Raw genomic sequence first — 57671 nt, forward strand, 5'->3', positions numbered from 1 at the left:
GCCGGCAGATTTACAGTCTGCTCCCTTTGGCCACTCGGGAACCCCTCCAGGGTGTTTTTCCTAACTCATAATGGATAGGCTAAAGAGATGTTTTTCCCAACGCATCTCTCAAGTGCGGAGCGCATCATAGCAAACACGTTAAACCTGTAAAGGGTTTTTCTTATGGTTTTGTGTTAAATGCTGCCTTTTTGGGCAAAGATGGCGAAAAGTACGCATATTGCTCGTGAAGTGAACATCTGTATTAAGATTTACGTACTGATAGGTAACACCTTGAGGTAATTAGCTTTCTGTATCGTGTTTGGTTCGTGTCATTCGTCATGAAACGTCAATTGAATTTAACTTAGATTTACACTTCTTGACGTTACAGCATTCATCAGTTGATAGAATACGGTTAATTTCATTTATAGATATTAAATCTCACTTGCAGACCATTATTATGAAGCATAAATCTGTTTTAACCCTGCTTAGCTTGTCTATCATTATGGCGTCTCCAGCCGCACTAGCGAAACGTATGGGCCCTAGCACGGTCACTGTTGTTACCGAGCAAGTTGATATTCACCAAGTTAGCCAGTCTCTTTCTTTGGTCGGTAAGTTAGAAGCCGAGCAATCTGTAATGATCACTTCTGAAGTGGCTGGCAGAGTGAACTCTATTAACATCAAAGCCAATCAAGATGTCACCAAAGGGCAGATGTTGGTTCAACTCGATGACGACAAAGCAAAAGCAGCAGTTGCAGAAGCACAAGCATATTTAAAAGATGAAAAGCGTAAGCTTGCAGAATTTCAACGACTAGTGAAACGTAACGCGATCACTCAAACTGAAATTGACGCTCAGAAAACTAACGTAGAGATCGCCAATGCTCGCCTAGCTGCCGCTAATGCCAACCTGAAAGATCTACATATCAGTGCACCTTTCTCTGGTACGGTCGGTTTTATCGACTTTAGCCGCGGCAAAATGGTGACATCGGGTACAGAGCTCGTGACGTTAGATGACTTGTCTGTGATGCAGTTAGATCTTCAGATTCCTGAGCGCTACCTTTCTAAACTGTCTAAAGGTATGACAGTAACGGCTCGCACCAGTGCGTGGGGCGATACTCAGTTCACGGGTACTGTGGTGGGTATTGATTCTCGCATTAACGCCGAAACTTTGAACCTTCGAGTCCGAATTCACTTCGATAACAACAATGATTACCTAAAACCGGGCATGTTAGTGGCGGCTGATATGGACTTCCCACCAGTAGAAGCCCCAATAATTCCAGTTCAAGCGCTTGAGTATTCAGGCACTAAGCGTTTCGTTTATGTTATTGGCGAAGATAACAAAGCGACTCGTACTGAAGTATTCCTCGGGGCTCGTCTTGATAACGAAGTCGTGATCGAAAAAGGTATCGAGATTGGTCAGAAGATCGTAGTGCAAGGTATCGTGAACATGCGTGACGGTGTTTTGGTTCAAGAGCTTGCCGTCAATCGCCCGGCTAAACTTGACGGCGATACAGCTAATCTTGATGGCAACAAAGCTAAACTTGAAGAAAATACAGCAGCACAAGAAGGCGCTAACTAATGTTGTTATCTGATGTTTCTGTGAAGAGACCAGTAGCGGCTGTTGTATTGAGCCTGCTTTTGGTTGTGTTTGGTATTGTCTCTTTCAATAAGCTCGCAGTTCGTGAAATGCCCGATATTGAAAGCCCGGTGGTATCGATCAGTACTCGTTATGAAGGTGCATCTGCCACCATCATTGAAAGCCAAATTACCTCCAACCTTGAAGACCAGTTATCCGGCATCAGTGGGATCGATGAAATCGAATCTACGACACGAAACGGATCGTCACGAATCACCATCACCTTTGAACTTGGTTATGACCTCAATACCGGTGTCAGTGATGTGCGTGATGCGGTAGCGCGTGCTCAGCGTTCGTTGCCAGATGAAGCCGATGACCCGATTGTTTACAAAAACAATGGTAGTGGTGAAGCGTCGGTTTACATCAATTTAAGCTCAACTGAGATGGATCGAACGCAGTTAACCGACTACACCGAACGTGTGTTGATTGACCGCTTTAGTTTGATCTCTGGTGTGAGCTCGGTGGATATTTCTGGCGGTTTGTACAAAGTCATGTACGTGAAGCTGAAACCCGCGTTAATGGCGGGTCGTGGTGTTACCGCCTCTGATATTACACAAGCCCTACGTAACGAGAACATTGAAAGCCCGGGTGGCGAAGTGCGTAACGATGCGATTGTGATGTCGGTTCGTACTGCTCGTTCATATACTGAAGCCAAAGATTTCGAATACCTAGTGGTGAAACGTGCCTCTGATAACACACCTATCTACTTGAAAGATGTGGCGGATGTTTACATTGGCGCAGAAAACGAGAACTCGACTTTTAAGAGTGACGGCGTTGTTAACGTCAGTATGGGCATTGTGCCTCAGTCTGATGCCAACCCACTTGAGGTGGCTGACTTAGTCCATAAAGAAGTCGAAGCGATTCAAAAGTTCTTGCCTGACGGAACTCGCTTGGCTGTCGACTATGACTCCACTGTCTTTATCGACCGTTCGATCTCAGAGGTTTACAGCACACTCTTTATTACGGGTGGTTTGGTTATCCTCGTGCTTTACGTCTTCATTGGCCAAGCGCGTGCAACGCTGATTCCAGCCGTGACGGTTCCTGTGTCGCTAATCTCGTCGTTTATTGCAGCGTACTACTTTGGCTTCTCTATCAACCTCATCACCTTGATGGCACTTATCCTGTCTATCGGTTTGGTGGTCGATGATGCGATTGTGGTGGTTGAGAATATTTTCCACCACATTGAACGTGGTGAATCACCATTGCTTGCGGCTTATAAAGGGACACGTGAAGTAGGCTTTGCGGTAATCGCAACCACGCTAGTACTGGTCATGGTGTTCCTACCAATCTCGTTTATGGACGGTATGGTAGGCCTTCTGTTTACAGAGTTCTCGGTACTTTTGGCGATGTCGGTGATCTTCTCATCTGTCATAGCATTAACCTTGACGCCGGTTCTGGGCAGCAAGATCTTAAAAGCGAACGTGAAACCTAATCGCTTCAATCAATTTGTTGAACGTGTGTTTGGTAAGTTAGAATCTGGATACAAATCGGTATTGCGCCGTGCTCTAAACTGGCGTTGGGCAGCTCCAATTATCATTATTGCGTGTATGGGCGGTAGTTATGGTTTGATGCAACAAGTGCCGTCGCAACTGACGCCACAAGAAGACCGTGGTGTTATCTTTGCGTTTGTTCGTGGTGCCGATGCAACCAGTTACAACCGTATGTCTGCCAACATGGACATCGTTGAAGAACGCCTAATGCCGCTGCTTGGTCAAGGATTCTTAAAGTCATTCAGCATTCAATCGCCAGCATTTGGTGGTAATGCGGGCGACCAAACGGGCTTCGTTATCATGATCCTGGAAGATTGGGACGAACGTGAAGAGACAGCACAACAAGCCTTGGGTGAGGTGCGTAAGTCTTTAGCGGGTATTCCTGATGTGCGTGTGTTCCCGTTCATGCCAGGCTTCCGTGGTGGTTCGAGTGAGCCTGTGCAATTTGTACTGGGTGGCTCTGATTACTCTGAGCTTCAGAAATGGGGCGAACTGTTAAAGCAAGCCGCTGAAGACTCTCCAATGATGGAAGGTGCGGACATCGATTACTCTGAGAAAACACCAGAGCTGTTGGTAACCGTAGATAAGCAACGTGCAGCCGAGCTAGGTGTGAGTGTTTCGGATATTTCAGACACATTAGAAATCATGCTGGGCGGTAAGAGTGAAACGACGTTCGTTGAACGTGGTGAAGAGTACGACGTTTACCTGCGTGGCGATGAGAACAGCTTTAACAATGCGAATGACTTAAGCCAAATCTACATGCGAACTCAGTCTGGTGAATTGGTGACACTCGATACTCTAACGCATATTGAAGAAGTAGCGTCTTCGATTCGTTTGTCGCACTACAACAAGCAGAAGTCGGTGACCATCAAAGCGAACCTAATGGAAGGTTACACGCTGGGCGATGCTTTGGATTTCCTTGATGAACAAGCGATTGAGCAGCTACCGGGTGATATTTCAGTAAGCTACTCAGGCGAGTCTAAAGATTTTAAAGAAAACCAATCGAGTATCTTAGTGGTGTTCGCGCTAGCGATGTTGGTCGCGTACTTGGTATTGGCTGCGCAATTTGAGAGCTTCATCAACCCGCTGGTGGTGATGTTCACCGTACCTATGGGTATCTTTGGTGGCTTCTTAGGCTTGGTGTTGATGAGTCAAGGTCTCAACGTATACAGCCAGATTGGTATGATTATGTTGATCGGTATGGTAACCAAAAACGGTATCTTGATCGTAGAGTTTGCTAACCAACTTCGTGACCGTGGCATTGAGTTTGAAAAGGCGATCATTGATGCTTCGGCTCGACGTTTACGTCCAATCTTGATGACGGCGTTCACCACACTAGCCGGTGCAATCCCATTGATTACTTCAACGGGCGCAGGCTATGAAAGCCGAGTAGCAGTGGGTACGGTTATCTTCTTCGGTATGGGCTTTGCAACTTTGGTTACTCTGTTCGTAATCCCTGCGATGTATCGACTGATTTCCGGCTCAACACGCTCTCCGGGTCACGTGGAAGCGGAGCTTAATAAAGAACTCAGCCATGATAACGTGGGAAGAAGCAGTCACGGTTGATGAACACGCACGGCCAATGAACACGTACGCTTAATGAGCACGGAATAGTGTAACAATATTGAAAAGCCTGCGTTTGCTCCTAGCGAATTGCAGGCTTTTTTTGTATAACACACAGAGCTCAATGAATTAGTACAATAAATCGAATAAAGGAAAGTAAAGTGGCTGAATTTAAATACAAAGATCTTTCTCAAGAAGAACAAGATAAGCTAGATGCAGCAACCTTTCGTCGTCTGCTAGCACACTTAGACAATAATAAGGATGTGCAGAACATCGACCTTATGATCTTGGCGGGCTTCTGCCGTAACTGTTTCAGCAAGTGGTATAAAGCGGAAGCTGAGCAACAAGGCCTAGACTTGGATATCGATGACGCTCGTGAGCGCGTATATGGCATGACTTACGATGAGTGGAAACAAAATCACCAACCAAAAGCGACACCTGAGCAACTAGCGGCGTTTGAAGCGAAGCAGAAGCCAGAATAATTTGTTCTCGCTAGAAATTGATGAATAGAATAAACCAAAAAAGAGCCCATCAAGGGCTCTTTTCTATTTCGAACTATCGGTTTATATGAACTTAAGCCAGTTCACCCGTTTGCGAGAAAGCTTCTAGCTTCGCTGCATAAGGTTGTAGGTCACCGATATTCAGATTTACCCACTCGTCATTGAAGTAAGTGTCTAGGTAACGTTCACCGCTATCACATAGCAAAGTCACGATAGCCCCTGTTTCTCCACGCGCTTTCATCTCACTGGCTAGCTGAAGCACGCCGTACATGTTAGTACCGGTTGATGCGCCAACCTTGCGACCAAGAATGTCAGATAACCAATGTGTCGTTGCTATACTTGCTGCGTCTGGGATTTTACGCATTTCGTCAACCACACCAGGAATGAAGCTTGGCTCTGCTCGTGGGCGACCAATGCCTTCAATCTTGCTGAATGTACTGCCTTTCACGTTCGCATTGCCTGTTTGGAAGTATTCGTGGAATACAGAGTTCTCAGGGTCGACAACACAAAGCTTAGTTTCATGCTGTTGGTAGCGAATGAAGCGGCCGATAGTTGCAGACGTACCGCCAGTACCTGGGCTCATTACTACCCACGCTGGAACTGGGTGATCTTCCATCTGCATTTGATTGAAAATGGAGTTCGCGATGTTGTTGTTACCACGCCAGTCGGTTGCGCGCTCAGCGTAGGTAAATTGGTCCATGTAGTGACCATTCAGTTCTTCTGCTAAACGACGAGACTCATCGTAAATTTCATCTGAGCGGTCAACAAGATGCGCTTGGCCGCCGTAGAATTCAATCTGCTCAATCTTCTTCTTCGCTGTGCATTTCGGCATTACCGCAATAAACGGCAGGCCAAGTAGGCGAGCGAAGTACGCTTCAGATACTGCAGTACTGCCTGATGAAGATTCAATGATCGTTGTTTCTGGGCCAACCCAACCGTTACAGATAGCGTATAAGAATAGAGAACGCGCTAAACGGTGTTTCAAAGAGCCTGTAGGGTGTGTGCTTTCATCTTTAAGGTAAACATCAATGCCTTCGATACTTGGTAGATCGAGCTTGATAAGGTGCGTATCCGCTGAGCGTTGGTAGTCCGCTTCAATTTTACGAATCGCGTTGTTAATCCATTGATGGTCAGTGCACATAAGCGTTCTCCTGATCGAGTGTAGGAATTCTTTGTAATTGGTATGCTTCCAATTTAGCTAGAATTTGAGAGAAAAACTTTGCCATATTTGCTTTGTTTTGCTTAAATTGTAGAAAATTATTCTCTTTAAATTCGATTTGGTGAAAGTGTGATAGATGCCGTAGATAAAAAAATATTAAGGCTGTTACAAGAAGACAGCACATTGTCATTGAACGACATTTCAGAAGCGGTCAATCTCACCACAACACCTTGTTGGAAAAGGCTTAAACGCCTCGAAGAAAACGGCATTATTGAAAAAAAAGTGGCGTTATTGAACCCTGAAAAGCTCGAACTTGCTTTTACCGCGTTCGTATTGGTGAAAACCAGTGATCATTCTCATGAGTGGTATGGTCGTTTTGTAAACACCGTATCGGAATTTCCAGAAGTGATGGAGTTTTATCGTATGGCTGGCGAATATGATTATATGATGAAGGTTCAGGTGAAAGACATGAAGTGCTTTGATGATTTCTACAAGCGCTTGGTGAATAGCATTGATGGTATCTCTAATGTGACCTCGACGTTTGCGATGGAGCCATTGAAGTACACAACGGCATTGCCTCTATAAGCTGCACCTAGCTAAACGTTAACTATCGTTTCAGTTTAGATATATTCTCAGTTTAGATCTCGCCTCTGCGATAAAGAAAAGGAATATTCATGTTTGCAAAAGTATCTACTGCTATCCAATTGGTGCTGGCCGTTGCCATTTTTTATTTGGGTTACACCATCTATTCGTTTACCAATAAAGTCGGTGAAATCGTTGATACTTATCCGCAGGTGATCGAAGATTTATCCGGTCTTACCAAAGGGCTAAAAGTAGAAGAGCTATTAGCGTTTGCTGAACATGTTAATGAGCTTGCTCCTCAGGTGTTAGATACCGTTGAAGACGTTAGAAAGACCGTCGAAAAAGTGAATCAAACCGTTTCATCGGTCGATAATAAAATCCCTGCGATATTAGATGAAGTTAAAAATGTCCGAACGGAAGTCGGGCAGGTAAGAACCGATGTCATCCCGCCAACATTGACTGAATTAAAACGATACCGTGTCGATGTGATGCCACCGATGCTCGCTGAAAGTAAATCTTACCGCGAACAAACTATCCCCACTGTTGTTGCCGAATCTGAAATGCTACGAGCGGAAGTACCGGGTATTTTGGTACAAGCGAATTTGCTGGCAGATAAAAGTAAAGAGTTAGCTCAGGGCGCCGCAGAGGGCGCTGTGAAAGGTGTGGTGCTATCACCATTTAACCTTCTGCGAGATGCCGGAGATGGCATCAAAACACGAGTACAGAGCGAGTTTGAGCCTACGCTAGAAGCGGAATAGATTTTAGTCACTCTTAAGTGACGGATTTTCGTTAGTGTTATAAAAAAGAGAGGCTAGGTATTAAACCTAGCCTCTCTTTTTGTTTGCTCGTACATATTTGGGGCTTTTAAAACAGCGCTTGATCGCTATTTATTTGATCGCTATTTAGTAAAGCGCATCACACCTTCTTGTACTGCTGTCGCTACTAGCTCACCTTTCTGATTAAAAATTTCGCCGCGCACTAGGCCACGAGTGTTCGCTGCCGTTGGGCTTTCAATCGCATAAAGCAACCATTCATCCATCTTGAATGGGCGGTGGAACCAGATTGAGTGGTCAATCGTCGCCACTTGGAAGTTCGGCGTCATGATAGAAACTTCATGAGGGTGAAGTGCTGTTACCAAGAACCCCCAATCCGATGCGTAAGCAAGCAGGTATTGGTGAATCAATTGGTTGTCTGGCATCGCGCCATTTGCTCTCACCCAAAGGTATTGTTTTGGGTCGGCTTTCTTAGGGTTAAGCGGGTTCACTATTGTCACAGGGCGCATCTCAATTGGCTTTTCACCACAGAAGGTTTTACGCAGTTTCTCTGGTAGGAACTCCGCAATGTGGCTCGCTAACTCGGTTTCAGATGCAAAATTTTCTGGCCCGGGGATGTTTGGCATTTCGTTCTGGTGTTCAAAGCCGGGTGCATCACCATGATAAGAAGCCGTGAGATAGAAAATAGGGCGGCCATTTTGAATCGCTTTCACACGGCGTGTACTAAAGCTGCGTCCATCTCTTAGGTTTTCAACATCGTAAATAATCGGTTTTTCAGGGTCGCCGGGAAATAGAAAGTAACTGTGGAACGAGTGAACACTGCGGTCGTCTTGAACAGTGTAACGAGCCGCAGATAGCGCTTGCCCCAATACTTGACCGCCGTATACCTGTGGCAGACCTAGGTTCTCACTTTGCCCGCGGAACAGGCCTTCCTCTAGTTTCTCTAGCTGAAGTAAATTGAGTAATTCATTTAAAGGTTGACTCATCGCCAGCATGCCTCTTGGTAAAATAGGTGTCAGATTATGGTGTTAATCATTCAGCTTAGTCAGATATCTGTCAATAAATCATAGGGTTTCAAGACAGAATATGAAAGCTCTCTTATAATTGGTGAGTAGATTTGCCGAGTCCGGCAAACATGTTGAGAGAAATTGAATATGAAAAAGGCTCTAATTCTTATTACGTCTTTAGTATCGTTTGGCCTACTTGTGGGTTGCCAAGCAACATCAGAAACCAGTGCTTCTCAGGAAGTGGTTGCAGAGAACACTCAAGTGATTTCAGGAACAGTAAGCTACCGTGAAAGAATTGCATTGCCAGAGAATGCAGTAGTGACTGTTACGCTAGAAGACATCTCACTGGCTGACGCACCATCGACCGTTATCGCGACTCAAGAGTTCACCACAGACGGTAAGCAAGTACCGTTTGCATTCGAGCTGAGCTACGACAACAACAAGATTAAAGCTAACCACCGTTACAACATGCGCGCAACGATTCACGTTGACGGCAAATTACGTTTCACTACTGACACCATTAAGTCAGTGATTACTGACGTAGAAAACACGCAACAAGCAGACCTACGTTTGGTTGGTGTCCGTTAATTCGAAATCGATGCCACTGTTAAGGCATCTTGATTAAGCTTAATTTAGTCAGTTGAATAGACGATTAGTGGCAGCTCTAGGGCTGCCATTTATATATTCTGAGTTTAACTTTTCCCGCGTCACTCACTTCAATCCCTTCTTCTTGCAAATGCTTTTTCTGACGATCAAAGGAATCCCCTTTCAAAGAGATCTCACCTTTACTATTGATCACCCGATACCAAGGCAGTTTGCTTCCTTCTGGTAGGTTACCCAGCGCTTTACCCACATGGCGCGCATAACCCGGAAATCCTGAAAAACGTGCGATGTCTCCATAAGTTGTTACTTTCCCATATGGAATTTGGTGAATCACAGCAAAGATTTGGGGCAAAAATTGGTCCATACTAAATGTTCCTAGTTCATTAATACCACGGATCGGTAGAAGGAGAGGGCTATGGTATTTTCAACGTTTCAGTTCTTGATCACCACATTATTAGCGGTTGTTTGCGCGAGAGCAATCAGTTTAAGTGAGGGAGATATCCCAGTACTTGCAATGGTCATTCCTGCATTATGGATTCTACCGCAGGGCGGTATCGCAGGTTTAGCTTTGCTTGCTGCCATGACCACTTACGGTCTAACCCTTCCTTTGCAACCCATCACGCTCTCTGTCAGTGTATGGGTGTTATTCCCACTATTGATGGTGGTCTTTTCAAAACGCAGCAGTTTGTCGGTCGTGATTATTTCTGGCTTGATCGTCGCAACGCTACAAGTCGGGATCATGGTGACGCAATCCGCAGGAAAGCTTGATGGCGTTCCGTGGGTTACCACGCTGCAAACCTTGTCGATCATCGTGATTTGGTGGGCGGCAAATCATCTTAAACCAGCCAGTCGACACAGCTGGTGGTCATTAGGCTTAATACTTCCATTATGGATGGCCGATTTACCTTATGCCGCTTTGGTTGCTTTGTGTGTCACGGGTATCATGGCATCGATGGAAACACTGACGCGCTTGAAAACTTTCCGTTGGAATAAGCTGTTGTGTTGGACATTGCCAACAGTCGGTTTTGCGGCTTTGGTGATAACCCCAAGTATCGAAGTGCCTAGTCCCGTTTTTGTGGTGTGGTTATGTTTGTTGGGCACCGCTTGGATGACAGACTACATCCTTCGCACCGAAGATAATGAAGACATCGATATTTAGCTCTTCTGTAACCAAACCTTTCAACTGCAGGTAAATGGCGAATTTACCTGCGATTTACGAATGGGTTGAATAAAGGATAAGCACTTAGAACGCAATTGTTCAAAAATAGGGTGGAAGGGCTTGCAATGGTTGCTGCGATGCTTAATAATCCAATCACTCTTTGAGGCAAGCCTCTTAGAAAAAGAATCTATGGAGGCTCTGGTCCTCCCGCAACACTAACTTGTGAACTCGGTCAGGCCTGGAAGGGAGCAGCCGCAGCAGGCGACGTGTGTGCCGGGATGTGGCTGGGGCTTCCACCCATTAAAAAAGCCGCTCTTAATGAGCGGCTTTTTGCTATCTGCAGTTTACATTTTTCTTACCCAAGAACGTTTCATTTTCCCCAATTGCTCAGGTTTCTAAGTTTATAGAGAGCTACGCTTAGGTGTTTTTAAACAAAGAGTTATCGCAATCTCACTTAATCACATCATGAATAATGCGCACTCGGATTTATATTGGCTTTACGATATACTGATTGGCTAATGAGTATCTCTACGAGTAACCCGAATGGTCAGCAGTATTAATAAAGCCAAGTTATCTGAAACCGACATCATTACCAAATTCATACTTCCTGCGATTAAAGAGGCAGGGTGGGATGATATGACTCAGATTCGCCAAGAAGTGAAACTGCGCGATGGTAAAGTGATTGTTCGAGGCCAAGCTGCTGCTCGTCAGAAAGTAAAATCAGCTGACATCGTCCTTTATCATAAGCCGAGTATGCCGCTTGCGGTGGTTGAAGCAAAAGCCAATAAACATGAAGTTGGTAAAGGTATGCAGCAAGGCATGGACTATGCAAACTTGCTTGAAGTGCCATTTATTTTTGCTTCGAATGGTGATGGTTTTATTTTCCACGATAAAACCAACCCAACTCAACTTGAAACGGAAATTCGTTTAGAGGATTTCCCAACACCTCAGCAGTTGTGGGAAAAGTATTGTGCTTGGAAAGGGTATAAAGAAGAACATCTGCCAATTATCACCCAAGATTACTATGATGATGGCAGCGGTAAATCACCGCGTTACTACCAGCTTCAAGCTATCAATAAAACAGTAGAGGCCGTTGCTGCTGGCCAAGACAGAGCCTTACTGGTCATGGCGACGGGTACCGGTAAAACCTACACAGCATTCCAGATCATTTGGCGTCTTTGGAAAGCCAAAGCCAAGAAGCGAATTCTATTCTTAGCAGATAGAAATATTCTTGTCGATCAAACCAAAACGAATGACTTTCAGCCTTTTGGTACGGCAATGACCAAGATTACAGGTCGCAAAGTCGATCCTGCTTTTGAGGTTCATCTAGCTCTTTATCAAGCGCTTACTGGGCCAGAAGAAGAACAAAAAGCCTACAAGCAAGTAGACCCTAACTTCTTTGACTTAATCATCATTGACGAGTGCCACCGTGGAAGTGCTTCAGAAGACAGCGCTTGGCGTGAAATTCTTGAATACTTTAGCAGTGCGACTCAAGTTGGTTTAACGGCAACACCAAAAGAGACCGATGAAGTTTCTAACATCGAGTACTTTGGCGACCCAATTTATACCTACTCTCTTAAAGAAGGTATTGAGGATGGCTTCTTAGCCCCTTATAAGGTCGTTCGTGTCGATATTGATGTGGATGTTCAAGGTTGGCGACCAACCAAAGGGCAAACTGACAAAAATGGCGAAGTGATTGAAGACCGAATCTACAACCAAAAAGATTTTGATCGCACTATGGTTATTGATGAGCGTACAGAGCTTGTCGCACAAACCATCACCAACTATCTGAAACGCACCGATCCAATGGCAAAAACCATCGTGTTCTGTAACGATATCGATCATGCAGATCGCATGCGCCGTGCGTTAGTAAACCTGAACCCAGAACAGGTTAAGAAGAACGACAAATACGTAATGAAAATTACGGGTGATGACGAAATTGGTAAAGCTCAGTTAGATAACTTTATTAATCCCAAGAAAAAATACCCAGTAATAGCCACTACTTCTGAACTGATGAGCACAGGGGTTGATGCAAAAACCTGTAAGCTAGTGGTGCTTGATCAAGGTATTCAATCGATGACCAAATTTAAACAAATCATTGGTCGTGGTACTCGTATTGATGATCGCTACGGCAAGCTTTGGTTCACCATCTTAGATTTCAAAAAAGCGACTGAACTGTTTGCTGATGAACGCTTTGATGGAACTCCTGAACGCGTGAAGGTGACGACTCCAGAGCAGTTCGAAGATGAAGACGATTTAGATGACATCATCGACGGCGTTGATGATGTCGATGCTGATAACCCGTTCGGTGATGAAGACATTGACCCTGATTCAATTCAAGAGCCAGAGGCTACCTATGGCGAAGATTTTGGAAACTCCCCTGAAAGTACAGGCGGTGCAGACGATTGGGATGATGAGAATCGAGTTCGCAAATTCCATGTGAATGGAGTTCCAGTAAAAGCGCTCGCTGAACGTGTCCAATATTATGATTCAGACGGTAAGCTTGCAACCGAGTCATTTAAAGACTACACCCGAAAAACCATGGTGAAACAGTTCTCCTCTTTAGATGAGTTCACCAAGCGTTGGAACGAATCTGACCGCAAGCAAGCCATTATCGATGAGCTAGCCGAAGCAGGTATTCTATGGGAAGCACTAGAAGACGAAGTGGGTAAAGACATGGACCCATTCGATATGATTTGTCATGTCGTTTACGATCAACCTGCTTTAACTCGTAAAGAGCGCGCCGATAACGTGAAGAAGCGTAACTACTTCACTAAATATGGTGATACCGCCCAGCAGGTACTGAACAACCTTCTTGATAAGTATGCTGACGGTGGCGTTACAGAAGTCGAAAATATTACTGTACTTAAAGTCGCTCCTTTTAATGAAATCGGAAGTATGAAAGAAATCATTAATAATGGCTTTGGTGGGAAACCGCAATACCTTGAGGCGGTACACGATTTAGAAATGGCTATTTACCAATCAGCGTAATATACGTCACAATTATTTAAATACCCAAAATGCACAATATGTAGCGACTAAGTTTTTCTCTATGCTGATATGTGGTGTTTTATGGAGTGTATTGGTGTTTTGATTTTGTTTTCCCGTCATCACTTTTGTTGACTAGGTCGCGATTATCAATAATACTCCATCGCAATAGTGCCCAGTCCCCTGTTTTTGAAGTTATCTTAAGAGATAACTTTGAGATCAAGGCTGGGCGTTCTCGTTTTTGGAAGCTAAGAAATTAACGCTCAAGGACTAAAGCCCAAGAAACTAAAGCCAAAGGAACTAAGGATAGTAATGGAGCTCATCCCACCTAAAGAATTTAAACATTATGAAGAACTTGTTGATACGTTATCTCAACGAGGGATGATTATCGGTGATGATGAGCGAGCTAAGCGTAAGTTAGCTCAAGTTGGTTACTACCGTTTGAGTGGTTTTTGGTATCCAGCAAGACAGATAGAGCGAGATGATCAAGGTACTGTGATTGAATGTCCTCATCTAAAGCGCCCCAAACGACTTAATGAGTTTTTACCCGAGACGAGTTTTGATGATGTATTTAGCCTCTATTTGTTAGATAAAAAACTCCGTATCGCTATGCTCGATGGATTAGAGCGCATTGAAGTTTTTGTACGTAGTGTGATTGCTCATGAGCTTGGCCGTGGCAAGCGCAAACAGGCAGGGACCGGGCTCGACATTCCAGAACCACTAGCGTGGAAAGACCCTGAATACATCAATGGTAAGTTCTTAAAAAAGCGTGGTCATAAACCAAGTTTGTGGGAGGAGTGGCAAAGTAAACACAGTAAATTAATAGAACGAAGCCGTGAAGATTGTATTGTGTGGCACAAGCGTAATAATAAAGAAATGCCATTTTGGGTTGTGATTGAAGCATGGGATTTTGGAACCATGTCAAAGTACTACGGTATGTTAAATGATAAATACCGCCAAAGAATCTGTGCTCGTTTAGGGATCTCTGATAAAAGAGAAACGGGTGTATTACAAGCATGGCTAATGGAAATGAACATCCTTCGTAATCGATGTGCCCACCATACTCGAATTTGGAATCAGCAATCGTCAAAAGTGCTCGCTTTACCTTCACATGAAAAATTTGATGATATTCGAGACAATCACAATACACTGACTCGTTTATATGGGGTTATTCGTGCCATGTGGTTTCTAATTGAGCAGATAGGCCCAAGTTCATGTTGGATGAAAGAAGTTGAGTCCCTAATTAACGCCTTACCTACAGTCCCTGGCTGCCATAAATCTTCAATTGGACTCCCTTCTTAATCCATTCCATTAAATAGACATGATAACTCTGAATATCACGGCGGATTTACGTTATAATTCGCCACAAATTTCAGTTGTTTAAAAGTAGAAAAACATGTCTATCAGCTCAGTTATCAAATCCATTCAAGACATCATGCGTAAAGATGCGGGTGTCGACGGTGATGCACAGCGCCTTGGTCAAATGTCTTGGTTACTTTTTCTTAAAGTATTTGACGCTCAAGAAGAAGAGTTAGAGCTAGAACTAGACGACTACAAATCACCAATCCCAGAACAATATCTATGGCGTAATTGGGCTCAAGATGCCGAAGGCATTACCGGTGAAGCGCTGCTTGAGTTCGTAAACGACGACTTGTTCTACAAGCTTAAAAACTTAACAGCTCCTGTTGACCTAAACCCGCGTGGCTTTGTAGTGAAAGAAGCATTTAGCGATGCGTTTAACTACATGAAAAACGGTACGCTACTGCGCCAAGTGATCAACAAGCTGAATGAAATTGATTTTACTGACTCTTCAGAGCGCCACCTATTTGGTGATATCTACGAGCAAATCTTAAAAGACCTACAAAGTGCAGGTAACGCGGGTGAGTTCTACACGCCTCGTGCTGTTACACGCTTCATCGTTAATCGTTTAGACCCAAAACTGGGCGAAGCGATTATGGACCCAGCAACGGGTACGGGCGGCTTCCTAGCGTGTTCGTTTGACCATGTGAAAGACAACTACGTGAAGACTGCTGCGGATCACCAAACACTGCAAAAGCAGATCCACGGTGTCGAAAAGAAACAACTGCCACACCTACTGTGTATCACCAACATGATGCTGCACGGCATTGAAGTACCTGTGCAAATCAAACACGGCAATACGCTCAACAAGCCGCTTTCAAGCTGGGACAGCAACATCAATGTGATTGCGACCAACCCTCCGTTTGGTGGCACAGAAGAAGACGGCATTGAAAAGAACTTCCCAGCCGAAATGCAAACTCGTGAAACCGCTGACTTGTTCCTACAGCTGATCATAGAAGTGTTAGACGAAGGCTCAGAAACGCAAAATGGCGGCCGCGCAGGGGTAGTACTGCCAGATGGCACATTGTTTGGTGAAGGCGTGAAAACCAAAATCAAAAAGATGCTTATCGAAGAATGTAACCTGCACACCATCGTGCGTTTACCTAATGGGGTATTTAACCCATACACAGGCATCAAAACCAACATTCTGTTCTTCACCAAAGGCAAGCCAACTAAAGACGTATGGTTCTACGAGCACCCATACCCAGAAGGCGTGAAGAACTACAGCAAAACCAAACCAATGAAGTTTGAAGAGTTCCAACAAGAGATCGATTGGTGGGGTAATGAAGATGATGGTTTTGCTAGCCGCGTAGAGAATAATTACGCATGGAAAGTGCCAATCGCCGACATCATTGAGCGTAACTTCAACCTCGATATTAAAAACCCTTATCAAGGTGAAGTGGTAAGTCACGATCCAAACGAGTTATTAGAGAACTACCAACAGCAGCAACAAGAGATCTCACAACTTCGCAATCAACTTAAAGGCATTCTAGGTGAAGCCCTGAAATCGTCTGTGGGTGGTGCTGAATAATGAGTGCTGACCAATCATCTATGAATCAGTTGATAACAGACAATATCGATATTTGGACTTCAACCGTTAAAACCAAATCAGCTTCTGGTCGTGGCAGTAGCAAAAAGCGCGAGCTTTATGGTGTAAAGAAACTGCGTGAGCTGATTTTAGAGTTAGCAGTGCGCGGCAAGTTAGTGCCCCAAGACCCAACGGATGAACCTGCAGCGGTACTGCTTGAGCGAATTGCGGAAGAAAAAGCGCAGTTGGTGAAAGATAAGAAAATTAAGAAACCTAAAATGCTGCCGGATATGGAAGATCAGAAGCCTTTTCCAATCCCAAGTAACTGGTCTTGGAGTCAACTTGGCTTTCTAACTAATTATGGTGTTTGCGATAAGGCTGAGCCAACTTCAGTTTCAGATGATACTTGGGTTTTAGAATTAGAGGATGTAGAAAAAATCACCTCTACCTTACTCAAAAAAGTAAGGTTTTCAGATCGAGCATTTAAGAGTTCAAAAAACCAGTTTCAGCCTGAAGATGTTATATATGGGAAGCTGCGTCCATATCTCGATAAGGTATTAATTGCGGATGAATATGGTGTATGTACAACAGAGATGATACCAGTCCGTGCATACAGAGATTTAACGCCTGGCTACCTTCGTCTAGTAATGAAATCGCCGTACTTTATTAATTATGCGAATGATTCAACTCATGGAATGAATCTACCTCGTATGGGGACTGATAAAGCAAGAGCGGCTTTATTTCCATTAGCGCCATTATTCGAACAACACCGCATCGTCGCCAAAGTCGATGAATTAATGACACTTTGCGACCAACTAGAGCAACAAACCGAAGCCAGTATTGAAGCGCATCAGGTATTGGTGACAACGCTGTTGGACACGCTAACCAACTCTGCAAACGCTGAAGAGTTAATGCAAAACTGGCAAATGGTAGCGGAGCACTTCGATACTTTGTTCACTACAGAAGCGAGCATCGACCAACTAAAACAAACCATCCTGCAACTGGCGGTAATGGGTAAGCTTGTCCCGCAAGACCCAAATGATGAACCTGCTGCAAAGCTGCTTGAGCGCATCGCGGAAGAAAAAGCGCAATTAATCAAAGATAAAAAAATCAAAAAGCAAAAAGCACTGCCGCCGATTGCTGATGGCGAAAAGCCGTTTGAACTGCCGAATGGTTGGGAGTGGTGTCGTTTTTCAGATATGTCAAATGAGGTTGCTACTGGCCCATTTGGTTCCATGATTCATAAGCGAGATTATATTGAGGGCGGAACTCCACTAATTAATCCATCACATATGATTGATTCCAAAATTATCGAAGATAATTCAATCACTGTTAGTGATATAAAAGTTAGTGAATTGAGTTCATACAAACTTTTTGAGAACGACATCGTAATGGCTAGACGTGGTGAGATGGGACGTTGTGCTCTTGTAAGTAAGCGTGAAGAAGGGTGGCTTTGCGGTACTGGAAGTTTTGTGTTGAGGTTTAATCAAAGTCTATCAAGGGAATATATACTCCTGATGTTTAGAACTAGTTATGTGCGTGAGTATCTAGGTGGAGAATCTATAGGTACAACGATGACAAATTTAAACCATGGTATTTTGAACAAAATGCCGCTGTTATTGCCTCCGATAGAGCAGCAACATCGCATTACTACTAAAGTCAAAGAAATGGTGGCTTTATGTAATAAGCTAAAAGCTTGCTTGAAAGATTCTCAAACCACGCAACTCCACCTCACTGACGCTATTGTTGAACAGGCTATTTAATACCCATTTTATCTTTATCAATCGCAGCCGAAAAGCTGCGGTTCTTAGTTTATCAATCGTCAGTGTTTGGCTTGCATAATGAAATCTAATCAAATTATCTATGATTTCGGAGAGGTTAAGAACCTCTCCGAAGAAGAACTAGTTCATCGACTTTGTGATAGCTGGGGAATAACGAATGGCAAGCTTGAAGTTTGGGGGGTGATTCACAGCGCCCTAGAAACGCCAACGCATAAGTTACCCACTCGTTTAATGAGTGTAAAAACACTCGAGAAAAATGAAGATGTTGATTATCCACTACAAGTTAGGCTTGGGTTAGATAAAGGTATCTTTGTTTCGTTCAAACCTTCTGATGAAGTATTAGGTTTAGAAGATGGTGCTTTCATACGATGTGAGTTGTCGCTCGCTCCAATGAAAGAGCGAGTGAAACATGAAAATCCGTTTGAATGTAACGTTGTCATCCCGTCAGTGCGTCGTTTAGTCGAACTTAAAGAATACACACCTGATGTTTTGGTAAAAGGTGAAGAAAGTCTTTTATTGGATGAAGCTATATATAGTATTCACCTCGGCGAAGCGAAACAAAAAATAGAGACTGCTTTGGGGCTTTTAAATGCTGAGTATCAGCAGCAGGAAAGTGAGCTCAATAGTAAGTTAGCTGAACTTGAGAAAAGTGCTCAAGATGAGCAAGAAAAATTAGAAAGTTATAATAGTGCTTTGCTTGAAACGATTTCAAAAACGGATGCTTTGCAGCAATACAATCGTGATTGGGAAGATAAAATAGAAATGCACAGAAAGGCTGAAGAAATTATGTCTAAAAAAATTGAAAAGTTGCAAGCATACGTTGAGAGCAAAGCTCAATTTCTTAAAAATTTCGAATTCATTGATGAGGAAGACTTCGACAGTTTTGTCTTTAACGTGGCTAAAGAGCGTGATACTGCGGAGATGGCCAGTTTTAGCGAGGCTCTTGAGGGGGATTATGAGAAGGCGGTTTCTTATATCCAGTCTTACCTGAAAGAGCAGGATATTCTTTACCCAAGGCACATCATTGAAAACTACCTGACTCTCATTCGCTCAAATGATTTGATCGTGCTTGCGGGAGATTCAGGCTCAGGTAAAACTAACTTGGTGCAATCATTCGCAAAAGCGGTGGGTGGTGTCTCTAAAATTATTCCTGTTAAGCCTAACTGGACAAGTTCTGAAGACTTATTGGGTTACTATAACCCCCTCGAAAAAAAGTACTTAGCCACGCCTTTTTTAGAAGCTCTCATTGAAGCGCAACAGAACCCAGAAGTACCCTACTTTATCTGTTTGGATGAAATGAACTTGGCTCGGGTAGAATATTACTTTGCTGACTTCTTATCAAAACTGGAAGACAGAGATAACACTCCCACCATACAGCTCTATTCTGACGATGAATCTGCTCATGTGCTGTCTGAGCTAAAAGCGGTGGTTTCTATCATTTCAGACGCTAAAGCCAAGTATGATCAAGATGGTGTCGTTGACTTTGTTAAGCTAATGCAAGATGAAGCGGTTAATGATGAAATGAAAAGAGCTTTTGGGTTTAGTGAGAAAGATTCTTTGATCAAATACCATGGCGACATTCGTCGTATGTTATCAGGAATAATTAGTACACCATCAACGATCAAGATCCCTTCTAATGTTCGTATCATTGGCGCTATTAATATCGATGAAACCACGCATTATCTGTCACCTAAAATACTAGATCGAACTCACATCATGAAGTTTAAGAGTCCATTACTAACGGATTGGAATAAGATTTTTGAAGAAATTGAAGGTTATGATCTTGATGATGTATCTAAGCCTTTGTTTATGGATGTTGAGGCGTTAGGGCAAAGGGCCTCTTATCCTAAATTTGATCGCAATAATGATTTTTGCCAACTTTTTATCGAACTGAATGAGCAGTTTTTCGACCGATTAGGCGTAGAGTTTGGTATGCGAACGATTCGCCAAGGCCTCAATTATTTAGACTTGTTTTCGGATGTAAACGGCAATACTGAACAAGCTATCAATAACTTCATTATTCATAAAGTCCTTCCTAAATTTACTTTTGATGGCAATAAATTATCGGGTGATACTCAAAAAATTGATCTACTAGAAAAGGTGCTATTAGAAAAATTAGAGGAGGTGATTCCAAGTCATGAATCAGTAGCAGATGAGTTCTCATGCGTAGCTGCGCTGCGTTCTATTATCGAGAATGCGAAAGCAAATGACGGTGTTGTGAATTACTGGGCTTAATGATGCTTCCAAAGTTTGAAATCAAATATATTGATGTTCAGTGGCATGATAAAAACACGGTCTTGAAAGTCGTTGAATCCTACCTACCACTACCAGTTAGCTATGATGACATTCAGAAAAACTTTAACTGTACGACAACCATATACCCAAAAGCCGAGGGAGTAAGGTTAGGACAGTTGGCATTTCGCTATCTAGAAGGGGGTACTACAGCCCCGTATTTCGAAAAAGCGGATGGCGCTAGGGTTCAACTTAAGAAGATCAAAGATAAAGATTCAGGAAAGTCTTGGTGGATTGAGGCTGTAAGTTGGAAGTCAGACACCAAACAATGGACCAGAACCCTCCACAGGACGGCTGGATCCGTCAGAGCTGGTCTTGGCAGCCAAAGTTGTACTATTCATATAGGCTCGTCTGAATTTACTGCTGACCAATTGAATCGGTATTTATCAGATTTTAAAAGTGATTTGTGGGAACTGATTCTCGATGAGCAAAGTTACGTTACTGCGAAGGCTAAAAAAGTCGAAGAAGGCGGCGTTGATGAGGAAACTCTCAAGCTGGTATCGAATCTACTGTCGCACGCACAGAACATAACAAAGAAGCCCAAATCTGAGCTACGAGAAGTGCAGGCTTTGAAACCAAGAAATGTAGTGAAACCTGTTAATCGTACTTTCATGGAGTTGGCGACTAAAGGATACAGTAAAGAGCTAACTAGCAGGGCGACGACGCCAAGCTTTAATGTTCCCGAAAACCGATATGTTCTTTTTGTTCTTCAAAGGCTCCATAGCATATTAAAGCAACTGGTGACGATTTCTCAGAGCAAAGTTAATCGTTTTGAAGGTATGACGATGAAGCTTACTGAAAGGTTTGATGGCTTTAGTGGCGAAAAATTGATTAATGAGGATTTGGTTAGGAAACACCTTGAGCAGATCAAGAAAACCTATAATTTAGAGTATTTGAACTCACAGTTACAAGAGAAATTCCAGGCTTGTGTTAAGAGTCGGGTGTTTAATCGTCCTCAATATAAATGGCAAATCAGGGTAGGAGGCGCATCCTTCACCCCTAATCGTTACTTCTTTGATATTCGTGCAGACAGTGAATCTGAATGGTTTTCAACACAGAGAAAACAAAGGCAAGTTTTTATTCATTTCAATGACGATTCATATGCTGATTTATTTGAAAAAGGTATTGAGTATGAAATTACTGGGGACATGTTTCAGCCGTCAATTCAAGGCACTAAGTACATATATAAGCTCATTGAGTTATCTAGCGTAAAGATCTTGGGTGGTGAAGAGTTAAACAAGAGGCGCGAAAAATTTACAGAAGAACGCAAAAAAGCTCTAGAACTACATGAACAAGATTGGCTCAAGGAATTAACGCCCAAAGAGTTAGTAGAGCAGGAAAGAGAAAAGCGATCAGTTCAAGTTCTACTTGCTTATTTTCAGGAAAATAAGGCAAAAGTTGAACGCGTCTTCGAGCAGTTAGATCCGAAACTTGCAAAGTTTAAATCAGCGATAAGAATGCTCGAGAAAATGGGCGTGAGACCATCACCAACTTTCCCTAATTCAATGACTTTCGTTCAAAACCCTGATTATCAGGCGACGCACTCTGGTTATAAAAAGATACGTGAGCTAACCAATTTAACAGATGAAGATCTATTGCTATCACTTGAAAAAGTGGAAGATATTGGTCTAGTGAACATGCCACTTCTGTATGAACGATGGTGTCTGCTACAAATCATCAAAGTTCTGGTTCAAAACTACCGCTATCAGCCTGATGATGAGTGGAAGCGAAAATTATTGCATATTGTTTTGTCACATAAGCATAGTAAGCCGCTGAATTTCAATAATGAACAATTGAAGCGAAAGGTTCAGCTCAGGTATGAGCCTTTATTGAATAATGGCCGAACTCCTGATTTCGTCATGGATGTGGAGTTTGAGACTAAAGGTGGCATAACTAAAAACAAACGTTTGGTGATGGATGCCAAGTTTTATTCCGATGAAATTATCAATAGACACGGTGGAATAGCGGGGATTGTACATAACCTTTACCATAAAAAAGACTACAGCGAAGGTGGTGTTAATGCTGTCTTCATACTTCATCCAGCCAAAGGTGCGATCGACGAAATAGTGTCACCCCAAGAGTGGGGCGAAGTTAGTTACCTTGGGGAATTATCAATGTTTGATTGGGATAAGATGCCTCGTCATTTGTACCATCAATATGGAGCTGTTTGTGCTAATCCAGTATTAAGGCTTCGTTATTTGGATGAAATCCAAAGGATGATAGGTATGTTTCTTCAATATGGCATTGAAGATAATGCTTTAGCGGGGCGCCCTGATGATGTTGAATCTTTAAACTTCTGTATTTCGTGCGGCTCTCATGAATTAACGAAGAAAGATAAGACAACGAGTAATTCTCGTTCAGCGTGGTATGAATGTGATACATGCAAACACTTTACGGTATATAACCACTGCCATTCGTGTGATACCAGATTGGTAAAAAACGGGGATTATTGGTCTTATCACTCGCAAATGGCTATGGAGCCACTAAATATCAAATGCCCTTCATGCGAGAGCTTAGTTTGATTTTTACAAGCTAAAGTCTGTAAGAGGTTAGCAGGGCAGTCGCATGAAAATTCATTTTTAAATCATGACTAAAGCTAGCGCATTTGGCTGTATATACTTACTGCTAAATATAGTTATAGTTATGGTTTTGGTTGAATAACTTTAATGAGCTCACCCAGGGTGAACTGGTCACTTTATACCATTATAAAACCAGTTTAGTTGTTTATGTTAACCTCAGTTTAACTGGAGTGCCTAGTTGTGCTGAGCTCCCATTCTAGCTGGGCCTCTTTAAATACATTGGTGAGCAATGCTGATTTTATCTTTAGTTCTGTTTCTAAATCTGCCTTTCTTTGCTTTAATTCGACAATATTATAAGACGTTGGTGACAGCCCTTTCTTCTCAGTTATTCGTTCTATATCTTTGATGCAACAAATCATTTTGTCTATTAGGCCTCTATTTATTTGTAAAACAGCCACTTCTATGCGCGCTGAGCTTGTTTTTTCTTGAATAAAGACAGTACGTTTCATACTTTTATCAGGAAATTTTATATTTTCATCTAATTCTTTTAATAAGCGGTTAAATAACTTTACGTGCATAGTATTAGTAGCTAATAGGGGGGGGAGGTAGTTTACAATCCACAAAGTAATCAGTAAACCAAACATGGTGCTCTATTTGCCAAGTTGAAGTTGGCTTCTTGTCGCATTTACTTTGATTTAATGGTGAAATGTGAATATGAACATTCAATATTTCATTTTTCTCAATTCGCAGGTAACACCACGGCAGATGCATCTTCCTCCAAACCTTTTTTGTCTTCGACTTGTTCAGCAGCCCAATAATCCTCTTCGATTAAACTCACTACCAATTGTTGCAAGTGTTTTAAGGCAAAAACAACAAATGTATTAACAAAAAAATGCGCAATTTTGTACAAAAGCTGAAAGAGACTATAGAGTAGACTGATAAGTCGCTCGATAATTAACAGGCTTGGAAATTGTTATGGAGAACAAGAAGCGCTCTAAAGAAAAGGCCGAATATAAGATAACGGAAGAGCTCGGTGGCCTTGAAATTCTTGATGCTGAATACGAAAAGCAGAACTTCTCACGCCACAGCCATGAGGGCTACACGCTTGGGGTTATTGAGCAGGGGGCGCAGCGCTTTTATCGAACAGGCGGGCATCATATCGCGCCACAAAATGCGATTATTCTGGTCAATGCCGACGAAGTTCATAGCGGTCACTCTGCCACTGAAGGCGGTTGGGCGTATCGAGCCATGTATCCACTCCCAGAGCAACTTGCCAAGATCACTCAAGAGCTTAACCTACCGAACTACGGTGCGCCTTACTTCCCAAGAGCGGTGGTTGAAGACCCTGAACTCGCTAATCAATTGAGGTTGGTATTTAACACGATTGATGAATCCGACAATCGCTTGTTAAGAGAAACCTTGATGTACGGGATGTTGGTTAAACTGATTAGCCGACACGGAAAATCGCCGCTTACCCCTCTACTAGACGGGAAAACTCAGCGCCAGCTTGTGTTGGTGAAAGAGTTTTTAGATGATTTCCCACAAGCCGATGTGTCCTTAGAGGAGCTGTCTAAACTGGCGGCTTTGAGCCCGTTTCATTTGGTACGTTCTTTTCAAAAAGAGTTCGGCCTTCCACCACATGCGTATCAGATTCAGTCTAGATTGAGGTTATCGCGTAAGTTATTGAAGCAAGGGCATACGATTTCAGATACCGCGCAAGAGTGTGGCTTTCATGATCAAAGCCATTTTCATCGACATTTCAAAAAGGCCAATGGTTACACGCCGGGGCAATACATCAAAATGCTCTAAATCGGACGCATTAATTCGTTCGCGAAATCGAGCAAGTTTGTACAATCGAACCGACTCCACTCTTCTTACATTGAATAGCTAATGTGAAGAGAGAAAAGAATGATATGGATAGTGAAACAATGGATAGACGAACACAGTTATGGAAAGGTGTTTTGGCTGCGATGCCCTTGAGTATTGCGGTAATACCGTGGGGCATATTAGCTGGATCATATGCGATAGATGCTGGATTGAGTCAGCTTCAAGCGCAAGCGATGTCGGCTATTCTATTTGCCGGCTCAGCACAACTTGTCGCAGCAGGGATGTTCAAATCGGGCATTGGGTTAGGGACTATGTTGTTGACCACGTTCTTTATTACTTCAAGACACTTTTTATACAGCGTATCGATGCGTGACAAAATCAGCCACCTTCCTGCTCGTTGGCGTCTATTACTTGGCTTTTGGCTGACCGATGAACTGTTCGCGATTTGTAGTGGCCAATCTCAGCAAGAGTTTAACCGCTGGTACGCTGCAGGTGTCGGTGGTGGTTTTTACCTCGTTTGGAACATCGCGAGCTTCGTTGGCATTGTCGCGGGAAGCCAAATTCCTTCGCTTAATGAAATTGGGCTCGACTTTGCGGTCGCAGCAACCTTTATCGCCTTGGTGTTCCCATTAATCCGAACTCTACCCGTCGTTGTGTGTGTGGTGGTTTCACTGGTCACTTCGGTTGCCATGTCGGTTAACAATATTGAGGGCGGGCTAATGATTGCAGCGATCGCTGGTATGTTAGCGGGCTTTTTCAGCGAATCGTTCCAAGAGCGAAACAACGGTAACAAGACAATCGTGGAGGGGAAATAGAGATGATTTGGTTAACGATATTACTTATGACGGCGATTGTTTTCTTTAGTCGGTATTTGTTTCTTGAGCCTGCAATCCCGCTTCGACTCAATCAAACCGCAAGGCGCCTATTGCGTTATTCAAGCCCTGCGGTACTGACTGCGATTTGGGGGCCAATTGTATTTGCACCAGAACAAACATTTTGGCCAAGCCTTGAAAACCCATACTTGATAGGCGCGGTGGTCACAGGTCTGTTGATTTGGAAAACAGGCAATGTGCTGCTAACGATTGGCGTCAGTATGGGCGTGTTTTTGTTCTATAACCTCGTTGCGGTTGATTACCTTTTTTCTTGAGCTTCAACGTCAACTTCGGCTTTGTGTTTCTCCTATTATTTAAGGGCTGAATAACTATGATTACTTGTTATGTTCGATATGTAATTGATCCTAAAAAGGTAAGTGAGTTTGAGGCATACGCAAAAATGTGGATTCCTCTGGTCGCTAAATTCGGAGGTCAACACAACGGTTATTTCTTACCGTCGGAAGGGGCGAACAATATTGCATTGGCGTTGTTTACCTTTGAAAGTTTGACTGCCTACGAAGAATATCGGGTTAAGTCGCTGAGCGATGCTGAGTGCATTAAAGCGTTTGAATTTGCAGACGAAGTTGATTGCATCGTGAGTTATGAACGCAGCTTTTTTAGACCTGTTTTAGAGTGATAGACCTTGCAACGTATAGCTTGGTGGCATCTAATGTACTGATTCACTATTTGTGTGTTTAGGTTTTGGTAAGGAGTTAGTTTGGCTAAGAAGTATTATGTGGTTTGGAAAGGTCGTACACCGGGTATTTTTACTACTTGGAATGAGTGTAAGTCGCAAGTTGATGGTTTTGCTGGTGCGAGATATAAATCGTTTCCAACACTAGGCGAGGCCGAGTCTGCTTTCGGTGGTAAAACGTCGTCTGTGTCAGGTTCTTCGGCTACAAAGCCAAGCTCTGCGGGTAAGTCGACGAAAGCTAAGGTGCCGCCTCTTTCGGAGCAGCAAATCACAGATATGCATTTTGATATCAAGATCTTTACCGATGGTGCGTGTGAACCAAACCCTGGTGAAGCGGGGACGGGTTTAGCGGTATACCAAAACAACCAATTAACCGAATTGTGGTATGGCTTGTATCAACCTGTTGGAACCAATAATACCGCTGAGTTACATGGCCTTAAACAGGCGTTTTTGCTCGCAAAAGAGAAGCTAAACGCGGGTCTCTCTGTAGCGATTTATTGTGACTCTAAGTACTCAATTGATTGTATTACTAAGTGGGCAACGGGTTGGGAGAAAAAGGGCTGGACTAAGTCGGGCGGCGAGATCAAAAACCTCGATATTATTAAGCCTGCGTATGCTCTCTACCAAGAACTGGCTTCAAAAATTACCATCTACCATGTGAACGGACACGTTGGTATTGAAGGTAACGAATTGGCCGATAGAATGTCGATTGTGGCTATTTCATCGAAAGAGCAGGAGCTAGCTCAATATCGTGACATCGAAGATCTTGAGTCTATTTTGGCGCTGCGAGCAGGCTAGCTAGGCTTCTTAATGAAAAGCTAATGAAAGTTACTGAAAGCATAAGTTGCCATCATTAGGCTGTGCTAAGTTGAGCGTTACATTTCAAATCAATGTAGCGCTCTTTGTTTTTGTGGTGCTCCGTTTTCTTATGGTGCTGAGTAGTTAGTATGATGCTTAGCTGTCTGAGTTAGTCCTTATTGAGCAGGGTTCTCTATCCAACGAGATAATTGCTGAGCTTGTTTGATCGAATTAAAACTGTCTTTCACTCTCTCACGTGCCTTTAACCCCATCGATGTTTTATCGTTACTGCTTAGCTGTGCAAAACGCTCAATCGCTTCTCTTAATTCCTCAACGTTTTTTTCGCTGACTACAAACCCCGTCTCTGGTGAGACGATCTCTTTGCATCCCATGATGTTGGTGGTAATGACGGGTGTTCCCACGGCCATCGCTTCTTTTAAAACCAGTGGTCCTGTATCCACACACCCAGTTTCGGAAAAACAGAAGGGCGCGATTAGGCTGTCATAGTTCGATAGTTTCTCTTTCACCCACTCGTGAGGTTTAGCGCCAAGAAAGGTCACGTTTCGAGTGAGTCCTTGCTCTTTGACCTGCAATTTTAATTGTTGCTCTAAATCGCCCGTACCGATGATATCGAGATGAATGTCGAGAGGTTCGGCAATCGGCGCCAATGCATCAATAAGATGGTGGATGCCTTTTTGCTCCACTAATCGGCCAAGGAAAACAAAGCGAAGTTGTTTCGTTTCGGCTTTTGGGTTGAGTTGGAATTGTTTGGTATTAACTCCGCAGTGCAGGAGTTTAATGTTTCCTTTCGCCATGGTGTTGAAGTCAGCGAGCATGTCTTTACACACTGCAACCACAAAATCACTCGATGAAATCTTATGTTCAATGTCATAAGCGAACTCGTAAACATCATGACCGTGAGCAACGAACGAACAGGTGATATTCAGCAGCTTTGCCGCGACGATGGCGTGAGCTGTGGTGTGCTGACAGAAATGCGCATGAACGTGTTCGGCGTCGTTTTCCGCGAGTTGCAGCGCTAATTTAAACCCATAAGCGAACAATGACTTTTTGGGCATGCTGGTTTGCTTAGAAATAAATGAGACAGCCTTGATGAAACCTATCCAGTTAATGCTGGCGACTTTACCCATCCGAACATTTTTGCCTATTTCGACAATGTCGTAGTCGAACTGTTTTTCGCTGTTTTCAATTTTGAACGTCATTACACACACATCGTGCCCACACGCTTTCACAGAGTCGACTTCTGTTTGAATGAAGGTCTCACTGAGTACAGGGTAGGTTGGCGCCACAAATGCTACTTTCTTCATTCCTTACTCCTCAAATCCATATGACTAAAGCTATCAAGCCAAGGTAATAACCAACAAAGCAAGATACGAACCAAGATCAAATCGTAGCTTTGGAGGGCTTTTCGATTGCTTTCCGAAGGTTACCCCTTAAGACGTCGCTCGTTTTCTCAAATTGATAATCAAATTGGAGTTGCAGTTTTTTTGGACATCTGTGTTTTGTCGTCATTTTGAGAATGGACACGTAGGAGACTGATCTAAAAGTGATTTCATAGCAAGCCACTCTCGGCATAGAAGATGCAACATCAGCCATATAACGTATAATTTTGAGGGCGTCATTATGGCTAAAGTAAGTGTTGTTATTCCTACCTATAATTGTTTGGATTACCTGCCGAAGGCAATTGGCAGCGTACTGCAGCAGACACATCAAGACGTGGAGTTGATCATTATTGACGACAACAGCAACGATGGAACGTCGACGTATCTCGCGTCAATCCATGATGAACGCATCATTAAATTATCCACTTTGGGTGTTGGCGCGCCTCAAGCTAGAAACCTAGGGATTGAAAAGGCGACCGGAGAATACATCGCTTTTTTAGACGCGGACGACTTCTGGTTTCCAGAAAAAATTGAGCGCCAACTCGAATTTCATCAACGATACCCAGATCTTGCGATGAGCTTTACTAACTACGAACACCTTACTGAAGACTATCAAGTGATAGTTGATTGCTTTAGTTATTGGTCGCAGTTTCAAGACCAAGATGAAGCGTTTATCAATATAGAAAACCCATTAGAGTTCATCATTGAAAACAATGTTATTGGAACATCAACGGTGATGGTGAAAGCGGATGTGTTTTCTCAAACAGACAGTTTCAATGCTGACATTAAGTATGGGGAAGATTGGGAGCTGTGGCTTCGAATGAGTGAAAGCCATCAGATCGGTGTGTTGAACTCCGTGCAGGTTGGTTACTTGATGAGAGCGAGCTCTGTTACCCAAACTGAAAGTCTTAAATTGAGAAATTTGCAGTCTATAGAGACCATTCTCCAGCGTTACCAAAATGACAATCAACGATGGAACCTACCGACGTCCAGTTTCAAAATTGCAAAGGCAAGAATACTAGAAGGTTACGCCGACTATTACAGAGGCTTACAACAGAACCGACGGGCCATCTCTTATAGCATCCGCTCGTTAGCGTTGGCTCCTCAAAAAAGAACCTTACGACATCTTCTTGGGGACTGTAAAAGTTTCCTAATGCCTGCATTGTAAGGAATAGGTGTCTGCTATGGGGTCACTAAAACAGTCCGCCTATTACGCCATTGGTATCGTGATGATGAAAGGGATCTCGCTCGTGATGATCCCCTATATCACCCATAAGATGACGTTGGTTGAATACGGTTCTTTAGAAGCCATCGTCTTGTTGGCTGACATCGGGACAATCCTATTTAGCTTTGGGATTGTTGAGGCAATGTACCGTTATGTGGGCGTCGCTGAGGGTGAAGAAAAGAGAAAGCTGGCCTCTAACTGTTTCACGTTGAGTGTCTTGGTCTGTGTGTTAGGCGGTTCTTTAATTGCTCTTAGTATGCCGTTGTTGTTATTGATGCTGCCCGTCGAGTTTCAGCCCTATCAAATATTACTTCTTCTGATACCGACCATGTTAGATGGTGCGATTTCTATCCCGTTAACACTGATGCGAATGAATGCGTTAGCTAAGCGCTTTTGCATGCTCAATGTATTGAAGGCAACGGTGCAAGCTGCAATGACCTTTGTGTTGCTTGAAGCGGGTTATGGCATTGATGGTGTTCTGATCTCTTCCGCTGTTTCGAGTGTGTTGTTGATGCTGTGTTTACTGCGTTATCAATGGCAGGAGATGGGCTCATTTGGCAGCCTAAAATACTCCGCTAAGATCCTAAAGTTTGGATTGCCCACGTTAGTCGGTGGTGCTTCTATTTACATGATTACAGGCCTAGACCGTTGGGTGATGGCAAGCTTTGTGGGTGTTGAAGAACTTGCAATCTATGCGGTCAGTGGCAAGTTTGCGTTGCTGCTTGGCTTGTTACTGCAGCCTTATGCTCTGTGGTGGTTTCCAAATCGGGTGGCCATGCTACAACAGCCTGGCGGTAAAAAAGTCTGTGCGGATAGAGCGCTAGTCGGCGTGAATCTGGCCATAGTGTTGGGTTGTTTGATGATCCTTACGGTGCCTGGTTTTATTGCTTTGATTCTGCCCAGCAGTTATCAGTATGCAGGTACTATTGTTGTCGCACTCTTGGCGATTGGTGTGATTAAGAATGCAGGGGATTACCTCAACCTTGGTTGTTTCAGCGGTGACTCAAGCCAATCGCAAATGTGGATACAAGGCGGGTGTGCGATTGTAGCAACCATTGGCTATCTTGTTGTGACACCGATTTATGGCGTGTGGGGCGTGGTGGTGGTGCTTTGTGGTACTTATGCCGTGAGGCTGTCACTGCTTTATATTGTGAGCCAAAAGATGGAGTACTTGCCTTACGATCATCGTAAATGGATGGCTGCGGTGAGTATCGCCATACTTGCGATTACCAGTGACAGGCTTCTTGGTTGGGCGCTGGTTGATGTTCATGACTTTGTTTTAGGCAGTTTTGTGGCAATAGTGACGTTAGTCGTCTTTGTTCGATACTCTGTTATTCCTGTTCCACAAGTGTTGCTCGATAAGCTCACGTTAGGCAAACATTCCCACGTAAGTTGAACCGATTTCACCCAGAGCGCGGGTATTCTGATAAGCGTCTAGGGAAATATGAATTAATGATAATAAAACGCTGTTCATAATTATTTTAATTAGATAGTATTTATAAATCTAGTGAATGCTAACTATGGAAAGATATATGAATAAGTGGATGCTGCTCCTCTCTCTGTTTTCAGCTGCCTCATACAGTGATTCTCATTTTACAACCGAGAGTGTTGATACTCCCGACTTCAATTCATCGGGTTTCAAGCCGCCTGAGGTTTCTCGACAGGAACAAAACAATATCGTTTGTGAAAGTGTCGTTTGTAATTCAATCTCGCGATCGCAGCCCGTTCCTGAAGTGGGCGAAGTACCGGATCGAGAGCCGAATAAAACATTAGAAACGATAGCGAGTGCGATTTTCATCGCGGGCGAAATTGGTATTGCAGACAATTTGATTGAACCAGACGAAGAGCATTATATTGTCGAGTAATGATTAATTAAAATGGCGGCATGTGAAGCGGAAATACAGAGCTTTCTGCATTCGTTCATTGATTAAATATTTACGAAGTTTTTAACAAGGACGAAAAATGGAAATCTGGAAGTTAATGCTATTCATCCCCGCTTGTTTCGCGCTCAACATGACACCGGGCCCAAACAATTTGTTATCAATGAACAACGCCCGTTGTTACGGATTTCAGGCCGCCTTTGTCGCTGGTCTAGGAAGAATCCTCGCTTTTTCCGGCATGATTGCTTTGGCTGCATCTGGTTTAGCGGTTGTGCTTTATACTTCTGAAACGCTGTTTTTCCTGATCAAACTATTTGGTGCAATGTATCTGTTGTGGATCGCGTTTAACCTATGGCGATCTCAAGCCAGCCCGGTCGCGGATATCGAGCGAAATAAGAACTGGTTTGGTCTTGTTAAACAAGAGTTCGCACTCGCTGCGGGCAATCCAAAAGCGATACTCATTTTCACTGCATTCCTTCCTCAATTTGTCGATGTTTCTGCGAACGTAAATACTCAATTCTTTGTTTTGGGAAGTACGTTTCTTGTATTAGAAATGCTCGCAATTTCTATCTATGCAGCCTTTGGCTTATATCTACGACATTGGTTTTCAAAACCTCAGATGGCCAAGCGTTTCAATAAAGCATGTTCTGTGTTTCTTGCCTTGTCTGGTGCGAATTTATTGGTGAGCCGTCAGTAGAAATTGACTGGTTTGTGAGTTGTATTTGTCGATGGTTTTGGTGCCATTAAAGAAGAGAGTGCCTATCTAGAGCCCACTTCTTGATGCCGATTTAAATATGGGCGTACACACACCTAGGTCAACATCACGATACCGTGCATCGACACCACGCTAGAGGTCAGTCGGGTTCGCATATCAAAATAGCCATCGGGGCCTTCACTTTGATTCTCTTCTCTCATTGACCTTTCCGCTCGCCAAACCGCAATGAAGCCTAAGATCAGAATCATAGTGGCGAGGAACTCTTGCTGCTCACCGAGTAGCACCGCTAGCCACGCTGCCAACACAATAACATTGCTAAGAATCAGAGCCTTGTTGCTGGATTGGCTTTCGAAGTTCTCTATCCCATTGCCCCACAAGATGCCCGACAAAAAGCTCAAGATAACCACGCTGTAGGTGATGAAGAGTGTTTCTCCGCTCAAGCTAAAGACTTGGCTGTCGGTGACTGATAATAGTAGACCGAATAAAAAGGGGATTAAACCCATATAACCGAGCTTGGCCATGGTGTTGCGTGTTTGAGTTGTCTCCATGTAACCCGACCTCATAACTGTTGCTCAATAGCATTTTTGAGGGTACTACTGGTTGGCGATGTAGAACTCGGGAAGGTTGCTATCACTTTGCCTTCTTTGCTGACCAAGAACTTGTAGAAATTCCATTTTGGTTTGATACCGGCTTGTTGTTGGATTTCGGCAAAGACTGGGTTTGCGTCTGGCCCAGAGAGTGAAGCGCGCGCCATCATTGGAAAGGTGACGCCATAATCTAGGTAGCAGATTTTAGCGGATTGCTCCTCGCTTCCTCTGTCTTGGCGAAAATCATTACTTGGGAAACCAACGACCGTGAAGCCTTCATCTTTATACGTTTGGTGAAGCTGCTCAAGTTGTTCGAATTGAGGCGTGAAACCGCATTGGCTTGCCGTATTCACGATCAATAAAGTCTTGCCTTGAAACTCTTCACACAGCTCAATTTCTTCGTTTGAATTTAACAGCCTTTGTTTGCCGTTGAGTATCTCAGGGCAGCTTGCTGAAAAAGCGAATGAACTTGTTAGGCTCGCGATTAGGGCGGTGGAGCACAGCAGTGAATGTTTCATAAGTCCGACTCATTTTAGTTAGCGTAACTGTTATTACTGTTCAGCGACTTGAAATGATCACTTTAAAGACCAGAATCGCTTAAGTATCAGCTATCGCTTAAGTGTCAATTGTTGCTTAGCAAATAGGGTTCCACCAAGCGTCTGATGTTTACCTTGGCTCCAAGACGAGATGCCAGCAGGTACATGCCTCCGATCTTTCGGTGGAGGAATAGGGCATCGGCTGGTGGTGTGTGCCAATACTCTTGCTCCATGCTGAGTATGGTTCCTGCTTCACGAAGCCTTTGTGCTAAACCACTGGCTTTGAAGTTGTAATCTTCGTCGACAAGCATGGGCTCACACGCCATAGTCACTAAGTTAAGAATGGCTTGGCGCTGATCGGGCAGTATGACTTCGCTAAAGAATCCAATCTGTTCGAGTGCTTGATTGAGCCCTGATTCGTCTTTATTAACAACAGAAGTAAAGGCCAAACGATATCCATCACTGAAGCGGTCGCTGTATTCTCGGGTTGCCCCAAAATCTAACAGCCCAATCTGTCGCGTGTTTTCAACGTAAAGATAGTTGGCGAAGTTGGGATCGGTCTGCACCATCTTAAAATCGAACAATTCCCTGAACATGAGTTCGAGCAAGCTGTGCATCACAAAATCTCGAGTACTTTGATCGTAACCTTCTATTTGCTCTATCGAGACACCTTCAATGAAGTCCATCGCGAGCACTGATTCTGAAGACATTTGAGGGTGAATCTTAGGCACGACGAAGTGAGCGTGTTCTTTCAGTGCATTATGGTAACGTGTCGCGTAGTCAGCCTCGCGAGCATAATCCGCTTCATCATGGAGCTGTTTCTTAGCTTCTTCTAATAAGCCTTTATAATCGACAGACTTGGGTATCAACCCAACGATGTTCAGCAATGTGCCTACGTTATCGACATCACTGTCGATGCTTTTTCGAATGCCTGGATATTGGACTTTGATGGCAAGTTTGTCTCCCGCATCACTGTAAGCTTGGTGAACTTGTCCTATGGACGCACTGGCGATAGGTTTAAAGTTGAAGGAAAGGAATTCGGCTTTCCAGTTGATGCCTAGTGAGCTTTCTAATACTTGGTTGAGCTGCTTTGTCGGTAGTGGGTCGGCGTCTGAGCGTAGGCGAGAAAGAATGTCGGCGAGTTCAGGTTCGAGAACATCGCCAGCGTCCATTGATAACATTTGGCCAAGCTTCATCGCTGCACCGCGCAGGTGTGCCAGTTGGTCAGTCAGACGAGCAATGTTCTGCGGCGTCAGCATTAAGTCTTTTGCTTTAGGCCTATTGCCCTGTGCGAGTTGTTTGGTGCCTTCCGTTATCACATTACCTGCGACCCTTGTCGCCAGCGAGGCAAACTTACTGAACCTAGAAATTCGATGAGTGGGAAGGTTTCTCTCTTTTGCCGACATAAAGGTTCTCACTTAGTTATCAAGACTCACTACAAAGTTCTATAAATCATTACCCAACCGAATGTTTTGTTGTGGTAACGTTGCTCGCGAAACAGTAAACAGAATTTAAAGGACAAAACATGAAGTTTATTTGGTTAAAAGTCGCGGTTACCGTTTTAGTTTTTGCTGCGCTGTTTGGTGTGGTGTATTACAAAGTCGCAAGTGGTATGTCTTAGCCAAGTACTATTTTGAGCAGCTGTTACCATCGCAGCGTGACTTTCCAGTTAGCCAGAAAGAGACTTTATATCGGTTCTTGGCAAATCGTAAATAACACCAGTCGGCCATTGGCTTAAATATCGCCCAACGCAATGGAGCATATAGCCAACCTTTTCCTACTAAGCGCCACGCTTGGTAGGTCACGTCTAAACCTAGCAGCAGTTTTCCATTCTCATCCAGTGCATGCAAAATCGTGTTGGCTGCCTCTGCATCTATCTGCGGGTAATCTGTAAACGCCTCACTGTAGATATCGATGGTTTGAATCTGATTTTTGGTATCAGATTTAGCCAGTGCCGCCATCTCTTTTGCACAAAGTGGACAGGTGCCATCGTAAAATATCGTTAATGCAGTCATTGTTTCCCTAACTATTTTTGCTAATTTTAAATTGTACGCAATCACCAACTAGGTGGATCATTTTACTCAGTTATCCGACACTGTAATTGTGACGACTATTTTACAGTACCATTACAAGGTAAACCCCGCGCTAATCACTAACGATAAAGAGCTGATATTGATGATAATTAACGTAGCAAAAAAGTTCATTTTAGCAGCTTCTGCACTGATGCTAGGCGCTTGTGTGAGCTATAGCGTGACTGAGCAAGAAATGACGAACTACCTGCAAGATTCGGTGATGTTAGAGCAAGAAGTGGGTGTACAAAACGTTATGTATGCGCAAGTCGCTGTCGATGACTTAGCGGTGCAAATTGGCCGAGCTGATGCCGAGCGCGTGTCTGTTCTGGCGAATACCAATGCACAAGTTCAGGTGTTTAACGTGCCGAATATGAGGTTGGATCTTGATATCGAGTTCAGTGCGATTCCTGAATATGACAAAGAGAGCGGCGAGATTTATTTGAAATCACTGCGTTTAGAGCGCTTTGAAGAAAAAGACAAACAGCTTTCTCCTGAGGTCGCCAAACTACTTAAGCCTGCCGTTTCTATGATTGGTTTTGCGTTGTCTCAGTCGCCAGTTTATAAACTGGACAGCAACAAGGTTCAAGAGTCATTGATCAAGTCATCGGAACCTAATCTAGTGATTAAAGACAACAAGCTGGTCATCGAGTTATTCGATTAACCTTTCACGTTTAGCTTAGACTCAGATTTAAAACACAATGGCTGCCGATTTGGTGGCCATTTTTGTTTGTGTTGAATCAGTAAGATTTCTGTTTTTAGACTGTCTATTCAGCTTGTTTTCTCTGGCTTATTTATTGAATTAGCCGCGTATCTCACCTTTACTTTACTCTTGTGAGCAAGTCATCGCTTCAGTCATCAAATCATAAGAAAGAAAAGGTGAGCGAACTATGAAGAATCCAGTGATAGCGGATACCAAGCCAGTCAAAGTGGAGCTAACAGAAGGGGAGGAGTATTACTTCTGTACCTGTGGAAAATCGAAAAACCAACCGTTTTGTGATGGTTCTCATGCAGGAACGGGCTTCAAACCGAAGAGTTTCGTGGCCGAGGAAACCGGCGACGCTTACCTGTGCCGCTGTAAGTATTCGAACAATCTCCCTTTCTGTGATGGCACCCATAAACAGTTTACGGCTGAGCAAGTGGGCCAAGAAGGCCCCGATGTTCACATCCAAGCGGCAACGCCCGATCTCTCACCTGCGGCTTCTGCAACCAAAGAGGAGCCCACGGTTGAGTTCATTCATCAATTAGCACGAGATGGCTTATCCAAAGTGGGGCATCACGGGCCAATGACTTCAATGGGCGTTCCAAGATATCTATTGCCTCACTGGGATGATATTCAAGTGATGGTTGCACAAATGGCGACCAAACCGTTATTGGAACATGTGCCCGTCGGTACTGAGCTTATTATTGGGCCAAAAGCGAAAAAGCCACTCAAGTTGAACATATCCTTATTTGTTTCTGATATGAGTTTTGGGTCTTTGTCTGAAGAAGCGAAAATCTCTTTAGCGACAGGCGCGGAACTTGCGGGAACGGGGATCTGCTCGGGTGAGGGCGGAATGTTACCCGAAGAGCAAGCGGCGAACTCACGTTACTTTTACGAACTAGCCAGCGCACAATTTGGTTACGATGAATCTAAGCTCAAAAATGTCCAGGCCTTTCATTTTAAAGGTGGGCAGGGGGCTAAAACCGGAACAGGTGGTCACTTACCTGGGGCGAAGAACATTGGCAAGATAGCTGAGGTGCGCGGCATTGAAGCAGGTACTGCCGCGATTTCCCCACCCACCTTTGTTGATTTAAAAACCGTCGAGGATTTCAAAAATTTCGCCGACCGAGTTCGAGAAGTGACGGGCGGGATCCCAATTGGCTTCAAGTTGAGTGCCAATCATATTGAAGAGGATATTCAGTTCGCACTTGATGCCAGTGCCGATTACATCATCTTGGATGGTCGAGGCGGTGGTACTGGGGCGGCGCCAGAAATGTTCCGTGACCATATTAGTGTGCCAACCATTCCAGCGCTTGCTCGTGCCAGAGCCTATCTAGATAAACAAGGCGTAAGTGACAGAGTCACCTTAATCATTACTGGTGGGCTTCGTGTTCCGATGGACTTCGTAAAAGCGATGGCGCTTGGTGCAGATGGTGTCGCTATCTCGAACAGTGCCATGCAATCTATTGGGTGTGTTGCTGCCCGAATGTGTAATACCAATAATTGCCCGGCGGGCATCGCGACTCAAAAAGCCGATTTACGCCAACGCTTGAATGTCGAGAAGGCATCGAATCAATTGAAGAACTTCTTCGAAGCCTCGACTGAATTGATGCAAGTGATGGCGAGAGCGTGCGGTTATGACCATTTGAATCAGTTTAACCCTCACGATCTAGCAACATGGAATCGCGAAATGGCCGAGCTATCCGGAGTCGCTTACTCTGGTGTCAGTCCATTAAACCAATTTAAGTAAATAGTATTTCGATAAAGCACACTCACTGTATTTTGGGTGTGCTTATTTTTGTCTGTGTAATGCCAATCTATGTTTAACCTTTCGTAATTAACTGCTTTATAAGTATTTTTAAATTATTTCCTCTTTTTTGAAAATATCGCTTTACCTCAAGTTAACTTGAGGTTTTATCATCGTCCCCAATCTAAAAACACAATCTATCACCTTGTCACCTAGTGCATAAAGGTGAGAAAAATGAACAAGGATCAACAATGAAAGTATTAGCGATTGGCGCGACCAACAGTAAAGCATCGATTAACCAACAATTGGCAGCGTACACCGCAAGCTTAGTTGAGGGCGCACAAGTAGAGGTGCTCGATCTTAATGATTTCGAGATGCCTATTTATAGTGAAGATAGAGAAAAAGAGTTCGGCGTTCATCAACACGCGCAGCGCTTTTTTAGCAAGATTGGCGAAGCTGATGCTGTGGTCATCTCTTTTGCAGAGTACAACGGCTCATACACCGCAGCCTTTAAGAATGTGTTTGATTGGACATCACGAATCGACATGAAAGTGTATCAAGGCAAACCTGTTGTGATGCTCTCCACATCACCAGGCCCAGGTGGCGCAAGCTCTGTGTTGTCGTCTGCGGTACATTCTGCACCTTACTTTGATGCTGATGTGAAGGGGTCGATGTCGGTGCCAAGTTTCTACGACAACTTTAATGTAGAAACGGGTGAGATCATCAATGCCGAGATGGCCGAGAACTTGAAATCGATCATGAGTCAGATTTAGAGAGCGAGAACACGACAATAAAACAAAGCAGCAATTTGCGTGGTTTCTTTTCATTGCGCCCGTTGTCAAAGTTTAAGGACATTAACTGGTTAAGGTAACAATAGGTCGTTATTCTAAAGTTAAAGTAAGCTTTAAATATTTATGATCTCAAGGATAGTGTAACAATGAGAAACATCGTATATCTCACCATAGGCCAATTGGCGGAGCGAAGTGGTGTGGCACCTTCAGCGCTGCGCTTTTATGAAACCAAAGGGTTGATTGCTTCGATTCGTACTAACGGAAATCAACGCCGGTATCAGTCGGCGATGTTGAGACGAATTGCGTTGATACAAGTCGCGCAGTCGATAGGCTTCACGCTCGAAGAGATCACCGAAGAGTTATCAACACTGCCAATGAACCATACCGCGACTAAGCGAGATTGGGAACGCGTTGCGAAGAAATGGCAGGGGCAACTGGACAGCAAGATGGCGCAGATTAAATCGCTACAAGAAAACCTAACTGGTTGTATTGGTTGCGGGTGTTTGAGTATGCAGAAATGCCAATTGTTGAACCCTGAAGATATTCTGCATGACCAAGGACAGGGCGCACAACGCATTGTTGATTAGACTAACTGAGTTCCTGAAAGACATGGAGCAACGGGCTAAGTTTTAGCTTTTACTCAATGGGTTAAGCAACAGTTGTGGCCGAATAGCGTGCCTAGACAATCACGAATTATAGGTCTAGTTTATGTGGTTCTTTCAATAAAAGAAGAGGTTAGTTATGTTCAGCCATGTTTTTCTCGGTACCAAAGATATTGAACGCGCGAAGGCTTTTTATGACCCAATCATGAAAGTGCTTGGTTATAGCGAAGGTTCTGTTGATCCCAAAGGGCGCTGTGTTTACGTTAGCCAAACGGGTGTGTTGGGTTTAACGAAGCCGATTGATGGTCAGCCTGCGACTCACGGCAACGGTATGACGGTGGGTTTTCTTGCATCCTCCCCAGAAGTTGTAGATGAGTGGCATCGTGTTGGCGTCGAAAATGGCGGTACCAGTATTGAAAATGGCCCCGGAGCGAGAGGTTCTGACGAGCGTCGCTTGTACATGGCTTATTTGCGAGATCCTGATGGAAACAAGATCTGTGCAACTCACTTTATGCCATAGTGGCGTATACTTATACCATAATGGCTTATACTTAGATGACATGGACTGTTAAGGATCGTTGGCGAATGCGAAGAACCAACAAAATGACACCTAATGAACTGTTTTATGAAAGCTTTGAGCGTTGCAGGATCGATGAAGAATTTCTAGAAACATTTTTGGCGGACTTCTGCGAACACAACCCTAGGTTTTCAGAGCGATTTGAAAACATAGGGTTAGAGCAACAAACCAAGATGCTTAAAGCTTCAATCATCCTTATCTATAACTCTGCAGGTCTGCCGAGCGTACGAAACTCGGTGAGAAAGCTTGGGAAGCGACATAAAGATTTAGGCATGGATATTTCTGAGCAAGAGCTCAACGAGTGGTTTAATTCCTTGCTCAATACGGTTAAAAAATACGATCCACTTTATGATGAAAATGTCGAACAAGCTTGGGCACATACCTTGGAAACAGGACTTGCTATCATGAAGAAAGAGTGTGTAGTCTGAATCAAAAAATGTACAAAGTAAGCCCCACACAACAAGAGGCTTACTTTTTTATCGACTCAATTAAAAGGTAAAGCCTGCTTGGATACTCAGTACCGACTCAGCGGTATACCAACCAGTACTTCCGCCGAACTCATACCAATCAAATCCAGCTCGAGTCACAAACTTGGAGTGGCCGAAAACTGGTTTTAGTGACTTGTATTCTGCGCCGATGCCGTAAGTTAAGCCAAAATCACCATGGGACCCTTTGTGGACTTCATTATTATCGCTAGATCGGAACACCAATTTGGTATCTGAGTGTGCGTAAAACGCGCCCGCCTTACCATAAACAGCGAAGTTTTCGCTGAAGCTGTGCTTATACATAGGTGTTAATGAGAGCATTAAAGAATCGAACTCTTGCTCTGTTTGAAGCACCTTGTCACCATTATAGCTAGTAGACTTATCGTCAGTGCTGATAACAAGTAACGTCGATTCAATATACCAATTGCTTTGAACGATCTGGCTACCTAACGTGAATTGAGCGCCAACGTCACCGCTATCCATACCTACACCACCTAATGTGTACATTTCGTTTGATGCGAAAGCTGAAGTTGATGCGATCCCCGTAACTGAGGCAATCGTAAGAGCCGCTAAGACTAATTTTTTCATTGTTTTTACTCTGGTTTGTAAATTTCGGGAGAGGATTTTAGCGGCATTTTCAAAATAAAAAACACTGTTCGAATGGGCAGTGGTAAGATTAAATGAAGATTAAATATCTCAAAACATAAGCCTGTATTTCCATGACCTAAAATTACAATTTTTTAGATGGATCAAATGCGCGGTGTGCGAGAGTTAGTCTATGATTTAATGGGTTTTCTATGAGGGAGGGCGGTGCATGTTTCACGCAGAAAAACCTCTGGCGACGGAGGTCATCACCAGAAATAAGAATCATTCGAGGCTTACGTTTTAATTGAAATTAAATCCAAATGACCAATGTTGGGTTGGCATTGGATTGGCCGAGGGTTCTAACACGTTACGATAATCGGATTAAAAGTGAGCAGCCCAACCAATCAGGAACCCTTGCGATGCGGTATCGTATTCAAAGGTACCTTTGTTTTCGTAATCAACCCAAGTGGATTTATACGCCAGATTTAAATCCGACCAGTCGTTAATTTGATAGCGAGCGCCGGTTAACAGAGATGAGGTAAAGTCGGTATCGCTTCCAAGGCCCATATCTAAGCTCGTGTGCACAGTCCAATTTTTGTTGAGTTCCTTGGTCCAACGAACGCCTATCAGATAATCAATCCAATCTTCTTCTAAAGATCTTGAATTCAGGGTTGTCCCGCTGTTTGTATAGAGTTTGGAATCAATATCGTTATCCCACCAGCGTAATCCAACCATATAATCAATGGCACCAATGTCGTATTGGTAGCGTTTAAAGCCTTTTGCTTCTAAAACGCCTTGTCTGATCTCAAGCTTGCCATTAAGAATACCTGTGTTGCCGATGATTGAATCTGACTTTCCGCTCAGTTTCATGTAGCTGTAGTCAACGTAATAACCCCACTGATTGTTATAGATCCCCTCTAGTCGAAGCATCGCTCCCATATCCAAATGACCCATGATGAATGCAGGGTCGACATCAACATCGCTAGAAATATCACCAATTGTTGTATTACCACGGATATTTAAAGCAAGCGCATAAATTTCTATGCTGTGTTGCCACTTTTTCGTGTCCGATTGTGAACTTGCTTCTTGTGCATTTACGGTTGAACTAACAGCCAACGCTGATGCGAGTAGGTAATGCCATTTAGCCATATTGATATCCTTATCTTCGATGTGAAATAGCACGAATGTGAATGTGTGTTTTAACTATCCATTTTTCACATATGCAACTTGTATATTGCTGATTGTAGACTATGTTTTTTGAAAAGAGCCAAATTAAAAGAGTAAGGATATGAAGCCACAAAGCATTTTTTTGTTCGTTGCTGTTTTGGGTTTAACACCGATTGCGTTGTCGTACGGTTATGCCCCCGTTGTCTCCCTTGATTATCTTTTCGGAATTGATGCTAGCCCTATCAATGTCACTCATATCTTTCGTGCTGTGATGGGGTTGTACTTAGCGTTGGCTCTGTTTTGGATAGTAGGGGCGTTACTAAAGAAATACCGACTGCCAGCACTCTACAGTTTGGTGGTCTTCATGTTGGGTTTGGCTGCCGGCCGAGTCATTAGCTTGTTGATAGATGGCATGCCTCACTGGCTACTTGTCGTCTATCTACTATTGGAGCTTGGCTTTGGTTTGGTAGGAATAAAAATGGTTCACAAAGAGCAATCTGAAACAGTATAAGGACATTCTATGAAAAGGATTTTCCACCTTGTTGTGATGAGTGTGTTGAGTAGCTTTTCGCTATCAGCATGGTCAGCACAAGAGCAACCGAATATTTTTGTTATCTTCACGGATGATATTGGAATATCAAACCTGAGTACTTATCACAATGGTGTGATGAGTAGTGAAACACCGAACATTGACAGTATTGCTGAAAAGGGCATGCTACTGACGGATTATTATGCTCAACCTTCTTGTACGGCGGGTCGTTCTGCATTCTTAACGGGTCAACTCCCTGTTCGAACAGGCATGCACTCAGTTGGGTTACCGGGTGGCCCAGTTGGTTTAAGTGCCGACACGCCAACGCTTCCGGAAATCCTTAAAACCATGGGTTATGTCACGGGGCAGTTTGGCAAAAACCACCTTGGTGATAGAGATGAATTCTTACCGACAATGCACGGTTTTGATGAGTATTGGGGTTGGTTGTATCACTTGAATGCAATGGAATACACAGAAGATCCAGATTGGCCAAAAGATGGATCTTTGGATGCGTTTGCACCTCGTAATGTTATTTATGCAAGATCAGACGGTAAAGGTGGTCAAACGATTGAAGACGATGGTGCATTGTCGATCGAGCGTATGCGTACACTCGACGATGAAGTAAATAAACATGCGATCAACTTCATCGAAAGGGCGGTTGAAGCGGATAAGCCATTCTTCACTTGGTACTGTCCATCACGTGGTCACGTTTGGACGCACCTGTCACCTGAATACGAAGCTATGCTTGGCCAAAACGGTTGGGGACTTCAAGAAGTGGTCATGAAAGATCTTGATGACCATGTTGGTGAAATGATGGCCAAAATGGAAGAACTCGGTATTGCCGATAACACCATCATCATTTTCACTGCGGATAATGGTCCTGAGATCATGACTTGGCCAGATGGCGGTATGACACCTTATCACGGTGAGAAAGGCACAACTTGGGAAGGTGGCGTAAGAGCCCCTGCACTGGTTAGCTGGCCGGGTAAAATCCCAGCGGGTACTGTAGGCAATGGCATCTTTGATGGTATGGATTGGTTACCCACTCTTGTCGCTGCGGCTGGTGGTCCAACGGATCTAAAAGAAAAACTGCTGAAAGGTCACGATGGCTTTAAAGCGCACCTTGATGGTTACAACCAAGTGGATATGCTGACTGAGAAAGGTGAGTCAAACCGTAAAGAGATCTACTACTACGAACGAGACAAGCTGCAAGCGGTTCGTGTTGGTGATTGGAAGGCGCACTTTGTGGTCCAAAATCATGGCTGGAGTGGTCCGAAAGAGGAGCTAAATGCACCATTACTGTTTAACTTACGTCGTGATCCATACGAGAGAGCGGCGGAAGAGTCGGGCATGTACTTGAAGTGGATGGGGCAAAAAATGTGGGCATTTGGTCCTGCTCAAGCTGCTGTACAACAACATCTAGCAACCTTCCAAGAGTGGCCCCCAGTGACACCAGATTTACCAGCTGAAAAAACAGGTGGTGTGGGTAACTAATACGCACTTGTAAAAACTAAGTGCCCGGTTAACAAACCGTTGACTGGGCATTTTTTGTTTGGTCTATCAATCTTTTCTTTGAGTAAAAATAAGCCCGAGTTAATAGAGTTCTGAGTAGATGGTAGCGCAAGCTAATCCCCAAGAGGCAACTTATAGCTGTTTTTCAACTCTTTAACCGAGATATTCGACTGAATCGCACTTACACCTTTTACTCGTCTGATCGAGCTAATACGCTCAAAGTACTCTTCTAAATCTTTCGCTAGCACTTGAATCATATAGTCGGCGCCGCCTGCAATACAGTGACACATAGGAATCCAATCGGTTACTTCGACAAACTCTTCAAACGGTTCTGTGTTTTCTACTTCATGGTTACCTAAGGTCACAAGAGTAAAACCAGCCACATGAAAACCAAGCTTTTTGCGGTTTAGCTTCGCGGCGTAACCATCGATATAACCCGTCTCTTCCATGCGTTTCCAACGGCGCCAACATGGGGTTTCGCTGAGGTTCACTTTCTCTGCGAGCTTGCTGTTGCTCATGCGTCCGTCTTGTTGGATATGTTCTAAGATGGCGATATCTGTGTCATCTAACACTTCTTTGGTGGATTCTTTCTGTTTCATGGTGTTTTTGGGAAAGTCTTGCTCAAATTTGCATTAATATTAGCCTATATAGCAATTTAATTCCTAGTCGAATCTGTAAACTCTCTCCGTATAAATACTTTACTTATTAGGAGTGAGAGGAAATGAGCTCTCAATTAATGCTGGCGTTCTTGCTATTTTCAACATCAATTGCAATTACACCTGGGGCAGGCAATATCGCATTACTTGGGATTTCAAGTCGTTATGGATTTGCTGCGACTTTACCTTTTATCTCTGGGAACGCTGTTGGCATCATCATCGTACTGGCAGGATCCAGTGTCGGATTGGTGAGTCTATTTACCCTTTACCCAGATCTTTATAACATTTTGAAATACGCGGGTGCGGCTTACTTGCTGTTTATGGCGTGGTCGATTGCGAACATGCAAATCGAAGAAAGCACGACTGATAATCGCTCGGGCTTTATGTCAGGCGTGTTAGTGCAGGTGTTGAACCCTAAAGGTTGGATTGCTTCATTAACCGTGTTTTCGCAGTTCATCACCCCGAATGCAGATTACTTGATCCAAGTAGTGACTATTATCGCGGGTATGGTTATTACCGGTGTGCCGTGCATGTTGGTGTGGGCGTATTGCGGCACCATGCTGAAAAAATTACTGCAATCACCAAAACAGATGATGTTTGTGAACCGTTGCTTGGGTGGAAGCTTAGCGATGGTGGTTGCCTTTATGCTTTATCAACCGGCATAAATCACAAAGAAAAAACCACTCCTAAATCCATAGGAGTGGTGTCTAAATGTCGACTAAGTCGTTAACAGTAAAGAAATAAGTTAACAAATATTTAAGGAACTTGAGCTAAAAGCTTTTAAGCCTAGAAGCTTTTAAGTTTGAAGCTTAAGCCGTTTCAGCCTCTTTAACTGGAGCTGAGTTACGGATTAGGTGGTCAAATGCACCTAAGCTTGCTTTTGCACCTTCACCCATTGCAATGATGATCTGTTTGTAAGGTACGGTTGTTACGTCACCCGCTGCGAATACACCTTTCATTGATGTTGCGCCATGAGCGTTAATTTCAATTTCACCGCGTGGTGAAAGCTCTACCTTCGAACCCTTCAACCATTCGCTGTTTGGCATCAGGCCGATTTGAACAAAGATACCTGCTAGTTCAATCTGTTTAAGTTCATCGGTGTTGCGGTCTTTGTATTCCAGACCGGTTACGCGGTTGCCATCACCAATCACTTGCGTTGTTTGCGCCATCTTGATGATTTCGATGTTTGGTGTTGCGTTCGCTTTGTCGATAAGCACTTGGTCGGCACGCAGTGTGTCTGCAAATTCAAGTACGGTTACGTGTTCAACGATACCCGCTAAATCAATTGCCGCTTCGATGCCTGAGTTACCACCACCGATAACCGCTGTTTTCTTACCTTTGAATAAAGGACCGTCACAGTGTGGGCAGTAAGCTACACCTTTATTGCGGTACTCTTGCTCACCCGGAACGTTCATTTCACGCCAGCGAGCACCGGTACTTGTGATAACCGTGCGAGCTCGTAGTGTTGCGCCGCTCTCTAGCTCTACGTGGATGTAACCGTCTTCAGTGTTTTCTGCCGCAATGATGTTTGCAGCGCGCTGCTCAGTCATCACTTCAACACCGTACTCTTTTACGTGCTCTTCAAGGCTGGCCACTAACTTAGGGCCAGTTGTCGCTTTCACTGAGATAAAGTTCTCAATCGCCATCGTATCCATCACTTGACCACCGAATCGGTCAGCAACCACACCGGTACGAATGCCTTTACGTGCCGCATAGATAGCGGCTGAAGAACCCGCAGGGCCACCACCGACAACCAATACATCAAACGGTGCTTGTTGGTTTAGGTTTGCTGCTTTCTTTTCTGCTGCGCCTGAATCGACTTTGTTAAGGATTTCAGCCAGTGACATACGGCCTTGACCAAATAGCTCACCGTTAATAAACACGCTTGGTACTGCCATGATGTCGCGAGACTTCACTTCGTCTTGGAATGCTGCGCCATCAATCATCGTTGTCTTAACTAGAGGGTTAATCGCCGACATCATGTTGAAGGCTTGAACCACTTCTGGACAGTTTTGGCATGAGAGCGAGATAAAAATCTCTACATTAAGCTCTTGATCGAGTTCTTTAATTTGCTCGATTACGTCCGCTTCAAGCTTGATAGGGTGACCACCGCTATGAAGCAGTGCTAGAACCAGTGACGTAAATTCGTGACCCATTGGCAAACCGGCAAAACCGATCGCTGTGCCTTTCTCTTGGTTCACTACCTGCATGATTGGGCTGCGCGTGCTTGCGCTATCATCACGAGTTACTTCAATTTTGTCGGTTAAAGATGCGATGTCATTCGCCAGATCTTGAAGTTTGTTTGCGGTGTCGCTGCTATCAAGGCTCAGCACTAACTGAACATTGGTTTTTAGGTTTTCTAGGTATGCTTTTAGCTGCTGCTTCATTGCTTGATCTAACATAATCGTGCCTGCTCTTAAATTCGGTGTCTTGGTATTGACCAATACCTTCTTGCTGAAAAAGGGAAATAAAAAGGGGGCGCAAGTCGGCAAATATTGTGGTGTTGATGTTTTGAAAGGGTGGCGCGCGACTGCCCTTTAGGAGGGGGGCCGAAGCGCGCCTGTAGAACCGTTTAACTGTTCTGTTTTACTCGTTCTTTCTTGGCTATTCTTGTTTAGCTAGGCTTAGATTAAATCTTGCCTACTAGGTCTAGAGATGGTGCTAGAGTCTCTTCGCCTTCTTTCCATTTAGCTGGGCATACTTCACCTGGGTGAGCGGCTACGTATTGTGCTGCTTTAACCTTGCGTAGTAGGTCTTCAGCGTCACGGCCGATGCCTTCAGCTGTGATTTCCATTGCTTGGATAACGCCTTCAGGGTCGATTAGGAAAGTTGCACGGTCTGCAAGGCCCTGACCTTCACGCATAACGTTGAAGTTGTTGGTGATGTTGCCTGTTTGGTCGCCTACCATGAAGTATTCGATAGTGCCGATTTTGTCAGAAGTATCGTGCCATGCTTTGTGAGAGAAGTGCGTGTCAGTTGATACTGAGAAAACTTCTACGCCGCGAGATTGAAGCTCTGCGTATTTGTCTTGTAGGTCAACTAGCTCAGTTGGACATACAAACGTGAAGTCTGCTGGGTAGAAGAAGAATACAGCCCACTTGCCTTTAACGTCTTGCTCAGTGATTTCTACGAATTCGCCGTTTTTGAATGCTGTTGCGTTGAATGGTTTGATTTCTGTGTTGATCATGATTCGACTCTCTTTCTAATTTGTAGTGTTTAACGCTATCCCGCGTCGATGGAGCTATATTGCATTCGCACCGAAAATTAGTGAAATCGGACATTTCTATAGATTCAATAGGCAAATCCTATCTTCGTAAGAAGATCGCTATCGACAAAAACTATCGATAAAAGTTATCAAACTAGGGCTACGTTCTATTTGGGTAGCTATGCTCTTTAGGCTGTTCTCTATTTCGGCTTATCTCTATTCACGTAAGCCTCTATGTATCTATGTATCTATGTATCTAAGTAGGCAAGTAGGCAAGGGCAGGCGTGGCTTCTTTAAGCGAGCTGGGATTTGATGCTAAATCTGTAAATAACAAAAAATTATCATTAATATAATTTATAATAATTTCAGTTAATCGTTACATCTCCATATACTCTCTCCATCGAAACGAAACATCGAAGCCAGTCTTCGAAACGCACAGAATTAAAAACGAATTTGGAGCAAGTTATGAAAATGAATCACGTAGGCATCATGGTAGGCGACATGGACAAAGCAGTAGAGTTTTACACTAAGGCTCTGGGTCTAAGAATCCTAATGAACAACACTAAGGTTATGGAAGAACGCGAATCAGCAATCGGCCGTATGTGTATCGCAGTATTTGGTGAAGGCTTCAAAGGCTTCAACATTGCACACCTAGTAACATCTGATGGTATCGGTGTTGAGCTGTTCGAAATGAAAGATCGTCAAGAGCGTCACGAAGTAGACTTCTCTCGTCTAGGCATCTTCCACTTCTGTCTACAGCTTCCAAAAGAGCAGTTTCATTCAGCGATTAAGCGTGTTGAAGAGTTTGGCGGTAAGGTTCGTATGGACATCATGCGTTACCACCCAGAAGACGAACTAAAACAAGCACAAATGGTTTACCTAGAAGACCCGTTTGGCAACCTGTTCGAATTCTACTCGCACACATACGAAGACACGTACGCGACTGACTACGAGTAATCGCGTTACTACCTTCCATAAGGTAGAAGAACCGAAACACCCCCTAAAGAGGATTGGTAGAAATACCAATCCTTTTTTGTGTTTGGATGTTTGGTTGAGTGACTTATCTATATGAAGTGATTAAGAAAGGTACAGATTTAAGGCGTTGCTAAAGTTGACGTTTTGAAGATAAAACCTTTCATGAAAATGACGGAAGAAAGCGTAGTTTATGGAAATATTGCGGGCTCATACCGAATGGTAGCCTTGACTGAGCTGTGACTATACTCAGCACAATATTACTAACCAACAACAACGAAAATAGAGAAACATGCAGAGATTAGCGTTCCCAAATCACATGAAAAAACGACATATCATCTTTACCGCTCTTATTCTTATGATATTAGCTGGATGCACCTCAACGTCGGCTGTCGGCAGTTCTAAAACAAAGGACTATGCCAAGTCACATGCTCTTGTGGGTAAAGCTTCTTGGTATGGCGATAAATTCCATGGAAAACTCACAGCAAGTGGTGAGACATACAACATGAATGCCTACACAGCGGCTCATAAAACCTTGCCCTTTGGGACGATCGTGAGAGTGACTAACACTGCCAATAATAAGTCTGTCGAAGTTAAAATTAACGATCGAGGCCCTTACGTAAAAGGCCGAGTGATTGACCTCTCGCATAAGGCATTTGCAAAAATCGGCAACGTTAAACAAGGTACAGTGCCTGTCAAAATTGAGATTGTTGATGACAGCAATACCTTTAGGTATAAGCACTAACCAACTTCAAGTATTCCTTTGAATTGTCAACCACTACTATAAACGGTACTAAGAGCTAGGCCGGTACTGGTTAGTAATCAAAAGTGAAGTTGTATTCGTTAAACAGGCTCACATCTTACTAAACTTGTGAGACATAAAATGGCCTACGGTTAAGTTGGGAATATAGAATTGAGTCGCTCCGCCAGGTAAGCCTTGCGAATTACCTCTCATTTCAAGAGCTGTATTTCTTTTGGATTGTGAGCCTGTATCAATCCGGTCCATCCCTTTAAAACCGCCAAACCAAGCATAAACCGGAGATTTTAGTCTCATCTCCAATAAGTAATCCAATGAACTCCAGTTCTCTTTGATAACTGAGGTCAAACGTCCCCATTCTCTAAGAGATACGCCATTACGCTGCGCAATTTTTTTCTTTTGTTCTAGTCCTGCATCATGTTGGAAAGGGTCGGTTGGTGACCACCATGGTGAGAGTGTGGTCTCGTCTGTAATTTCACCTCGCCCTAAAGTTGGATAACCATTAAATTTATATATCGATGTCCCAGCTGGAAGGAGTTCTCTAGTGGGTTGGCCATATTGTAATTGAAAGGCATCTCTTACAAATGTTCCAGGGCCAGTTGGTATAGAGCCAACAATACTCCAGTCTAAATTATGATTTAGTATCACTTTAATACTCCTGCGCGATTCATTATAAATAATTGAATTTGCGAATCGAATAACTGTCTGAAAAATAGCTATTATTATTTGTTTACAATATCATCACCAAGTATTACCTAGTAATATCACTCAGCGTTCATATATGTTCGGTTTCAATGTATTTGACAAGTGCGTTGGAGGCATGAGTTGATTCGCTATGTCTATATTTCCCCGTCGAAAATCTACATATAGGATGAGGATGATTAGGACTAAAAATAAGTGAACTTAGGTGAATTAAGGAGATTAAAAAATCGGCTTTCAATGCTGAACCAACAAGCGACATGCTGACTTTGGAGGGCGTCACTTCTCGTAAGCGCCAGATTGGCCCTGCGGTTCAAAAGGCAATTGAGAGCTTGTAAGCAGAAAGAGAGTTTGGGAAAGGGGTTGGTAGAGACCCCCCCTTTTTTTGATAAGCTAATTAACTTGGACTTAAGGACTAAATTCACCAGTGTTTTCGTTGGCAAAATACTAATACCCGCATTGTATAAATATGGTAAAAAGTAGAGTTTGGTTGTTTATATGAAGTGTATAAATATAAATTTCTTTTTATTTGAGTAGAAATGCATTTTCTGTTGTCCAAAACACACAATGTTTCTACCTAAAGGATTTTATTCTGTATGAGAAAACTAATAATAACTGCTCTTTGTCTTTATATATCTGGCTGTGCAACCAACGGTGCTGTCTGCATTCCTACAGGAGTTAGTATTTACTGTGGTAGTGGTGTCTAAATAAACAATATCAATAGTGGACAACCAATAGTCAATTAATCTTAAAAATTATTTCCATTAGAATTATAGCCTTGTTCGGTTCTCAACCAAAACTTAGAAAGATCTTCAAACAAGTCGTCGTTGTCTAAGATGCTTAAATGGTTTTCATCGTAACCAAGAATTTGGTCGGCGTTTAATTGAGCTGGGCGCGAAAGCTGGCTTGATAGGTCAATTACGCCATCATTACTGTTGGTATTAAATAACTCCCCTGAATTGTATCCAAACGCTAAAAAGTGCGGGGTATGGTTTTTAGTTTTACTACCAAATAACTCGGCGATAAATTTTCCGTCTGGATTTAAATCTACCCAGGCTGGCATCACGATAGGGGAGTATTCAACTCCTTGCTTGGCGGATGCCACACCCCCAAACGGGGAAGATATGGTGGTGATGCTACTGACAAAATTGCACAACTGCCCGATTTGGCACTGACGAACACTGTTTGTCACGATAAGCCCACCCATGCTGTGTGCCACCACGTGTAATTGTTGGATCTTGTATTCCGTCACTATGGTATGCAGCAGGTTATTTAAGCCTTTCGAACTTAAAACCAGAGATAAGCCAGAAGGGTAGTTGAATACCCATATTTGGTATTTAGATTGATCGATTTTTTCGATTAATGGAGCAAAATCTAAAGCGGTTGCGTTGATACCATGTACAAATAGGATAGGGATTTTAGTTGGGTCGTATTCCGACAAAAAGTAGAGTCCAGCATTCCCTTCAAAAAAGAATGTTACTGGCTGCCACATGCCGAGCTTAGCGTTTTCTCGCTTAAAGGGCGGATCCGTTAAACTCACAACAGTGCCTATATCGACAAGATCCAATTCCACTTTCAGTAAAGAGGACAGTGAGTGATTAACAAAGGCTCTGGGCGCTTTGTTTTCGTCAATGGCGAGTGAAATTCTTACTGTAGAATTGTCTTGGTGATCGTGTAGATTAACGACACTGAATGGTTCGTCAGCTTGTAGGGTTAAATCTTGGTTTTTATCATCAAAGACAAGTAGGTAGTGTATTTTTCTAGATAGCTGCAATTGAATACTGTCGCTATCTATTATGCCGTCGTAGCCATCAACTTCGCTTTTATTGATATCTTTTATCTGTTGAATAACGACGGCTGAGCCCGACGCTGGTTCGGTCAAAATGATTTGGTACTGGTCGGTATAGGCATCAATTGCGTCTATCTCATTCGATAGATTTCTAAAATTACTGCACCCTGATAGCACTGAACTGAGTAACAATGCTGAACTGAAAAATATTGCAGTAAGTAATCGCCTCATTCTAATTTCATCCCCATATCAACAAGCTTCGTTATTCAATCAATAATTTTTATACATAAACAAACAGCATGAGTTTAATACTAGCAAGAAAACAGAGAGTTAGGTCATACGTTGTTCTTGAGCATGTATTGTCTTGGTCCGAGTTTACTTAGTTCACGCTGCTCGACCGCGGTATGGCTGATGTCGATTGTCTTTTCGATACTGATTGTCTTTCCGACCCTGATTGTTGGTATATGATTTTTACGATTCTCAATCGCTTTGATTCATGAAAATTATCGGCCATACGAAAAAATTGAACTTTATTATTTGAGTTAAGTCGTATTGCTACGTTTACCATCACAAGACATCTGCAGTTTAGATATGATCTCAAGTCGAAACACACATCAGCTAACTCGTAGCGCACTATTATTAGTGGGTTGGGTTATCTGTTTCTGTCTCGCCAGTAATATGAGTTTTATCCAAAGCTGCAAAGTAAATTATGACAACAGTGATTCTGCTATTTCTACTGCCGTGCAGGCAAACAAGATTAGCGATGGTGGCGTTTTTATTGATGGGGCATCTCAATCCCAAGACGGCCAATCCGTCCAAAAATGTGAGTTATCAGAACACCTGATAAATTTTGATCACCACCAAGTCAATGATCAAGCTATATTCACGTACTTCATACTCGTTGTCGTCGTATTGTGGCTGCTAAGTACTGTCCCGTATTTCTCTCCCTTCACTGAGCCAATCCTCCACAAAGGTAGGCGCATCCATCTCAAGATCTGTGTCTTTAAAGAATGAAAATAAGAGCGTTTAACTAACACTCATATTATTCATTTTTTAAGGAAAAATTAGACATGCCTAAAAGCAAAATGTCATTGCGCTTTGTTGTGCTTTGGCTATTCGTTGCGTTGTGTTCAACATTCACTGTGAACGCAAGTGCGAGCGAATCGATGACTCCTGTTACAACGGGTTGGATGCAAGACAAGTTACATCCGTATGTAGAAACGCGTTTTGTCATGACAGGACAAATTAATAAAGAAGATAAAACCGCGGCGGGTTATCTGGAAGTGAACCTTTCTGATGAATGGAAAACTTACTGGAGAAGTCCTGGCGAAGGAGGCATTGCGCCCAAAATTAAATGGGCTGACTCTAAGAACGTTTCGCAACTGCAATGGTTTTGGAAGTTTCCTCAACGCTTCAACTTGCTCGGCATAGATACGCTAGGCTACAAGCACAACATCATCTTTCCGATGAATCTTCATATCGATGATATGAACAAACCTGTTGAGCTCCATGCAGTGCTGACGATGTCTTCATGCACCACCATATGTATTCTCACGGATTTTGACATCAACTTGGTGTTTAACCCAAGTGAGATGACCGTGAATAACGACGCGATGCTTGTCTACGCAAAAGCAATGAGCGAAGTGCCGAAAGACTCACCGCTTGTAGAGGGTACATCTACGATTTGGGATGCTCACAAGTCGCAACTTCAAGTTATTGCTACACATAAAATTGGTTGGACTGCACCCGATATAATCGTGGATGGTGATTCAGATGAAATGCAAGATGCTGAATTTGGTATTCCTCACATTGAAATTGAAGGTAACCAAGCCATTGCGACTTATGACGTAAGCAGCTGGATGGGCACACCCGATCTCAACAACCAACACATTCGTGTCAGCATCAAAGACAAAGACTTCATTACAGAATACCCAGCCACTGTTACCAACGGCATAGTGGGTAATAGCTCTATGATAAGTATGGTGCTTTTGGCGCTATTAGGTGGGTTGATTCTCAATATCATGCCCTGTGTATTCCCTGTACTTGGAATGAAACTGAGTGGGGTTATTTCTGCTCAAGGCATGGCAAGAAAACAGGTTAGGTTCCAATTCCTTGCATCTGCGAGTGGCATCCTCGCATCCTTCTGGTTAATCGCCACTTTCTTGGCTGTGTTAAAAATATCAGGCAGCGTTATCGGTTGGGGAATTCAGTTCCAAAACGGTTGGTTTATCGGTGGGATGTTTATCGTCACAGCCCTTTTCAGCGCCAACATGTTAGGGCTTTTCGAGATCCGTCTTTCATCGAATACCAATACGTGGATGGCAACCAAGGGAGACAGTAGTTACGTCGGACACTTTACACAAGGCATGTTCGCAACGCTATTGGCTACGCCATGTTCTGCTCCATTTCTTGGGACAGCCGTTGCATTTGCTCTTGCCACGACTATCCCGACGATGTTTGGTATTTTCACCGCACTTGCCGTTGGTATGGCACTTCCATGGATCATCGTTGCTGCATTTCCATCGATAGCTTTGGCGCTGCCTAAACCAGGAGCATGGATGAACCGTGTTAAATACCTGTTCGGCGGAATGATGCTAATCACTAGCGTTTGGCTCTTTAGCTTGCTTCGACCTCATGTCCCTCAATTGTGGCTATACGCAATACTGGCGGTCAGTGTTTGCCTATTGCTTGTCAGGTTGGTTCAAGTGCATGGAATCAAGACTGCGGGTGCTGTTGCCTTGCTGCTGTTGAGTGTTATCTCTGCCTCGTTATTTGTCGAGAAGGCAACATCCAAAATTCTGCCACCAGAACCTGAGTGGGAAGCTTTGTCGACCGTAGCCATTGATGATCATGTTGCTAACGACAAAGTAGTTTTCGTTGATGTTACCGCTGATTGGTGCGTGACTTGTAAAGCAAACAAGATCGGGGTTCTCTTACAAGATCCTGTTTACAGCGTATTGACTGAAGGTGATGTAGTGCCGATGGAGGGCGATTGGACAGTCCCAAGTGATAGTGTCACGTCATACCTACAAGATCACAACCGTTTCGGTGTTCCGTTCAACATGGTTTATGGCCCTAACGCTCCGGAAGGTATTGAGCTTCCTGTCATCTTAACCAGTGATGCGGTGATGGAAGCCATTGAGAAAGCAAAAGGTGGTGACGAATGATGAGAAAAAAAGCTAAGGCAAAACCTCAGTCCAAAAAGCAGAAGTTGAGATCGGCATTACTGTATACCTTGTTCGCATTGGTCGTGGTCTTTGGTGTTGATTATTGGCGTACAAAAGACGTTCCAATGCAGAACGTTCCGCCAATGGTTGGGATGTCGTTATCCGGTAAACCGATAGATGTAATAGAGATGAGTAAGAAAGAGCCGGTATTAGTTTATTTTTGGACGACATGGTGCGTCGCCTGCAAATTTGTGACGCCAGTGGTTGATTGGTTTTCATCGAGCTATCCCGTCGTTGGTGTATCACTGACTTCGGGTAAAGATGAAAGAGTTCAACGCTATATGAATGCTAAAGGGTATAGCTACGACAACATTAATGACACTCAAGGTAAAATTGCACGCGATTGGGGAATCTCCTTAACGCCAACACTCATTGTTATTAATGATGGAAAAGTAACAAGTGTTACTTCAGGAATTACTACGCCAATAGGTATCGCAGCCCGACTTTGGTTAGCTAAGTATTAATGGGAAAAATATGAAATTCATTACAAAAAGCATCATCACACTATTGGTTACTCTGGCTTTCTCACCCGTCACTTTCGCAATGACAAAACAAGAAAAAATTGCCGAGATAACGCAAATGCTAGAAACGAACGAAGGTATTATCGATTCAGTTCACGACAGTCTAGCTGCTTACATAGATCAACAAAGTAGCTTTGATAAAACGTTAGTTGAGAGTCATGACTTTATTTATAACAACCCACATCACCCTTGGTATGGTTCCGAACATCCAAAACTGACGATCGTAAATATGACTGATTTTAGTTGCCCGTGGTGTAAAAAATTAGACCCTGTTCTTCGAAAAATAGCGGATGAGTTCCCTAATGACATCAAGGTGATAAATATTTATATCCCTCTAAAGGAGAGAGATTCGCCATTGAACTCAGCAACTTTTGGACTCAATGTCTGGAACAATGACAAAGAAAAATACAAAGCAGTTGAAGAGATGTTGATCAGTAAGCCTGGTATTCACAACGTTCGTTCGATAATGAAAGTAGCGAAGAAGAACAAAGCCACCGATTATGTTTCTTCAGACAGTGAAATAGCGATTGAAGTTGCTGAAAACTATAACTTATTTACGAGGCTAGGTGTTCGGGGTACACCAGCGATGCTAATTGATGGAACATTGCTCCCCGGCTACTTGCCATACGAAAAACTATATCCAATAGTAAAGGCTAAGCTAGAAGAGAAAAGTAAATAGAATAAATTTACGATAACTTAAGTATTATCTTTGATGGATAAAAAGCCCTATTGATTAGGGCTTTCTATCATTTAAATATTAATTGTAAAAGTAGATTACAAATTAATAAACAATATACAACGCAGCTAGTCCAAATATGCCTAGAAAACTCAGAACACCACATGTCGAGTACAACAACAGTCTCATTGTTAATTCCTGATTACAAAAAATGATTAATAGTATTTACTTTATAAATTGTCTTATGTGCAATTTAAGGGCGAGGGGTTGACAAGGTTATATTAAAATAGCACCTCCAGATAAATTATCATTTAACATTTAGTTAGAGTTTCCCATGCTGAAATAATTCCCTTTACTCTGTGTTTTTTACGAAGTAATTAGAGGTTGTTTATGTTTAATTTTTACAGGTTGCTATTCCATTTCATTTCTTGTGTGGTTGTTATTTGGGTGGGTAATACGTGAATGTAAATTAATTCATAGAGTGGGAATTAACTCGAAAAACGGAAACTAACTCGTAGAATGGAAGTTAATTTATCCAATCTGGGTGATCAAGTTATCCTCGATGAGGACTGATACGCTCTCGATTAAGTTGTTATCAACACCGTTAAATACGTTCACGTTAGTGATTAGCTTTTTCATAGTCTGCACCTTTTGGAAATGAGTGTGTGTCGCTGATGGAGTCATCATATGGGGGCAGCATTTGAAGAATGGCCATTTGGTGACGGTGATGAATTGGGTGTGTTTTTGCTATTGCTATAAGAGAAGGAAGGGGGATTTCTGTCGAATCATTAATTTGAATAATGATTATTGGTGGTGTCACAAAATGGTAAGTTTTGCTCCTTTTCGAGCGCTAAGATGTATTTCAAATCAAGGCGACTTATCAAATTAGAGAGAGACAGAATGACTAAATCAGACAAAGTTTACGGGTTCAACACACCACAACGTCTATTTGT

At 43.3% G+C, this 57671-nt stretch carries 54 protein-coding genes, 1 other RNA gene and 1 pseudogene (1 of these 56 running past the window's edge); 40 read left to right on the forward strand and 16 right to left on the reverse strand.

Going from position 1 to position 57671, the window contains the following annotated elements; genetic code table 11:
• Positions 1 to 436 precede the first annotated feature (436 nt).
• From ACED25_RS07405 to ACED25_RS07415, 3 genes are all read left to right on the forward strand, one after another.
• On the forward strand, positions 437 to 1555 hold the full coding sequence (locus ACED25_RS07405; RefSeq protein WP_371694997.1) for an efflux RND transporter periplasmic adaptor subunit: 1119 nt from the start codon (positions 437 to 439) through the stop codon (positions 1553 to 1555).
• The gene (vexH, locus tag ACED25_RS07410; RefSeq protein ID WP_371694998.1) at positions 1555 to 4668 is read left to right on the forward strand and encodes a vibriobactin export RND transporter permease subunit VexH; all 3114 of its coding nucleotides are present in this window, start codon (positions 1555 to 1557) and stop codon (positions 4666 to 4668) included. Before ACED25_RS07405 ends, vexH begins: the two co-directional genes overlap by 1 nt.
• 158 nt (positions 4669 to 4826) lie before the next feature.
• Complete coding sequence (locus ACED25_RS07415) at positions 4827 to 5147, forward strand: DUF1244 domain-containing protein (protein WP_004736423.1); 321 nt, start codon at positions 4827 to 4829, stop codon at positions 5145 to 5147.
• Positions 5148 to 5238: 91 nt separating this feature from the next.
• Here ACED25_RS07415 and ACED25_RS07420 read toward each other — a convergent pair whose 3' ends face one another.
• Entirely contained in the window at positions 5239 to 6306 is a 1068-nt protein-coding gene (locus ACED25_RS07420) for a PLP-dependent cysteine synthase family protein (RefSeq protein WP_371694999.1), read from the reverse strand.
• A gap of 147 nt (positions 6307 to 6453) precedes the next feature.
• Here ACED25_RS07420 and ACED25_RS07425 point away from each other — a divergent pair, with 147 nt between their 5' ends.
• Together ACED25_RS07425 and ACED25_RS07430 are read left to right on the forward strand one after the other, a co-directional pair.
• Positions 6454 to 6909, forward strand: a complete 456-nt coding sequence (locus ACED25_RS07425) for an Lrp/AsnC family transcriptional regulator (protein ID WP_009847256.1) — start codon at positions 6454 to 6456, stop codon at positions 6907 to 6909.
• A gap of 89 nt (positions 6910 to 6998) precedes the next feature.
• A complete protein-coding gene (locus ACED25_RS07430; protein ID WP_371695000.1) occupies positions 6999 to 7664 on the forward strand; it encodes a hypothetical protein in 666 nt (221 codons plus the stop codon).
• A gap of 140 nt (positions 7665 to 7804) precedes the next feature.
• Here ACED25_RS07430 and tesB read toward each other — a convergent pair whose 3' ends face one another.
• A complete protein-coding gene (gene tesB, locus ACED25_RS07435; RefSeq protein WP_012604483.1) occupies positions 7805 to 8665 on the reverse strand; it encodes an acyl-CoA thioesterase II in 861 nt (286 codons plus the stop codon).
• A 168-nt stretch (positions 8666 to 8833) separates the two neighbouring features.
• On the opposite strand from tesB, the gene ACED25_RS07440 reads away from it, so the two are divergent.
• On the forward strand, positions 8834 to 9274 hold the full coding sequence (locus ACED25_RS07440; RefSeq protein WP_009847253.1) for a YbaY family lipoprotein: 441 nt from the start codon (positions 8834 to 8836) through the stop codon (positions 9272 to 9274).
• A gap of 76 nt (positions 9275 to 9350) precedes the next feature.
• Here ACED25_RS07440 and ACED25_RS07445 read toward each other — a convergent pair whose 3' ends face one another.
• Entirely contained in the window at positions 9351 to 9653 is a 303-nt protein-coding gene (locus ACED25_RS07445; protein ID WP_009847252.1) for an MGMT family protein, read from the reverse strand.
• A 51-nt stretch (positions 9654 to 9704) separates the two neighbouring features.
• Here ACED25_RS07445 and ACED25_RS07450 point away from each other — a divergent pair, with 51 nt between their 5' ends.
• From ACED25_RS07450 to ACED25_RS07485, 8 genes are all read left to right on the forward strand, one after another.
• Entirely contained in the window at positions 9705 to 10448 is a 744-nt protein-coding gene (locus ACED25_RS07450; RefSeq protein WP_009847251.1) for a hypothetical protein, read from the forward strand.
• Between the two features lie 196 nt (positions 10449 to 10644).
• Positions 10645 to 10741: signal recognition particle sRNA small type (gene ffs, locus ACED25_RS07455), an RNA gene on the forward strand.
• Between the two features lie 250 nt (positions 10742 to 10991).
• Positions 10992 to 13439 carry an EcoAI/FtnUII family type I restriction enzme subunit R gene (hsdR, locus tag ACED25_RS07460; RefSeq protein WP_371695001.1) on the forward strand — a complete coding sequence of 816 codons (2448 nt, stop codon included), beginning with the start codon at positions 10992 to 10994 and terminating at the stop codon, positions 13437 to 13439.
• A 309-nt stretch (positions 13440 to 13748) separates the two neighbouring features.
• The gene (locus ACED25_RS07465) at positions 13749 to 14738 is read left to right on the forward strand and encodes an Abi family protein (RefSeq protein WP_371695002.1); all 990 of its coding nucleotides are present in this window, start codon (positions 13749 to 13751) and stop codon (positions 14736 to 14738) included.
• A 94-nt stretch (positions 14739 to 14832) separates the two neighbouring features.
• The gene (locus ACED25_RS07470) at positions 14833 to 16326 is read left to right on the forward strand and encodes an N-6 DNA methylase (protein ID WP_371695003.1); all 1494 of its coding nucleotides are present in this window, start codon (positions 14833 to 14835) and stop codon (positions 16324 to 16326) included.
• Positions 16326 to 18086, forward strand: coding sequence for a restriction endonuclease subunit S (locus ACED25_RS07475; RefSeq protein WP_371695004.1), 1761 nt, complete (start codon positions 16326 to 16328; stop codon positions 18084 to 18086). Before ACED25_RS07470 ends, ACED25_RS07475 begins: the two co-directional genes overlap by 1 nt.
• Before the next feature lie 249 nt (positions 18087 to 18335).
• Positions 18336 to 20339, forward strand: coding sequence for an McrB family protein (locus tag ACED25_RS07480; protein WP_371695005.1), 2004 nt, complete (start codon positions 18336 to 18338; stop codon positions 20337 to 20339).
• The gene (locus ACED25_RS07485) at positions 20339 to 22918 is read left to right on the forward strand and encodes a nuclease domain-containing protein (RefSeq protein ID WP_371695006.1); all 2580 of its coding nucleotides are present in this window, start codon (positions 20339 to 20341) and stop codon (positions 22916 to 22918) included. The genes ACED25_RS07480 and ACED25_RS07485 overlap by 1 nt, the downstream gene beginning before the upstream one ends.
• Positions 22919 to 23136: 218 nt before the next feature.
• Here ACED25_RS07485 and ACED25_RS07490 read toward each other — a convergent pair whose 3' ends face one another.
• Positions 23137 to 23559: a hypothetical protein gene (locus tag ACED25_RS07490; RefSeq protein ID WP_371695007.1), complete on the reverse strand. Its 423-nt coding sequence runs from the start codon at positions 23557 to 23559 to the stop codon at positions 23137 to 23139.
• A 331-nt stretch (positions 23560 to 23890) separates the two neighbouring features.
• On the opposite strand from ACED25_RS07490, the gene ACED25_RS07495 reads away from it, so the two are divergent.
• The 5 genes from ACED25_RS07495 (at position 23891) to ACED25_RS07515 (ending at position 27106) form a co-directional block, all read left to right on the forward strand.
• A complete protein-coding gene (locus ACED25_RS07495; RefSeq protein ID WP_371695008.1) occupies positions 23891 to 24724 on the forward strand; it encodes an AraC family transcriptional regulator in 834 nt (277 codons plus the stop codon).
• 104 nt (positions 24725 to 24828) lie between these two features.
• Positions 24829 to 25557 carry an AzlC family ABC transporter permease gene (locus tag ACED25_RS07500; RefSeq protein WP_102257800.1) on the forward strand — a complete coding sequence of 243 codons (729 nt, stop codon included), beginning with the start codon at positions 24829 to 24831 and terminating at the stop codon, positions 25555 to 25557.
• Between the two features lie 2 nt (positions 25558 to 25559).
• Positions 25560 to 25889, forward strand: coding sequence for an AzlD domain-containing protein (locus ACED25_RS07505; protein ID WP_009847233.1), 330 nt, complete (start codon positions 25560 to 25562; stop codon positions 25887 to 25889).
• Between the two features lie 56 nt (positions 25890 to 25945).
• Positions 25946 to 26251: an NIPSNAP family protein gene (locus ACED25_RS07510; protein ID WP_102249511.1), complete on the forward strand. Its 306-nt coding sequence runs from the start codon at positions 25946 to 25948 to the stop codon at positions 26249 to 26251.
• Between the two features lie 81 nt (positions 26252 to 26332).
• Positions 26333 to 27106 (forward strand): viroplasmin family protein, encoded by a 774-nt coding sequence (locus ACED25_RS07515; RefSeq protein WP_371695009.1) that lies wholly within the window; start codon positions 26333 to 26335, stop codon positions 27104 to 27106.
• Between the two features lie 176 nt (positions 27107 to 27282).
• On the opposite strand, the gene ACED25_RS07520 is transcribed toward ACED25_RS07515, so the two are convergent.
• Positions 27283 to 28431 (reverse strand): glycosyltransferase family 4 protein, encoded by a 1149-nt coding sequence (locus ACED25_RS07520; RefSeq protein WP_065679281.1) that lies wholly within the window; start codon positions 28429 to 28431, stop codon positions 27283 to 27285.
• 316 nt (positions 28432 to 28747) lie between these two features.
• Here ACED25_RS07520 and ACED25_RS07525 point away from each other — a divergent pair, with 316 nt between their 5' ends.
• The 4 genes from ACED25_RS07525 to ACED25_RS07540 all read left to right on the forward strand — a co-directional run bounded on the left by ACED25_RS07525 (position 28748) and on the right by ACED25_RS07540 (position 32308).
• A complete protein-coding gene (locus tag ACED25_RS07525; protein WP_371695010.1) occupies positions 28748 to 29674 on the forward strand; it encodes a glycosyltransferase family 2 protein in 927 nt (308 codons plus the stop codon).
• Positions 29675 to 29690: 16 nt separating this feature from the next.
• On the forward strand, positions 29691 to 31127 hold the full coding sequence (locus tag ACED25_RS07530; protein WP_135384739.1) for a lipopolysaccharide biosynthesis protein: 1437 nt from the start codon (positions 29691 to 29693) through the stop codon (positions 31125 to 31127).
• A 115-nt stretch (positions 31128 to 31242) separates the two neighbouring features.
• On the forward strand, positions 31243 to 31596 hold the full coding sequence (locus ACED25_RS07535; RefSeq protein ID WP_102257805.1) for a hypothetical protein: 354 nt from the start codon (positions 31243 to 31245) through the stop codon (positions 31594 to 31596).
• 97 nt (positions 31597 to 31693) lie between these two features.
• Entirely contained in the window at positions 31694 to 32308 is a 615-nt protein-coding gene (locus ACED25_RS07540) for a LysE family translocator (RefSeq protein ID WP_012604468.1), read from the forward strand.
• A gap of 113 nt (positions 32309 to 32421) precedes the next feature.
• Here the strand turns inward: ACED25_RS07540 and ACED25_RS07545 are convergent, their stop codons facing one another.
• The 4 genes from ACED25_RS07545 to ACED25_RS07560 form a co-directional block, all read right to left on the reverse strand.
• Entirely contained in the window at positions 32422 to 32889 is a 468-nt protein-coding gene (locus ACED25_RS07545; RefSeq protein WP_371695011.1) for a DUF3429 domain-containing protein, read from the reverse strand.
• Positions 32886 to 33431 (reverse strand): glutathione peroxidase, encoded by a 546-nt coding sequence (locus tag ACED25_RS07550; RefSeq protein WP_050622094.1) that lies wholly within the window; start codon positions 33429 to 33431, stop codon positions 32886 to 32888. The genes ACED25_RS07545 and ACED25_RS07550 overlap by 4 nt, the downstream gene beginning before the upstream one ends.
• A gap of 104 nt (positions 33432 to 33535) precedes the next feature.
• Entirely contained in the window at positions 33536 to 34855 is a 1320-nt protein-coding gene (locus ACED25_RS07555) for an ABC1 kinase family protein (protein ID WP_371695012.1), read from the reverse strand.
• A 222-nt stretch (positions 34856 to 35077) separates the two neighbouring features.
• Positions 35078 to 35464 (reverse strand): thiol-disulfide oxidoreductase DCC family protein, encoded by a 387-nt coding sequence (locus ACED25_RS07560; protein ID WP_371695013.1) that lies wholly within the window; start codon positions 35462 to 35464, stop codon positions 35078 to 35080.
• A gap of 160 nt (positions 35465 to 35624) precedes the next feature.
• On the opposite strand from ACED25_RS07560, the gene ACED25_RS07565 reads away from it, so the two are divergent.
• The 6 genes from ACED25_RS07565 to ACED25_RS07590 all read left to right on the forward strand — a co-directional run bounded on the left by ACED25_RS07565 (position 35625) and on the right by ACED25_RS07590 (position 40366).
• Positions 35625 to 36182 carry a DUF1439 domain-containing protein gene (locus ACED25_RS07565; protein ID WP_371695014.1) on the forward strand — a complete coding sequence of 186 codons (558 nt, stop codon included), beginning with the start codon at positions 35625 to 35627 and terminating at the stop codon, positions 36180 to 36182.
• 226 nt (positions 36183 to 36408) lie between these two features.
• Positions 36409 to 37971: a glutamate synthase-related protein gene (locus ACED25_RS07570; protein WP_371695015.1), complete on the forward strand. Its 1563-nt coding sequence runs from the start codon at positions 36409 to 36411 to the stop codon at positions 37969 to 37971.
• Positions 37972 to 38219: 248 nt separating this feature from the next.
• Positions 38220 to 38741, forward strand: coding sequence for an NADPH-dependent FMN reductase (locus tag ACED25_RS07575; protein WP_135381633.1), 522 nt, complete (start codon positions 38220 to 38222; stop codon positions 38739 to 38741).
• 164 nt (positions 38742 to 38905) lie between these two features.
• Positions 38906 to 39346, forward strand: a complete 441-nt coding sequence (gene soxR, locus ACED25_RS07580; protein WP_009847217.1) for a redox-sensitive transcriptional activator SoxR — start codon at positions 38906 to 38908, stop codon at positions 39344 to 39346.
• A 154-nt stretch (positions 39347 to 39500) separates the two neighbouring features.
• On the forward strand, positions 39501 to 39881 hold the full coding sequence (locus tag ACED25_RS07585) for a VOC family protein (RefSeq protein WP_009847216.1): 381 nt from the start codon (positions 39501 to 39503) through the stop codon (positions 39879 to 39881).
• A gap of 83 nt (positions 39882 to 39964) precedes the next feature.
• The gene (locus tag ACED25_RS07590) at positions 39965 to 40366 is read left to right on the forward strand and encodes a globin (protein WP_102249544.1); all 402 of its coding nucleotides are present in this window, start codon (positions 39965 to 39967) and stop codon (positions 40364 to 40366) included.
• A gap of 60 nt (positions 40367 to 40426) precedes the next feature.
• Here the strand turns inward: ACED25_RS07590 and ACED25_RS07595 are convergent, their stop codons facing one another.
• The gene (locus ACED25_RS07595) at positions 40427 to 41011 is read right to left on the reverse strand and encodes a hypothetical protein (RefSeq protein ID WP_017098731.1); all 585 of its coding nucleotides are present in this window, start codon (positions 41009 to 41011) and stop codon (positions 40427 to 40429) included.
• 378 nt (positions 41012 to 41389) lie between these two features.
• Entirely contained in the window at positions 41390 to 42157 is a 768-nt protein-coding gene (locus ACED25_RS07600; RefSeq protein WP_009847213.1) for a hypothetical protein, read from the reverse strand.
• Between the two features lie 139 nt (positions 42158 to 42296).
• Between ACED25_RS07600 and ACED25_RS07605 the strand changes: the two genes are divergently transcribed.
• Together ACED25_RS07605 and ACED25_RS07610 are read left to right on the forward strand one after the other, a co-directional pair.
• Complete coding sequence (locus tag ACED25_RS07605) at positions 42297 to 42686, forward strand: DUF4345 domain-containing protein (RefSeq protein ID WP_009847212.1); 390 nt, start codon at positions 42297 to 42299, stop codon at positions 42684 to 42686.
• A 9-nt stretch (positions 42687 to 42695) separates the two neighbouring features.
• Positions 42696 to 44198, forward strand: coding sequence for an arylsulfatase (locus ACED25_RS07610; RefSeq protein ID WP_135384759.1), 1503 nt, complete (start codon positions 42696 to 42698; stop codon positions 44196 to 44198).
• Positions 44199 to 44329: 131 nt separating this feature from the next.
• On the opposite strand, the gene ACED25_RS07615 is transcribed toward ACED25_RS07610, so the two are convergent.
• Positions 44330 to 44815 (reverse strand): Lrp/AsnC family transcriptional regulator, encoded by a 486-nt coding sequence (locus ACED25_RS07615; RefSeq protein WP_004736367.1) that lies wholly within the window; start codon positions 44813 to 44815, stop codon positions 44330 to 44332.
• A 122-nt stretch (positions 44816 to 44937) separates the two neighbouring features.
• Between ACED25_RS07615 and ACED25_RS07620 the strand changes: the two genes are divergently transcribed.
• Entirely contained in the window at positions 44938 to 45537 is a 600-nt protein-coding gene (locus tag ACED25_RS07620; protein ID WP_012604451.1) for a LysE family translocator, read from the forward strand.
• Positions 45538 to 45681: 144 nt separating this feature from the next.
• On the opposite strand, the gene ahpF is transcribed toward ACED25_RS07620, so the two are convergent.
• Both ahpF and ahpC read right to left on the reverse strand, forming a co-directional pair.
• Complete coding sequence (gene ahpF / locus ACED25_RS07625) at positions 45682 to 47274, reverse strand: alkyl hydroperoxide reductase subunit F (RefSeq protein ID WP_122046400.1); 1593 nt, start codon at positions 47272 to 47274, stop codon at positions 45682 to 45684.
• 227 nt (positions 47275 to 47501) lie between these two features.
• Complete coding sequence (gene ahpC / locus ACED25_RS07630) at positions 47502 to 48059, reverse strand: alkyl hydroperoxide reductase subunit C (protein WP_004736364.1); 558 nt, start codon at positions 48057 to 48059, stop codon at positions 47502 to 47504.
• Between the two features lie 483 nt (positions 48060 to 48542).
• Between ahpC and ACED25_RS07635 the strand changes: the two genes are divergently transcribed.
• Complete coding sequence (locus ACED25_RS07635) at positions 48543 to 49034, forward strand: VOC family protein (protein ID WP_371695016.1); 492 nt, start codon at positions 48543 to 48545, stop codon at positions 49032 to 49034.
• A gap of 307 nt (positions 49035 to 49341) precedes the next feature.
• Entirely contained in the window at positions 49342 to 49794 is a 453-nt protein-coding gene (locus ACED25_RS07640; RefSeq protein WP_371695017.1) for a septal ring lytic transglycosylase RlpA family protein, read from the forward strand.
• Between the two features lie 108 nt (positions 49795 to 49902).
• Here the strand turns inward: ACED25_RS07640 and ACED25_RS07645 are convergent, their stop codons facing one another.
• Positions 49903 to 50454, reverse strand: a complete 552-nt coding sequence (locus ACED25_RS07645; protein ID WP_017096917.1) for a hypothetical protein — start codon at positions 50452 to 50454, stop codon at positions 49903 to 49905.
• Positions 50455 to 50723: 269 nt separating this feature from the next.
• Here ACED25_RS07645 and ACED25_RS07650 point away from each other — a divergent pair.
• Positions 50724 to 50843: pseudogene (locus ACED25_RS07650) on the forward strand (manganese-dependent inorganic pyrophosphatase); the annotation flags it as partial.
• A gap of 410 nt (positions 50844 to 51253) precedes the next feature.
• Here the strand turns inward: ACED25_RS07650 and ACED25_RS07655 are convergent.
• On the reverse strand, positions 51254 to 52525 hold the full coding sequence (locus tag ACED25_RS07655) for a lipase family alpha/beta hydrolase (protein WP_371695018.1): 1272 nt from the start codon (positions 52523 to 52525) through the stop codon (positions 51254 to 51256).
• Positions 52526 to 52885: 360 nt separating this feature from the next.
• On the opposite strand from ACED25_RS07655, the gene ACED25_RS07660 reads away from it, so the two are divergent.
• The 5 genes from ACED25_RS07660 to ACED25_RS07680 all read left to right on the forward strand — a co-directional run.
• Entirely contained in the window at positions 52886 to 53308 is a 423-nt protein-coding gene (locus ACED25_RS07660; protein ID WP_371695019.1) for a hypothetical protein, read from the forward strand.
• A gap of 56 nt (positions 53309 to 53364) precedes the next feature.
• Positions 53365 to 55461: a protein-disulfide reductase DsbD gene (locus tag ACED25_RS07665; protein ID WP_009847200.1), complete on the forward strand. Its 2097-nt coding sequence runs from the start codon at positions 53365 to 53367 to the stop codon at positions 55459 to 55461.
• Positions 55458 to 55985: a protein disulfide oxidoreductase gene (locus ACED25_RS07670; RefSeq protein WP_009847199.1), complete on the forward strand. Its 528-nt coding sequence runs from the start codon at positions 55458 to 55460 to the stop codon at positions 55983 to 55985. Before ACED25_RS07665 ends, ACED25_RS07670 begins: the two co-directional genes overlap by 4 nt.
• A 10-nt stretch (positions 55986 to 55995) precedes the next feature.
• Positions 55996 to 56721 carry a DsbA family protein gene (locus tag ACED25_RS07675; protein ID WP_009847198.1) on the forward strand — a complete coding sequence of 242 codons (726 nt, stop codon included), beginning with the start codon at positions 55996 to 55998 and terminating at the stop codon, positions 56719 to 56721.
• An 897-nt stretch (positions 56722 to 57618) separates the two neighbouring features.
• Positions 57619 to 57671, forward strand: the beginning of a protein-coding gene (locus tag ACED25_RS07680) for a hypothetical protein (protein WP_012604442.1). It continues 427 nt past the right edge of the window; the window shows 53 of its 480 coding nt (coding positions 1-53); the start codon lies at positions 57619 to 57621; its stop codon lies off the right edge, out of view.

This window comes from Vibrio sp. 1F263, assembly GCF_041439035.1.
Lineage (GTDB): Bacteria > Pseudomonadota > Gammaproteobacteria > Enterobacterales > Vibrionaceae > Vibrio > Vibrio tasmaniensis_A.

Bases quoted from the DNA above. Each gene is read 5' to 3' on its own strand.
- ACED25_RS07670 (WP_009847199.1), top strand. From the start codon at position 55,458: ATGATGAGAAAAAAAGCTAAGGCAAAACCTCAGTCCAAAAAGCAGAAG.
- ACED25_RS07550 (WP_050622094.1), bottom strand. From the start codon at position 33,431: ATGAAACATTCACTGCTGTGCTCCACCGCCCTAATCGCGAGCCTAACA.
- ACED25_RS07595 (WP_017098731.1), bottom strand. From the start codon at position 41,011: ATGAAAAAATTAGTCTTAGCGGCTCTTACGATTGCCTCAGTTACGGGG.
- ACED25_RS07610 (WP_135384759.1), top strand. From the start codon at position 42,696: ATGAAAAGGATTTTCCACCTTGTTGTGATGAGTGTGTTGAGTAGCTTT.
- ACED25_RS07420 (WP_371694999.1), bottom strand. From the start codon at position 6,306: ATGTGCACTGACCATCAATGGATTAACAACGCGATTCGTAAAATTGAA.
- ACED25_RS07565 (WP_371695014.1), top strand. From the start codon at position 35,625: ATGATAATTAACGTAGCAAAAAAGTTCATTTTAGCAGCTTCTGCACTG.
- ACED25_RS07635 (WP_371695016.1), top strand. From the start codon at position 48,543: ATGAAAATGAATCACGTAGGCATCATGGTAGGCGACATGGACAAAGCA.
- ACED25_RS07520 (WP_065679281.1), bottom strand. From the start codon at position 28,431: ATGAAGAAAGTAGCATTTGTGGCGCCAACCTACCCTGTACTCAGTGAG.
- ACED25_RS07530 (WP_135384739.1), top strand. From the start codon at position 29,691: ATGGGGTCACTAAAACAGTCCGCCTATTACGCCATTGGTATCGTGATG.
- ACED25_RS07405 (WP_371694997.1), top strand. From the start codon at position 437: ATGAAGCATAAATCTGTTTTAACCCTGCTTAGCTTGTCTATCATTATG.
- ACED25_RS07525 (WP_371695010.1), top strand. From the start codon at position 28,748: ATGGCTAAAGTAAGTGTTGTTATTCCTACCTATAATTGTTTGGATTAC.
- ACED25_RS07615 (WP_004736367.1), bottom strand. From the start codon at position 44,815: ATGAAACAGAAAGAATCCACCAAAGAAGTGTTAGATGACACAGATATC.
- ACED25_RS07470 (WP_371695003.1), top strand. From the start codon at position 14,833: ATGTCTATCAGCTCAGTTATCAAATCCATTCAAGACATCATGCGTAAA.
- ACED25_RS07575 (WP_135381633.1), top strand. From the start codon at position 38,220: ATGAAAGTATTAGCGATTGGCGCGACCAACAGTAAAGCATCGATTAAC.
- soxR (WP_009847217.1), top strand. From the start codon at position 38,906: ATGAGAAACATCGTATATCTCACCATAGGCCAATTGGCGGAGCGAAGT.
- ACED25_RS07440 (WP_009847253.1), top strand. From the start codon at position 8,834: ATGAAAAAGGCTCTAATTCTTATTACGTCTTTAGTATCGTTTGGCCTA.
- ACED25_RS07585 (WP_009847216.1), top strand. From the start codon at position 39,501: ATGTTCAGCCATGTTTTTCTCGGTACCAAAGATATTGAACGCGCGAAG.
- ACED25_RS07675 (WP_009847198.1), top strand. From the start codon at position 55,996: ATGAAATTCATTACAAAAAGCATCATCACACTATTGGTTACTCTGGCT.
- vexH (WP_371694998.1), top strand. From the start codon at position 1,555: ATGTTGTTATCTGATGTTTCTGTGAAGAGACCAGTAGCGGCTGTTGTA.
- ACED25_RS07485 (WP_371695006.1), top strand. From the start codon at position 20,339: ATGATGCTTCCAAAGTTTGAAATCAAATATATTGATGTTCAGTGGCAT.
- ACED25_RS07620 (WP_012604451.1), top strand. From the start codon at position 44,938: ATGAGCTCTCAATTAATGCTGGCGTTCTTGCTATTTTCAACATCAATT.
- ACED25_RS07450 (WP_009847251.1), top strand. From the start codon at position 9,705: ATGGTATTTTCAACGTTTCAGTTCTTGATCACCACATTATTAGCGGTT.
- ACED25_RS07655 (WP_371695018.1), bottom strand. From the start codon at position 52,525: ATGAGGCGATTACTTACTGCAATATTTTTCAGTTCAGCATTGTTACTC.
- ACED25_RS07430 (WP_371695000.1), top strand. From the start codon at position 6,999: ATGTTTGCAAAAGTATCTACTGCTATCCAATTGGTGCTGGCCGTTGCC.
- ACED25_RS07480 (WP_371695005.1), top strand. From the start codon at position 18,336: ATGAGTGTAAAAACACTCGAGAAAAATGAAGATGTTGATTATCCACTA.
- ahpF (WP_122046400.1), bottom strand. From the start codon at position 47,274: ATGTTAGATCAAGCAATGAAGCAGCAGCTAAAAGCATACCTAGAAAAC.
- ACED25_RS07500 (WP_102257800.1), top strand. From the start codon at position 24,829: ATGGATAGTGAAACAATGGATAGACGAACACAGTTATGGAAAGGTGTT.
- ACED25_RS07665 (WP_009847200.1), top strand. From the start codon at position 53,365: ATGCCTAAAAGCAAAATGTCATTGCGCTTTGTTGTGCTTTGGCTATTC.
- ACED25_RS07510 (WP_102249511.1), top strand. From the start codon at position 25,946: ATGATTACTTGTTATGTTCGATATGTAATTGATCCTAAAAAGGTAAGT.
- ACED25_RS07605 (WP_009847212.1), top strand. From the start codon at position 42,297: ATGAAGCCACAAAGCATTTTTTTGTTCGTTGCTGTTTTGGGTTTAACA.
- ACED25_RS07545 (WP_371695011.1), bottom strand. From the start codon at position 32,889: ATGAGGTCGGGTTACATGGAGACAACTCAAACACGCAACACCATGGCC.
- hsdR (WP_371695001.1), top strand. From the start codon at position 10,992: ATGGTCAGCAGTATTAATAAAGCCAAGTTATCTGAAACCGACATCATT.
- ACED25_RS07640 (WP_371695017.1), top strand. From the start codon at position 49,342: ATGCAGAGATTAGCGTTCCCAAATCACATGAAAAAACGACATATCATC.
- ACED25_RS07560 (WP_371695013.1), bottom strand. From the start codon at position 35,464: ATGACTGCATTAACGATATTTTACGATGGCACCTGTCCACTTTGTGCA.
- ahpC (WP_004736364.1), bottom strand. From the start codon at position 48,059: ATGATCAACACAGAAATCAAACCATTCAACGCAACAGCATTCAAAAAC.
- ACED25_RS07490 (WP_371695007.1), bottom strand. From the start codon at position 23,559: ATGTTTGGTTTACTGATTACTTTGTGGATTGTAAACTACCTCCCCCCC.
- ACED25_RS07505 (WP_009847233.1), top strand. From the start codon at position 25,560: ATGATTTGGTTAACGATATTACTTATGACGGCGATTGTTTTCTTTAGT.
- tesB (WP_012604483.1), bottom strand. From the start codon at position 8,665: ATGAGTCAACCTTTAAATGAATTACTCAATTTACTTCAGCTAGAGAAA.
- ACED25_RS07475 (WP_371695004.1), top strand. From the start codon at position 16,326: ATGAGTGCTGACCAATCATCTATGAATCAGTTGATAACAGACAATATC.
- ACED25_RS07570 (WP_371695015.1), top strand. From the start codon at position 36,409: ATGAAGAATCCAGTGATAGCGGATACCAAGCCAGTCAAAGTGGAGCTA.
- ACED25_RS07540 (WP_012604468.1), top strand. From the start codon at position 31,694: ATGGAAATCTGGAAGTTAATGCTATTCATCCCCGCTTGTTTCGCGCTC.
- ACED25_RS07600 (WP_009847213.1), bottom strand. From the start codon at position 42,157: ATGGCTAAATGGCATTACCTACTCGCATCAGCGTTGGCTGTTAGTTCA.
- ACED25_RS07660 (WP_371695019.1), top strand. From the start codon at position 52,886: ATGATCTCAAGTCGAAACACACATCAGCTAACTCGTAGCGCACTATTA.
- ACED25_RS07555 (WP_371695012.1), bottom strand. From the start codon at position 34,855: ATGTCGGCAAAAGAGAGAAACCTTCCCACTCATCGAATTTCTAGGTTC.
- ACED25_RS07495 (WP_371695008.1), top strand. From the start codon at position 23,891: ATGGAGAACAAGAAGCGCTCTAAAGAAAAGGCCGAATATAAGATAACG.
- ACED25_RS07590 (WP_102249544.1), top strand. From the start codon at position 39,965: ATGACACCTAATGAACTGTTTTATGAAAGCTTTGAGCGTTGCAGGATC.
- ACED25_RS07465 (WP_371695002.1), top strand. From the start codon at position 13,749: ATGGAGCTCATCCCACCTAAAGAATTTAAACATTATGAAGAACTTGTT.
- ACED25_RS07445 (WP_009847252.1), bottom strand. From the start codon at position 9,653: ATGGACCAATTTTTGCCCCAAATCTTTGCTGTGATTCACCAAATTCCA.
- ACED25_RS07535 (WP_102257805.1), top strand. From the start codon at position 31,243: ATGCTAACTATGGAAAGATATATGAATAAGTGGATGCTGCTCCTCTCT.